The 55,936-nt window shown below is 37.9% G+C and carries 64 protein-coding genes (1 of these 64 running past the window's edge); 14 read left to right on the forward strand and 50 right to left on the reverse strand.

Translation table 11 applies throughout. The annotated features are described in order from the left end of the window. Nucleotides 1-15: 15 nt before the first annotated feature. From ASG01_RS09335 to ASG01_RS09410, 20 genes are all read right to left on the reverse strand, one after another. Nucleotides 16-213, reverse strand: a complete 198-nt coding sequence (locus tag ASG01_RS09335; protein ID WP_055863039.1) for a hypothetical protein — start codon at nucleotides 211-213, stop codon at nucleotides 16-18. Beyond that, on the reverse strand, nucleotides 210-1,364 hold the full coding sequence (locus ASG01_RS09340) for a DNA methyltransferase (protein ID WP_055863041.1): 1,155 nt from the start codon (nucleotides 1,362-1,364) through the stop codon (nucleotides 210-212). The genes ASG01_RS09335 and ASG01_RS09340 overlap by 4 nt, the downstream gene beginning before the upstream one ends. After that, nucleotides 1,361-1,795 carry a RusA family crossover junction endodeoxyribonuclease gene (locus ASG01_RS09345; protein ID WP_055863043.1) on the reverse strand — a complete coding sequence of 145 codons (435 nt, stop codon included), beginning with the start codon at nucleotides 1,793-1,795 and terminating at the stop codon, nucleotides 1,361-1,363. Before ASG01_RS09345 ends, ASG01_RS09340 begins: the two co-directional genes overlap by 4 nt. After that, nucleotides 1,792-1,929: a hypothetical protein gene (locus ASG01_RS15985; RefSeq protein ID WP_157844187.1), complete on the reverse strand. Its 138-nt coding sequence runs from the start codon at nucleotides 1,927-1,929 to the stop codon at nucleotides 1,792-1,794. Before ASG01_RS15985 ends, ASG01_RS09345 begins: the two co-directional genes overlap by 4 nt. Then, entirely contained in the window at nucleotides 1,922-2,353 is a 432-nt protein-coding gene (locus ASG01_RS09350; RefSeq protein WP_055863044.1) for a hypothetical protein, read from the reverse strand. The genes ASG01_RS15985 and ASG01_RS09350 overlap by 8 nt, the downstream gene beginning before the upstream one ends. After that, nucleotides 2,328-3,374: a hypothetical protein gene (locus tag ASG01_RS09355; RefSeq protein ID WP_238584534.1), complete on the reverse strand. Its 1,047-nt coding sequence runs from the start codon at nucleotides 3,372-3,374 to the stop codon at nucleotides 2,328-2,330. The genes ASG01_RS09350 and ASG01_RS09355 overlap by 26 nt, the downstream gene beginning before the upstream one ends. 35 nt (nucleotides 3,375-3,409) lie before the next feature. Continuing rightward, a complete protein-coding gene (locus ASG01_RS09360) occupies nucleotides 3,410-4,180 on the reverse strand; it encodes a conserved phage C-terminal domain-containing protein (protein ID WP_238584535.1) in 771 nt (256 codons plus the stop codon). 6 nt (nucleotides 4,181-4,186) lie between these two features. Further along, a complete protein-coding gene (locus tag ASG01_RS09365; RefSeq protein ID WP_082498339.1) occupies nucleotides 4,187-5,398 on the reverse strand; it encodes a DEAD/DEAH box helicase in 1,212 nt (403 codons plus the stop codon). A gap of 1 nt (nucleotide 5,399) precedes the next feature. After that, complete coding sequence (locus ASG01_RS09370) at nucleotides 5,400-5,999, reverse strand: hypothetical protein (protein ID WP_055863050.1); 600 nt, start codon at nucleotides 5,997-5,999, stop codon at nucleotides 5,400-5,402. Nucleotide 6,000: 1 nt separating this feature from the next. Beyond that, nucleotides 6,001-6,168, reverse strand: coding sequence for a hypothetical protein (locus ASG01_RS15990; RefSeq protein WP_157844188.1), 168 nt, complete (start codon nucleotides 6,166-6,168; stop codon nucleotides 6,001-6,003). Then, entirely contained in the window at nucleotides 6,165-6,602 is a 438-nt protein-coding gene (locus ASG01_RS09375) for a hypothetical protein (protein WP_055863052.1), read from the reverse strand. The genes ASG01_RS15990 and ASG01_RS09375 overlap by 4 nt, the downstream gene beginning before the upstream one ends. Then, complete coding sequence (locus ASG01_RS09380; protein ID WP_055863054.1) at nucleotides 6,571-7,587, reverse strand: PD-(D/E)XK nuclease-like domain-containing protein; 1,017 nt, start codon at nucleotides 7,585-7,587, stop codon at nucleotides 6,571-6,573. The genes ASG01_RS09375 and ASG01_RS09380 overlap by 32 nt, the downstream gene beginning before the upstream one ends. Before the next feature lies 1 nt (nucleotide 7,588). After that, nucleotides 7,589-8,263 carry an ERF family protein gene (locus ASG01_RS09385; protein WP_055863056.1) on the reverse strand — a complete coding sequence of 225 codons (675 nt, stop codon included), beginning with the start codon at nucleotides 8,261-8,263 and terminating at the stop codon, nucleotides 7,589-7,591. Further along, nucleotides 8,263-8,580, reverse strand: coding sequence for a hypothetical protein (locus ASG01_RS09390; protein ID WP_055863059.1), 318 nt, complete (start codon nucleotides 8,578-8,580; stop codon nucleotides 8,263-8,265). Before ASG01_RS09390 ends, ASG01_RS09385 begins: the two co-directional genes overlap by 1 nt. Further along, the gene (locus ASG01_RS15995; protein WP_157844189.1) at nucleotides 8,567-8,728 is read right to left on the reverse strand and encodes a hypothetical protein; all 162 of its coding nucleotides are present in this window, start codon (nucleotides 8,726-8,728) and stop codon (nucleotides 8,567-8,569) included. Before ASG01_RS15995 ends, ASG01_RS09390 begins: the two co-directional genes overlap by 14 nt. Then, complete coding sequence (locus ASG01_RS09395) at nucleotides 8,725-8,913, reverse strand: hypothetical protein (RefSeq protein ID WP_055863061.1); 189 nt, start codon at nucleotides 8,911-8,913, stop codon at nucleotides 8,725-8,727. The genes ASG01_RS15995 and ASG01_RS09395 overlap by 4 nt, the downstream gene beginning before the upstream one ends. Nucleotide 8,914: 1 nt before the next feature. Beyond that, complete coding sequence (locus tag ASG01_RS09400) at nucleotides 8,915-9,235, reverse strand: hypothetical protein (RefSeq protein WP_131725356.1); 321 nt, start codon at nucleotides 9,233-9,235, stop codon at nucleotides 8,915-8,917. Between the two features lie 61 nt (nucleotides 9,236-9,296). Then, a complete protein-coding gene (locus tag ASG01_RS09405; protein WP_055863066.1) occupies nucleotides 9,297-9,518 on the reverse strand; it encodes a hypothetical protein in 222 nt (73 codons plus the stop codon). Then, nucleotides 9,515-9,673 (reverse strand): hypothetical protein, encoded by a 159-nt coding sequence (locus ASG01_RS16000; protein ID WP_157844190.1) that lies wholly within the window; start codon nucleotides 9,671-9,673, stop codon nucleotides 9,515-9,517. Before ASG01_RS16000 ends, ASG01_RS09405 begins: the two co-directional genes overlap by 4 nt. After that, on the reverse strand, nucleotides 9,673-9,903 hold the full coding sequence (locus ASG01_RS09410; protein ID WP_055863068.1) for a hypothetical protein: 231 nt from the start codon (nucleotides 9,901-9,903) through the stop codon (nucleotides 9,673-9,675). The genes ASG01_RS16000 and ASG01_RS09410 overlap by 1 nt, the downstream gene beginning before the upstream one ends. Before the next feature lie 259 nt (nucleotides 9,904-10,162). Between ASG01_RS09410 and ASG01_RS09415 the strand changes: the two genes are divergently transcribed. From ASG01_RS09415 to ASG01_RS09430, 4 genes are read left to right on the forward strand one after another with little or no spacing between them, the layout of a single operon-like run. Then, nucleotides 10,163-10,936: a S24 family peptidase gene (locus tag ASG01_RS09415; protein WP_055863070.1), complete on the forward strand. Its 774-nt coding sequence runs from the start codon at nucleotides 10,163-10,165 to the stop codon at nucleotides 10,934-10,936. Between the two features lies 1 nt (nucleotide 10,937). Continuing rightward, nucleotides 10,938-11,525 carry a hypothetical protein gene (locus ASG01_RS09420; RefSeq protein WP_131725357.1) on the forward strand — a complete coding sequence of 196 codons (588 nt, stop codon included), beginning with the start codon at nucleotides 10,938-10,940 and terminating at the stop codon, nucleotides 11,523-11,525. Next, nucleotides 11,526-11,948: a hypothetical protein gene (locus ASG01_RS09425; RefSeq protein WP_055863073.1), complete on the forward strand. Its 423-nt coding sequence runs from the start codon at nucleotides 11,526-11,528 to the stop codon at nucleotides 11,946-11,948. Beyond that, nucleotides 11,945-12,232: a hypothetical protein gene (locus tag ASG01_RS09430; RefSeq protein ID WP_055863075.1), complete on the forward strand. Its 288-nt coding sequence runs from the start codon at nucleotides 11,945-11,947 to the stop codon at nucleotides 12,230-12,232. The genes ASG01_RS09425 and ASG01_RS09430 overlap by 4 nt, the downstream gene beginning before the upstream one ends. A gap of 440 nt (nucleotides 12,233-12,672) precedes the next feature. On the opposite strand, the gene ASG01_RS09435 is transcribed toward ASG01_RS09430, so the two are convergent. The 3 genes from ASG01_RS09435 to ASG01_RS09445 all read right to left on the reverse strand — a co-directional run bounded on the left by ASG01_RS09435 (nucleotide 12,673) and on the right by ASG01_RS09445 (nucleotide 15,286). Next, complete coding sequence (locus ASG01_RS09435) at nucleotides 12,673-14,061, reverse strand: DASH family cryptochrome (protein WP_055863077.1); 1,389 nt, start codon at nucleotides 14,059-14,061, stop codon at nucleotides 12,673-12,675. A gap of 79 nt (nucleotides 14,062-14,140) precedes the next feature. Then, entirely contained in the window at nucleotides 14,141-14,626 is a 486-nt protein-coding gene (locus tag ASG01_RS09440) for a YcxB family protein (protein ID WP_157844191.1), read from the reverse strand. A gap of 219 nt (nucleotides 14,627-14,845) precedes the next feature. Beyond that, nucleotides 14,846-15,286, reverse strand: coding sequence for a DUF2147 domain-containing protein (locus ASG01_RS09445; protein WP_055863080.1), 441 nt, complete (start codon nucleotides 15,284-15,286; stop codon nucleotides 14,846-14,848). Between the two features lie 686 nt (nucleotides 15,287-15,972). Here ASG01_RS09445 and ASG01_RS09455 point away from each other — a divergent pair. Then, a complete protein-coding gene (locus ASG01_RS09455; protein ID WP_055863084.1) occupies nucleotides 15,973-17,109 on the forward strand; it encodes a hypothetical protein in 1,137 nt (378 codons plus the stop codon). A 185-nt stretch (nucleotides 17,110-17,294) separates the two neighbouring features. Here ASG01_RS09455 and ASG01_RS09460 read toward each other — a convergent pair whose 3' ends face one another. From ASG01_RS09460 to queG, 4 genes are all read right to left on the reverse strand, one after another. Then, complete coding sequence (locus ASG01_RS09460; protein WP_055863086.1) at nucleotides 17,295-17,714, reverse strand: pyridoxamine 5'-phosphate oxidase family protein; 420 nt, start codon at nucleotides 17,712-17,714, stop codon at nucleotides 17,295-17,297. Nucleotides 17,715-17,847: 133 nt separating this feature from the next. Then, nucleotides 17,848-17,985: a hypothetical protein gene (locus tag ASG01_RS16005; protein WP_157844192.1), complete on the reverse strand. Its 138-nt coding sequence runs from the start codon at nucleotides 17,983-17,985 to the stop codon at nucleotides 17,848-17,850. Between the two features lie 51 nt (nucleotides 17,986-18,036). Next, entirely contained in the window at nucleotides 18,037-18,720 is a 684-nt protein-coding gene (locus ASG01_RS09465) for a TIGR02117 family protein (protein WP_055863087.1), read from the reverse strand. A 134-nt stretch (nucleotides 18,721-18,854) separates the two neighbouring features. Beyond that, nucleotides 18,855-19,811: a tRNA epoxyqueuosine(34) reductase QueG gene (gene queG / locus ASG01_RS09470; protein ID WP_410492816.1), complete on the reverse strand. Its 957-nt coding sequence runs from the start codon at nucleotides 19,809-19,811 to the stop codon at nucleotides 18,855-18,857. Nucleotides 19,812-19,900: 89 nt separating this feature from the next. Between queG and ASG01_RS09475 the strand changes: the two genes are divergently transcribed. Then, nucleotides 19,901-20,200 (forward strand): rhodanese-like domain-containing protein, encoded by a 300-nt coding sequence (locus tag ASG01_RS09475; RefSeq protein ID WP_055863582.1) that lies wholly within the window; start codon nucleotides 19,901-19,903, stop codon nucleotides 20,198-20,200. A 39-nt stretch (nucleotides 20,201-20,239) separates the two neighbouring features. On the opposite strand, the gene ASG01_RS09480 is transcribed toward ASG01_RS09475, so the two are convergent. The 6 genes from ASG01_RS09480 to ASG01_RS09505 all read right to left on the reverse strand — a co-directional run bounded on the left by ASG01_RS09480 (nucleotide 20,240) and on the right by ASG01_RS09505 (nucleotide 27,531). After that, nucleotides 20,240-21,229, reverse strand: coding sequence for an NAD(P)H-dependent flavin oxidoreductase (locus ASG01_RS09480; RefSeq protein WP_185097234.1), 990 nt, complete (start codon nucleotides 21,227-21,229; stop codon nucleotides 20,240-20,242). An 86-nt stretch (nucleotides 21,230-21,315) separates the two neighbouring features. Then, entirely contained in the window at nucleotides 21,316-22,677 is a 1,362-nt protein-coding gene (locus ASG01_RS09485) for a peptidylprolyl isomerase (protein WP_055863091.1), read from the reverse strand. Between the two features lie 86 nt (nucleotides 22,678-22,763). Beyond that, a complete protein-coding gene (locus ASG01_RS09490; RefSeq protein WP_055863093.1) occupies nucleotides 22,764-23,687 on the reverse strand; it encodes a PfkB family carbohydrate kinase in 924 nt (307 codons plus the stop codon). Nucleotides 23,688-23,713: 26 nt separating this feature from the next. After that, nucleotides 23,714-24,271, reverse strand: coding sequence for a gliding motility lipoprotein GldD (gene gldD / locus ASG01_RS09495; protein ID WP_055863094.1), 558 nt, complete (start codon nucleotides 24,269-24,271; stop codon nucleotides 23,714-23,716). Nucleotides 24,272-24,294: 23 nt separating this feature from the next. Continuing rightward, complete coding sequence (gene mutY, locus ASG01_RS09500; protein ID WP_055863097.1) at nucleotides 24,295-25,350, reverse strand: A/G-specific adenine glycosylase; 1,056 nt, start codon at nucleotides 25,348-25,350, stop codon at nucleotides 24,295-24,297. An 81-nt stretch (nucleotides 25,351-25,431) separates the two neighbouring features. Next, complete coding sequence (locus ASG01_RS09505; protein ID WP_055863099.1) at nucleotides 25,432-27,531, reverse strand: M13 family metallopeptidase; 2,100 nt, start codon at nucleotides 27,529-27,531, stop codon at nucleotides 25,432-25,434. Between the two features lie 400 nt (nucleotides 27,532-27,931). Between ASG01_RS09505 and ASG01_RS09510 the strand changes: the two genes are divergently transcribed. Together ASG01_RS09510 and ASG01_RS09515 are read left to right on the forward strand one after the other, a co-directional pair. Further along, nucleotides 27,932-28,462 (forward strand): hypothetical protein, encoded by a 531-nt coding sequence (locus ASG01_RS09510; RefSeq protein WP_055863101.1) that lies wholly within the window; start codon nucleotides 27,932-27,934, stop codon nucleotides 28,460-28,462. Then, nucleotides 28,462-28,770 carry a hypothetical protein gene (locus tag ASG01_RS09515; RefSeq protein ID WP_055863102.1) on the forward strand — a complete coding sequence of 103 codons (309 nt, stop codon included), beginning with the start codon at nucleotides 28,462-28,464 and terminating at the stop codon, nucleotides 28,768-28,770. Before ASG01_RS09510 ends, ASG01_RS09515 begins: the two co-directional genes overlap by 1 nt. A 309-nt stretch (nucleotides 28,771-29,079) precedes the next feature. Here ASG01_RS09515 and ASG01_RS09520 read toward each other — a convergent pair whose 3' ends face one another. From ASG01_RS09520 to ASG01_RS09530, 3 genes are all read right to left on the reverse strand, one after another. Then, nucleotides 29,080-31,131, reverse strand: coding sequence for a M13 family metallopeptidase (locus ASG01_RS09520; protein WP_055863105.1), 2,052 nt, complete (start codon nucleotides 31,129-31,131; stop codon nucleotides 29,080-29,082). Between the two features lie 65 nt (nucleotides 31,132-31,196). After that, complete coding sequence (locus ASG01_RS09525; RefSeq protein WP_055863107.1) at nucleotides 31,197-32,450, reverse strand: CinA family nicotinamide mononucleotide deamidase-related protein; 1,254 nt, start codon at nucleotides 32,448-32,450, stop codon at nucleotides 31,197-31,199. 70 nt (nucleotides 32,451-32,520) lie between these two features. Continuing rightward, nucleotides 32,521-33,063 (reverse strand): lipocalin family protein, encoded by a 543-nt coding sequence (locus ASG01_RS09530; RefSeq protein ID WP_055863108.1) that lies wholly within the window; start codon nucleotides 33,061-33,063, stop codon nucleotides 32,521-32,523. A gap of 142 nt (nucleotides 33,064-33,205) precedes the next feature. Between ASG01_RS09530 and ASG01_RS09535 the strand changes: the two genes are divergently transcribed. After that, entirely contained in the window at nucleotides 33,206-33,589 is a 384-nt protein-coding gene (locus ASG01_RS09535) for an STAS/SEC14 domain-containing protein (RefSeq protein WP_055863585.1), read from the forward strand. 30 nt (nucleotides 33,590-33,619) lie between these two features. Here the strand turns inward: ASG01_RS09535 and lipA are convergent, their stop codons facing one another. Further along, a complete protein-coding gene (gene lipA / locus ASG01_RS09540; RefSeq protein ID WP_055863110.1) occupies nucleotides 33,620-34,486 on the reverse strand; it encodes a lipoyl synthase in 867 nt (288 codons plus the stop codon). Between the two features lie 72 nt (nucleotides 34,487-34,558). After that, complete coding sequence (locus ASG01_RS09545) at nucleotides 34,559-35,119, reverse strand: RNA polymerase sigma factor (RefSeq protein WP_055863112.1); 561 nt, start codon at nucleotides 35,117-35,119, stop codon at nucleotides 34,559-34,561. A 125-nt stretch (nucleotides 35,120-35,244) separates the two neighbouring features. On the opposite strand from ASG01_RS09545, the gene tyrS reads away from it, so the two are divergent. Next, a complete protein-coding gene (gene tyrS / locus ASG01_RS09550) occupies nucleotides 35,245-36,537 on the forward strand; it encodes a tyrosine--tRNA ligase (RefSeq protein WP_055863114.1) in 1,293 nt (430 codons plus the stop codon). A gap of 68 nt (nucleotides 36,538-36,605) precedes the next feature. On the opposite strand, the gene ASG01_RS09555 is transcribed toward tyrS, so the two are convergent. Next, the gene (locus ASG01_RS09555) at nucleotides 36,606-37,043 is read right to left on the reverse strand and encodes a hypothetical protein (protein ID WP_055863117.1); all 438 of its coding nucleotides are present in this window, start codon (nucleotides 37,041-37,043) and stop codon (nucleotides 36,606-36,608) included. 160 nt (nucleotides 37,044-37,203) lie between these two features. Between ASG01_RS09555 and ASG01_RS09560 the strand changes: the two genes are divergently transcribed. Continuing rightward, on the forward strand, nucleotides 37,204-37,842 hold the full coding sequence (locus ASG01_RS09560; protein ID WP_055863119.1) for an alpha/beta hydrolase: 639 nt from the start codon (nucleotides 37,204-37,206) through the stop codon (nucleotides 37,840-37,842). Nucleotides 37,843-38,104: 262 nt separating this feature from the next. Then, complete coding sequence (locus tag ASG01_RS09565) at nucleotides 38,105-38,395, forward strand: NIL domain-containing protein (protein WP_157844193.1); 291 nt, start codon at nucleotides 38,105-38,107, stop codon at nucleotides 38,393-38,395. 80 nt (nucleotides 38,396-38,475) lie between these two features. Here the strand turns inward: ASG01_RS09565 and ASG01_RS09570 are convergent, their stop codons facing one another. The 8 genes from ASG01_RS09570 to ASG01_RS09605 all read right to left on the reverse strand — a co-directional run bounded on the left by ASG01_RS09570 (nucleotide 38,476) and on the right by ASG01_RS09605 (nucleotide 51,179). Beyond that, on the reverse strand, nucleotides 38,476-40,818 hold the full coding sequence (locus ASG01_RS09570) for a choice-of-anchor L domain-containing protein (protein WP_055863122.1): 2,343 nt from the start codon (nucleotides 40,816-40,818) through the stop codon (nucleotides 38,476-38,478). A gap of 110 nt (nucleotides 40,819-40,928) precedes the next feature. After that, the gene (locus ASG01_RS09575) at nucleotides 40,929-44,525 is read right to left on the reverse strand and encodes a choice-of-anchor L domain-containing protein (RefSeq protein ID WP_055863124.1); all 3,597 of its coding nucleotides are present in this window, start codon (nucleotides 44,523-44,525) and stop codon (nucleotides 40,929-40,931) included. Between the two features lie 219 nt (nucleotides 44,526-44,744). Continuing rightward, the gene (locus ASG01_RS09580; protein ID WP_238584536.1) at nucleotides 44,745-47,291 is read right to left on the reverse strand and encodes a choice-of-anchor L domain-containing protein; all 2,547 of its coding nucleotides are present in this window, start codon (nucleotides 47,289-47,291) and stop codon (nucleotides 44,745-44,747) included. Between the two features lie 205 nt (nucleotides 47,292-47,496). Beyond that, nucleotides 47,497-48,039: a DUF1003 domain-containing protein gene (locus ASG01_RS09585; protein ID WP_238584537.1), complete on the reverse strand. Its 543-nt coding sequence runs from the start codon at nucleotides 48,037-48,039 to the stop codon at nucleotides 47,497-47,499. Beyond that, on the reverse strand, nucleotides 48,036-48,812 hold the full coding sequence (locus ASG01_RS09590; protein WP_238584538.1) for a TIGR02757 family protein: 777 nt from the start codon (nucleotides 48,810-48,812) through the stop codon (nucleotides 48,036-48,038). Before ASG01_RS09590 ends, ASG01_RS09585 begins: the two co-directional genes overlap by 4 nt. After that, nucleotides 48,809-49,726 carry a ribonuclease Z gene (locus ASG01_RS09595; RefSeq protein ID WP_055863128.1) on the reverse strand — a complete coding sequence of 306 codons (918 nt, stop codon included), beginning with the start codon at nucleotides 49,724-49,726 and terminating at the stop codon, nucleotides 48,809-48,811. The genes ASG01_RS09590 and ASG01_RS09595 overlap by 4 nt, the downstream gene beginning before the upstream one ends. 5 nt (nucleotides 49,727-49,731) lie before the next feature. Further along, complete coding sequence (gene rdgB / locus ASG01_RS09600; protein ID WP_055863130.1) at nucleotides 49,732-50,325, reverse strand: RdgB/HAM1 family non-canonical purine NTP pyrophosphatase; 594 nt, start codon at nucleotides 50,323-50,325, stop codon at nucleotides 49,732-49,734. An 8-nt stretch (nucleotides 50,326-50,333) separates the two neighbouring features. Continuing rightward, nucleotides 50,334-51,179 (reverse strand): CPBP family intramembrane glutamic endopeptidase, encoded by an 846-nt coding sequence (locus ASG01_RS09605; protein ID WP_055863132.1) that lies wholly within the window; start codon nucleotides 51,177-51,179, stop codon nucleotides 50,334-50,336. Between the two features lie 135 nt (nucleotides 51,180-51,314). On the opposite strand from ASG01_RS09605, the gene ASG01_RS09610 reads away from it, so the two are divergent. Continuing rightward, nucleotides 51,315-52,910: a peptide chain release factor 3 gene (locus ASG01_RS09610; protein WP_055863134.1), complete on the forward strand. Its 1,596-nt coding sequence runs from the start codon at nucleotides 51,315-51,317 to the stop codon at nucleotides 52,908-52,910. 68 nt (nucleotides 52,911-52,978) lie between these two features. On the opposite strand, the gene ASG01_RS09615 is transcribed toward ASG01_RS09610, so the two are convergent. Both ASG01_RS09615 and ASG01_RS09620 read right to left on the reverse strand, forming a co-directional pair. Next, a complete protein-coding gene (locus ASG01_RS09615; protein ID WP_238584539.1) occupies nucleotides 52,979-53,173 on the reverse strand; it encodes a UBP-type zinc finger domain-containing protein in 195 nt (64 codons plus the stop codon). A gap of 79 nt (nucleotides 53,174-53,252) precedes the next feature. Continuing rightward, complete coding sequence (locus tag ASG01_RS09620) at nucleotides 53,253-54,491, reverse strand: NAD(P)/FAD-dependent oxidoreductase (RefSeq protein ID WP_055863136.1); 1,239 nt, start codon at nucleotides 54,489-54,491, stop codon at nucleotides 53,253-53,255. A gap of 483 nt (nucleotides 54,492-54,974) precedes the next feature. Between ASG01_RS09620 and ASG01_RS09625 the strand changes: the two genes are divergently transcribed. After that, nucleotides 54,975-55,166 (forward strand): cold-shock protein, encoded by a 192-nt coding sequence (locus tag ASG01_RS09625; RefSeq protein WP_055863591.1) that lies wholly within the window; start codon nucleotides 54,975-54,977, stop codon nucleotides 55,164-55,166. Between the two features lie 79 nt (nucleotides 55,167-55,245). Here the strand turns inward: ASG01_RS09625 and ASG01_RS09630 are convergent, their stop codons facing one another. Further along, nucleotides 55,246-55,936 carry the 3' portion of a glycosyltransferase family 2 protein gene (locus ASG01_RS09630; RefSeq protein WP_055863137.1) on the reverse strand. It continues 143 nt past the right edge of the window, so the window shows 691 of its 834 coding nt (coding positions 144-834); the start codon falls outside the window, past its right edge; it ends in the stop codon at nucleotides 55,246-55,248.

The following is a 55,936-nucleotide window of genomic DNA, read 5'->3' on the forward strand; positions in this document are numbered from 1 at the left end:
ACATCTATTGGATGTTTATTTAATTAAAAAAACTTCAGGTGCTTTTGGTTTCACAGCAATTTTCAAATGAGTGTATCGGTTCGGGATCTTGTCAAATGCGTAATGGTAGAACACCGCTTTATTCGCTTTCAGGTTACATATCCATACATCGCAGTCAGGATATCGCTGGCTTTGATCTGTGATCTCTACCCAGCTGTCGTTTTCGGTGATCATACTGCTTTCTGTTCTAAGAAGTCGAAGAGTGTCGGCATATTTAATTTTTCATGCATCGAACGAACATAGAATAATCCGTCTTTGTAATATTCAGAATTCAGTTCTACAGCTTTCGCTTTACGCCCTAACTTCAGAGATCTGGTAGGAACTGTCATCAATCCACCGAATGGCTCATAAACCGTTTCACCTTTCATTGAAAATAATTCGATTAACCGGTCAACAATATCGATTTGAAGCGGGCAAATATGCTTTTCCTTTTTGTTGGAAACCTGGCGTGCATTCAAGGTATTCATTCTGTTTACATCGGTCCATACAAAATCATTATTTGAGTGAGGTGGAATGGTCATGTACTCACGCGAGATCTTTCCTTTTTTCTCCAGCTCGGTAGATAATCTTAAATGATTTTCAAAAGTGTAAAGACCTTCATCATTGTATTGCTTCCAGATTTTCCAAACTTCTTTCAGATCCTTATCTTTCAATTCATCGATATCTAAGTAATGATCTCCGGAGCTTCTCCAATAAGCATGCGCATCTAATTGCCATCTTTCAACCGGATATTCCTCTTTTTCCTTGAAAATCGGAAGATCTGAATAAGCGTTATCGGCATTTGTAGGTGCTTTTCTGAATAGCAGAACATATTCCGGCATGCCAACCCCCATCTTAGAACCGTCTTTACATTTTTCTGAATGACCAAGTCTGTAAGTTTGGTTATTTTCCCTAACCACATCAGTTGTGATAGTGATTTTACCAATCAGATGAAATCCATGTTTTTTAAACGATCTCACGGTATCGCCGCTGAAATCATCCATTGAAGTGAATGAAGTTCCGTTTTGGTAAGAATAACGGATTCTGTCTTTCACATGAACTGCAGCAATTCGACCGGGAATCAACATCCGGAATAAGTTCGGTACTAAATAATCCATTTGATTAAAAAATCCTTCATTATCGATGTTGTGACCGAAATCATTGTAATTATCAGAGTACTCATAATGATTTCCGAAAGAAGCGAATATTGCACGTCTCCCACCTCTTAAAGTCCAGCTGCAGATATCCCTCTGATGATCTTTTGCAATCTCCGGAATCCAGTTCGGTTCAAATCCGTAATCTTCAGAAATGATTACTTTCGATTTTATAAATTCTTCGTATTTCATAACTCTTCAAATTCTAATTCAATTCTCGGTACCAGACCATATATTTTCTCACTTTCTACTTTCGCGATCACAGCATCATCGGTGAAAACAATTCCGTTCAGCGCATCAATTGTGCCCTTCATCAGATTGTCTGTCAGATCCGGCTTTGTGGTTTTGTAGACGATACATCCTGTTGAAATCGCGTTCAGTTTTGCTTTGGTAAATCCTTTCAGCGTAGGAAATACAAATAATGCCTTTACTCTTATTGCCGTGCTGAAGGGTATAAAATCTGGCGGAAGCTGCGCTTTTGCATCGTAGGCGATGTTTCTTTCATTCTGCACCACTTCTTTAGATTGGTATTTTTGCAGGAAGGCGGCACCGTTTTTTCCTTTTCGTATTCCAAACCTCGCAGATTGTTTTGGCTGGGGAATTCCTAATATTTTAAGTTTCATTTCGCTTTTTTGTAATTAAGTTTCTTTTCTTCTCGGTTCTTCTGGTATATTTCCTGAAATGGTTTCAGCCATTCAGTTTTTTGCTTCGCCAGATTTTCTATGATCTGCATTGGTTTCTGGAGTTGCTTAGCCATTATGCTTGTATTTTTCAAGTTCACCGCGCAGCTGTGCATTTTCGGATCGAAGTTTAAAACATTCCGATGCGTACCGGTTTTTCAATTCATAAAGCGCTACGCTTACCGACTGAATAAAATTCAGATTGTAAATGATTTCGCGCATCTGTTTATACCAACCTCTCTTTTGATTTTCAAACATGGCTAAAACTTCCTTTTCGTTTGCTTCATCTGTTCCTTTCATCAAAGTTCCTCGCGCTTTCGTCATGGCTTTCTGATCGCTTTGCAAAAGAAAGTTTTCAAGTTTTCCAACCGAATCAAACAGTCTTTCGTTTACGTTTTGCTGTGTGTCCCGATCGTCGTAGGTGTGGATTCTACTATCCCATCCCTCACAATAATTTTTAAAAGCTTCAACTTCTTTAGAATGGAAAGTCGTCTTCGTCATCTTGTTCAATTTTTAATTGTGTTTGGAAAGCCTGATCCGGCGTTACTCTAATTTGTTTTACATCAACATCGCTGCTGTTTGGTCTGCGATCATAGAATTTTACACATTCCGCAAACCTGAAAAAATCCTTTCCATCCTCGAAATAATTTTCATAGTACCTACGGCTTCTCCAGTCGTAGTAAATGTCATAAACTCCCCATTTTGCGATGCCTTCAGGTTTTACTTTCAGGATGTGGATATTGGTCTGATTTTCCATTACAACAGGATTTCCATCACTGCCATCGTTAGGCTCAGGCCGGTGAACAAGAATCTGCAACATCGCTTTCCGGTTGTTATTTTTACCACCGTAGAACTCATCTGCGAGTGCTAAAAGTTTTCTCCGCTTTCCTGTTTTCTGATCCACAGTTTTTGAGGTTTCAGAAACGTGGTTCACGATAATATCAAAACGATTATTTTCTTCAGCTTCGAGGTTAATTCGGTTTAAAACTCTTAGAACTTCATCTGCTTTCGGTTGAAAATCATCAACATCGTAAATCGGATCAATCACCAGGCTGTCAAACTTTATCTCCATTAACTCTTCCATCTTCGCCAGCTGCTGATAAATATTTTCGAGAGTTTGATACTTAGAATCCTTTCGGTCCTGCTTGAAAATAAACAGGTGATTTCTCATAAAATACTCGGCTTCATCAGCTTCATCATCGCTCATTGCAAAACTGTTTACACTGCCATCAGGTTTTATTTTCGTGTATGGCTTCCCTTGGTAAAGTCCGCAGAACTGTGTAAAAACCTTTTCGACATCTCCACTTTCAGTGGTAAACAAAGCAACTTTGAATTTGTGCTTTTCAATCATCTGCATCACCATTTCGTTTGTTACCTGGGATTTACCGTGGTTCGGCTCCCCACCCAGCAGCAAAGTGCATTTTCGCGAACCCATGAGATACTTTCCTTCGTTGTATTGGTTCCAAGACTTAAACCCAAAATTAACAGGTGAAAGTTCTCCCTTCTCTCGTAACTCGCGCATTTTGCGCTGAATACGACCATCTAATTCTACGAAACTCATACTGCCCAAGGCCCTAAAGCCACTTGTTTTTGAGATTTATCAGGTTTTTCTTTTCCATGCACGCTGATGCCGCTGTACTTGTCGATAGTTTCTGCTCTGCTGAAAAATTCAGGTGTGAGATACTGGAATTTATTCTCGATATGATAATCGTTTTTAACCGCATTTTTGACAGCGGACCTGATATCGTCTTTGGAATAACCTTCGCGGAGTCTGGCTTTGAATTTTTTCTTTACCGTTTCGTTTATGGTTTTGAAGTTCCTGCCTGTAGATTTGGAAATGAAAGAAAGTAGACTTGCAAAGTCGATAGTATTTATTTCTTTTTCTTTTTTACTTTCTATTTCTCTTTCTATTTCTAAAGGTGGGTTTTTTAGGTTTTCCTGTTGGGTTTTTTCGCTGGGTTTTTGGTTTAGTTCAGTATCCTTTTTATCGTCTATCTTTTCAACGATTTTAGGTCTACCTCCAAGTTTTCCATTTTCCCGGGCAGCTTCAGATTTTGTCAGTCTCTTTCGGATTGAATCCATCCACCATTTACCATCAGAATCAACAACTATAAACTCAATGAGTTTTTTGTATTCTTCATCGCTTAGATTGATGTTAAAATCATCGATTAGATATTCGCGGTTCATTAGAACGGGCTTACCTTCTTTGTACATGAGATCAAATAATTCTCTGATCGCATAACGTACCATCGGGAATCGCTTTAGCCGTTTAAATGTTTCGCTTGTCCACCAATCCTGCGGGTACCAAGTATATCCTAATTGTGACATTGTATTTTATTTTTGAAATGGCACGTTTGTTAACTGCCTTCCGTTATTACTGATAAAGAATAATCCTGTCGGTGTCTGCTCAATCTTCATTGTTTCAATCTTTCCAAAGAAGCTTACATTTCCACCCAAATCAACAATCCATGCATTTTCCTTCTTTGGAGAAATTCTCATTGCTCTGCCTACAATTTGATAGTACAGCGCTAAAGACATTGTGCTTCTGGCAATTAGCACACATTCGAGTTCAGGATAATCAAAACCGGTTGTCAGTACGCCCACATTCACCACACATTTAATTTTTCCAGATTTGAATTGAGCGAGAATTCTTTCTCTATCTTCTTTTTTGGTAGCACCTGTCAGGATAACCGCTCCCGGAATTCTTCTGGTCACGTTTTCAGCTTCCTCAATCAGCGAACAGAAAATCAAAAGGTTTGGTTTCTTCGCTAAAAGTCTGACTGAATATTTTACTATGATAGAAGGCATATCAATCACTTTATAATATCTTCTTAAAGATTGTTCGGTATAATCGGTACCGGAACTGTTAAGCTGAAGCATCGATCTGTCAACCACATTGAAGGAAAAATATTCGAGTTTTGATAAATACCCGTTATCAAATAATTCATTGTTTTGAACGTAGTAAAGAATATCGCTGAAGATCTTGGGTTTTGTTCTGTTTAAAAATTTAAGCTGCGCACCGAAACTGTCATTTGATAACCTGTAAGGTGTGGCAGTCAGTCCTAAAACTTTAGCATTTGGAAAAGATGAAATGAAATCATCATACATTCCGCCTTTTGAGTTCACTAAATGACATTCATCAATTATGATGTGCTCAACGCCTTCAAAAAGATGCTTTTTATTAATAATGCTTCCAATCGTACAGAAAGTTATCCGATCAACCTTTTTCTGCCCTGCTGATGCGCTGTACACAGATGCTTTATATCCACTGCTGATATACTTTGCAAAATTCTGTTCTAAGATTTCTTTTGAAGGTTGCAGAATAATTGTCTTTCCAGATAGTGGAGCAAGAATATTTGCGATAACCACAGATTTTCCCGCTCCTGTTGGAAGAATTAAAATCGTATTCTTTTTTGAATTGCTGTTAAAGAATGATACACCAGCTTCCACCGCCTCCTTCTGATATGGTCTTAGCGTGAATTTTGGTTTATCAGATACGTTAAACAAATCAGGCTCGTGAGTTTTTACGATTTCAGCTATTGACATCTTAATCTACTTTTGCGTTATCAAAATCATCATCGTTTTGATCTTCATCAAAATCCATTGCCAGCTGCTCAAATTGCGGAGCGGTTTTACCATCCATATAGGCTTCAACCTGCTCAATAACAATTTTTAATCGTTCCTTCAATTCTTCCACATACAGATAATTACTGTTGTCGATTTTAAGTTTAGGTGTGCTGAAAGTGATCGTACCCACACTTACCTCTTTTGATCCTGAAAGAATCACAGATTTATTTTCGTCGCTACCGGTAATTTTGAAAGAAGAAACAGTATAATTTTCCAGCTCCTCATGTTCTTCGAGTTCCTGAATTGGTGTTTGGTTATTAGACCAATGAAAGGCACCATCAACATGTGCAAGAAATACATCAAGCATTTTAAATGCTTCAAACATATCATCGTGTACGATGTGAACGCCTTTTCGGGTAAGCTCATCACCTTTCGTTAAGCCGTGCAGTAACTCGTAAGAATAATTGCAGGACATATCTTTTAAAACTGCAGATTTAATTTCAATCTGTTTTTCTTCCTGGTTTGCATAATCTGCCAATCTTTCCAGCTGATCTGCGTTGATGTTGATTACTTTTGTCATGTTATTCTAAGTCTTTAATGTTGCAGGGAAACCGATCCCCTTTTGTATTTTCGTATGTTACAGCATTGCCGCTGATGCTGATAATTTTTACACTGTCGCCCTTTTTACCCCATAGAAAATTTTTGTATTTATTATCTTTTTTAAGGGTTTTGGTTTCGCCGATAGTCATAGATCAATTTTTAATTGTTCGTCTGGCTCTGGGAGTGTGATGTTTAAAAAATCAAGTGCAAACTGTCGTATTTTCTGCTTAAACTCGAACTCCCACTCATACGTGTTCAGTCCAGTTGTTGATCGGGGAATGCGGATAAACTGCCCCGTGTCCTCGTTGATTTTCTCTTCATAATTGCAGTTAAGTTTTAAGATATCGTGAATCTCTGCTGCGCTTTTAAGTTCGCCCCATGAATCAGAAATTGCTCTTTGCAGAATGGGAATCCAGACACCCCAGTAAAATGAGTTTTCATTGTTCGAACGCTGTTTGTATTTGCGCTTAAAAACAAGCTTTATTTCTTTGCCTTCAAACTGCTTTACGGCTTCTTTGATGAGATCTTTATTCTGGCGGAAGTTTCCGTTTTCAATCCTCGTTTCGATCTCTATAGCCTTCATCGTAATCGTTTTCAAAAATTGCCATATCGAATCCTGGCGCCCATTTCGGTTTATAAATAGTATTACGTGATCTGAAAAAATTGTATGATTTGTTAAAGCCTTTTTCAGCGATCATTTTTTCAAGGCAGTGAATTAGAAAATCTACCTTTCTTTTGCAGTAATTAACGTATGCAGAATCAATCTCTAAAACTGTGTAATTTCCAACGGCATCAAAAACAATATGCTTTACGTTGGGATTAAAATTTCCGTACACTATCTCAAAACCTATTGCATAAACACCGATTTGAATATCATATCCAAATTTTACAAGATCACGCTCAAATTTATCAGGATGACAATCAGAAGCAAATTTTAAATCGTGAAAACCGTTTTTGTGGAAAGTGTCTAGAAAACACAGGAAGTTCCAGCCTTTGTAAGTAAATTCAAGTTTCTTCTGAAAGTCTTCAACAAGCATCAACTCATCGCAAACTTCATCTGATTCTTTTAGATTGTTTACAATACGTTTTGCCCTATCATAATGATCCTGTGAGATCACTTCTTTCCCCTTAATCAAAGCAATGATATAATGTTCCAAGCCCTCAGTTTTTACACGCGAGAATCCTTCCGCAATTGCTTCTTTAAATTTTGCTGCAAACAATTCATGAGTAAAAGTTTCAAGATTCATCTTATCCAAAACCAGATTAACAAATTCGTGCTGTTTATCTGTGGTTGGCGCGATGGCAACAATTGTAAATTTGTCATCAAATTTATCCTCGGTTAATAACAGGCAGTCCACGATAGAACCTAATGTCATTCCGCTGTTTCTTTGTTTTGGGTTGAGGAGTGCATCAATAAAGTTGATAGGACTTGACAGGTGCTTTAATTTTGAGTAAGAAAGTCTTAATTCTCTGCGTAAAAGCTTTCCGATAAGTTCGTATTTCGGATTTGATTCTTCCTGAATCATTGATGCATTGCTGTAGTCGATATTTTGTTTTGTGAGGCTCATTTTAGAAAATATTTAGGGATTCAAGATCTTTTTCAACTTCTTTGATGTCGAAGAATTTTTTCAGTTCTTCTTTTGTGACGGTTTCGCCTTTTCCGGTTTTCTCAATCAGGCTAGCCCATGCTTTCGTTCCAACTTTCAGCATCTTTAATTCTGGTTCTGACTTTTTCTCCGCCACGTTTGCTGTAGATTTTTGTGGTGTCACTTTTTCGTCTGAATGGTCATTATCCGCATCATCGATCTTTCCTGTAGGAACCATAAATGTGTAAAGAAGCGCGTATTTCAGTGCATAGGTTGTTGCTTTTCCAGCTGATTTATCCTGTGAATCGACACCGTGGCCATAACCTTCAATTTCAATGCTTTCTCCGGATTCGTGGATGAGCAGATATTTTGTTTTTACTTCTGTAAAAACTGACTGTTTCATTTTAACTTGTGGCGGATTGTTTCCATATTGCGTGGTTTCTTCCCATCGGTCAACAGTAACTTTTGGTTCTACGCCGATCGGCAGAATAGCAAGTCCATTATCTTCCATCGCTTTTCCGATAATATTTTTTACATCTTTATCTGAAACCCCTTTATAAGCAGAGGCACCTGCACCTACTGTGAGCGATTTATCTATGCCTTTCACTGATTTCATTACAGCGATAACAGCTTTATATAAGTTTACATTTTGGCTCATTATCCAGCTTTTAGAAGTTTCTGCATCATATTTAAAATCTTATTCATTTCAGAAACATATCGCTCTGCCTTTTCCCTGTTATCAGTCCATAAAAACGTTGTAGTCGGATTCTTTACGAAATGTTCTCTGTTGAAAGAATCTTTATTTGCTTTTCGAAATGATGATTCATAAACACTGCCCCAGGTCGCGCATTTTCCGGATGCGAAAACTGATAGCTCACCCACACATAAAACCTTCTGCTCCATCATTACCGCTTCTTTGCTGATGGCATCAACAGCGATGTCGTATATTGTGTCACCTACTTTAATTGTTTCCATGATATCGTGATTTTTGGTTTTCTAAGTCTTTGATTTCCTTAATGAACTCATTTACTGCCGAGAGCTCTGCCGGTGTGATCATATCATAACCGATGCGCTTCGCGTTGAAGTACCAGATTCCGGAAATGTTTTCAATTCTTATATTCATGATGGTTTGATTAAATGCTCGGTTAATTCTCTATGATAAGTCAGGGCGATCAGGTTTCCAATGGTCAGCAGTCCGTATAGAATGGCATTACTGTAATCATGGTCTACTTTCGCGGCGTTGGCAACTACTTCGCAGGTCATCATAAAAAGAAGGCAGACAAGCGAGATTATTAAAGCTGTTTTCATATCAGTTGATTTTTACGTTTAGATTTTCAGCGAGATATCTTGCCAGCTGTCGGCGTTCCAGATCATTCAATTCTACATCTTCACATTCTTCGCTGTCATACGCGTTCAGAATATGCGCTTTGATTTTTTTTACTGCCGTCTGATTCCATGAAGCATCATGTTCCAGTGTCAGTTCTAAGCATACATCGACGCTTAAAGTTTCATCCTCACAAATTGTGAGATCCGTTTCAAAATATCTCTTCTCATCAGTATCAATCTGAATTGATAGATTTTGAGTTTTTATTTGCTCGATCGGATTCAAAAGCATTAAATTTGTTCTCATAATAAAAAGCGTTTTTAATTTTTTGTTATACCTAAGCTGCTCAATCCACTGAGTGGCTTTTTTATTTTCCGTATCCACGTCTCTGCGCGGCTTTATTGGCAAGAATCTGAACATTTGGAGAAAGTTTTTGCGCGGCATCCACTCCGCTTTCCTCTGCGCTTGTATTAATTTTTTCAAGCAATTTTATCCGGCTCCAGATTTCTTCATTCTCTTTTCTTTGCTTCCGCTCCAATCGATACTGCTTCTGTCTCAAACCTTCTAATTCTCTCTCCAATGTGTTCATGATTTCCTGAATTTTCTGTTGAATAAATTTTTAATTTCCCGGATGTTCGGCGCTTTCAGTTTTTTCGCGGCCGTGAGTATCGTTTCAGCTGTTTCCCGGTTGTCGGCTTCATTAATGCAGAATAAGAATGACTGCTGAATGAATGGGTGAATCATCACGATTGTACTTTTGCTTTTCTCACCTTCTTTTCTTTCGCGAAAATCTCTTCCTGTGTGAGGTCTAAAACCTTAGTTACTTTTTCAATCACATCTAAATGTCTGAAGTTGTGCAAATCAGTTTTCATCCAGCGTGTCAAAGTGATTCGCGCAATTCCTAATTCTAAACACAGTTCAGACTTTTTCAAATCCGGACCTATTCTTTTTTTAAACTCCGCTGATAATTCCATTTATTTATATATTTTTGATTACTCATTATTGCTATCACAAATATACAAACTATGTTGATACCAACAAATAATTATACCAATATTATTGGTATTTAAATACAACTAATTGATAATGAGATAGATTAATTTTATGGTATATCATTTTTGTACTAATATTTATGATATTTATCACCTTTGGGGTATAAACATAATTGATACATCAAAGATTTATTTAATATTGCAAAAGAAAATTTAAAGCTAAACCGCTTATTACTCTATCATGAAAGAATCAGACAGTACAAACATTATTGATATTAAAGAAAGATTCAATGATGCTATTTTAAAACTGAAGTCCGCTAAGATCATTGAGAAAAATGAAGACATCTCTAATACCGGTGTGATTTCAAAAACGAATCTTTCTCGTGCAGTGAATGGTGATGTAAGATATTTAACCAAATCATTTATAAAACGTTTTGCTGATCAGTACAGCGGAAATGGTTTTAATTTTGAGTCAATTTGGAACGGTGAACATAATTATAAGGGAGATAATTTTTCTGAGACAAAAAAAGTATACGGAATTAAGCCGAAAACGTACACAAATTCACTTGCTGTGAAAGTTGTGACAATTCCGGCGCGGGCCGGTTACGTTGATTCTTATTATTCTGAAACATTTCTCAGCGACTTACCAACGGTTCTTATTGAAGCCGACAAAGAATACAAGGGTAATTACCTTGCTTTTGAGGTTGATGGTGACAGTATGGAGCCGGATTATTATAAAGGTGACATTGTCATCTGCCGCGAAGTAAAGCGTGATCTCTGGCAGTACAAACTACATTACAAAGATTATGATTTCGTGATCGCTCATGGCTCGAAAGGGATAACTTTGAAAGAGATTACAGACCATAATGTGGAAACTGGAGACATTACCTGTCATTCGGTCAATCAGGAAAACGGCGCCAATCCGGATTTCGTCTGGAACCTGAAAGAAGTAGCTTTTCTTTACAACGTCGTGGAGCACCGAACGCCCGGTAAAACAAAACGCAGAAACAGATAATATGAAGAAAGTATTTTACTTGCTGCCAATTCTGATGCTGTCGTATTTCGTCAGCTGTGAAAAAGAAAAGGAAAAAACAATTGATAAAGCGGAAGCCAATGCAAAAACGTTTTTCTATACTGAGTTATCTAAAGACAAAAACTTTGAAAAGATTGATACAGTTAAGCTATTCAAAAAAGATTCATTAACAGAATTAAATTTAGGCTTAATGGTTTTGACAGATTATAATTTTAAGGCTAAAAACTATACTTTACAGGCTGAAGAAATCATCAATAACTCCGAATTAGAAAACAAAATCAATGATGCGTTAGGCTCTTCTGACAAAGAAAATATTAAAAAATCTGATCTGACAGCTCGCAAATATTTAGATTCTGCAAATCGTATCCAGGATAATATTGGGAAAATGTACAAAGGGTTAAGTGAACTGGACAAAGTACAACCTATTTACTACGCAAATCACTTTGAGATTTCCGTAAAGTTAAAAAACGGAACAATCAGAAAAGACACAGCGGTATTATATATGGATCGAGAATCTGATATTGTCAAATTGGAAGACCTTACCAAAAAAGTAGAAAATAAATTCAGGTAAATGAATATCACACAACGAACAATTTCGGAATACGAAGCATGGACCGCTCTTATGTACGGTATAGCAGGTTGTACACCTGATATTGTTAGAAAAGGCTATAAAAATGATTATATCAAAAGAGTATATTTCCGAAATATTAAATTTCTTGGAGTCGATTTTAATCAGCTTTTCTATGTAGTCCAAACCGAATGGAATCGTCTTGGCGAATCTAAATTTTTAGCGCAATATATTCCTTACATTCCAGAGGATGAAAAAGAAATCATCTATTGTCACGCTGCGAATATGGCGTTTACTGGCGGTGAATTAGACAGGCACGAAGTTGTTTATCTTCGTTTGCTTGCACAAGGCTTAAATCTTACACCAGATTTCGTCCAGAATGTCAACCGCATTTTTGAAATCACCCATCGCGGGAATACGGTATGAAACCAACAAAGCGCGAAATAAACGCTGGGAATATTCCTGATGATTATCCGGTCATACGCAGGTTTTTTGCAGCAGTGTTCACAATCATTGCGAAAGGAACAGAAAAGGACTTTAAAAACTTCTGCGTAAACAATAATATCGAATCCCGTCACCTGGAGCGTAACATCTCAGAACCGTGGAGACAGTTCAATCCACAGCATCTTACGGCATTGGTAATAAAATATCATATTTCCGCTCATTGGCTGCTCACCGGAAGTGGCAATATGTACCAAAGTGCCGATTAATAAGGCGATTTACCGTGTATAAAACGCGTAAAAAAGAGCGTAAAACCTGTCAAAACATAGACAATAAGTAAATATAACTAATTATAAATCACGCAGTTAATAAATTGAAAATTATTCAAAATCGGTCTCAAACACCAGTTCTTAGGAGTACCGGTTCGATCCCGGTCCTGGGTACAAGACCGGAAAAAGGTGAATTCACTTTTCTTCCGGTTTTTTTATGCCTAACTCTTAGAAGTATTCTGTAACATTAATTAAAATTACTACAGCAAGTTTCAGAGAAAAAATTTAGTTACCCTACGTGTTGCTGATAAGGGTGTAGGAATGAATGATGAAGAAAGCAAACTCATTTTTGAAAAATTTCGCAAAGTAAAAAATACGATTTTTGACAGCCATCAATGTATTTTTTATTTTCCCTAAAAAACGGACATTTAAAGCAAGTGTCAAATTTTAATTTTCTTAATTAAATTAATGGCTCTCTGCCATTTCGGATACACTTCAATCGGTTTGGGATAATCTGCCATATCATATTCCCAGGGAATCAAAACCTCAATATCATTTGCTCTTTTCAGTTCGAGAATCCACTCCCGTATGAAATCCTGAGCTTTATATTTATTCGACTGATGAACAGGATTCGTGTAATAGATCTCAAAAGTCTGCATGTGCCAATTCATCCAGTTTGAGCTGACATCATAATCGATCAGTCTGCTTTCAAAATACGCGGCACCCCAAGTCCAGTCAATTTTCAGATCGTGTACAAAATAACTTGCACAGTTCACACGACCGCGGTTGCTCATATATCCGGTTGTATTGAGCTGTCTCATATGAGCGTCGATAAAAGGAATTCCTGTTGTACCATCGCACCATTTCTGAAATTTTTCTTTATCATTTACAAACGGAATCTCTTTATTTTTATAACCTTTCGTCTTAAAAATGTCATCTCCGAATTTCATCCCTTTGAAGGTGAAAAAATCCCGCCACACCAATTCAAATACAATCCACCAGGTACTCTGATTTTTCTTTATCTTGCTTTCATATTCCTTTACTTTTTCAAAAATTTCCCGTGCAGAAATGCAGCCTAAAGCTAAGTAAGGCGAGAATTTTGAACTGTAATCCAAACCCTGCGATCCGTTTCTTGTCCAGCGGTACGCTGTTAAAAGTTCAGATTTAAAAGTATAGTATTCTAGTCTTTCCAATGCTTTGGTTTCGCCGCCTTCCAGAAATGGCTGCGCGTCATCGTATTCTTTTTTTGTAAAATCAAACTTTTTATACGACGGAAAATTAGTACTTTTTACTTTCTTCACGCTCTTCAATTTTTTTGGCGCTTTGAAGGTTTTTCTCGGTTCCGATTCCTTCCCGGCAGGAATTCTGTAGGCTTTACTTGAAAGAGGAATATTTGAAATTTTAAAAGGAATGTCGTCTTTGTGATACAGCGTTTTCCCCCAATAAAAATGAAAATTGATTTCAGGCAGACTGTTCCGGATTTTTCCAATTAAATCAAGTTCTTCGCTGGCATATTCTTCTTCTGCATAAATATCTGAAATATTGTATTTTTTTACCAGTTCCGGCAAAAATTGAGCTGCAGAATCAGATCCGATCAGCAGATGACCGCCGATCTTTTCGAGGTTATTCTGCAGATCAGCAATGGACTGTCCGAGAAATTTAAAACGGTTGATGTCACATTTTTTGAATCCTAAAGCAAGTTCTTCGAAAAGGCTTTTTTCTAACGAATAGCAAAAAATTAATTCATCACATTCTTCGGCTGCTTTTGTCAAAGCTTCATTGTCATGAAGTCTTAAATCATTTTTAAACCAAACTAAACCTGTTTTCATCGCTGCTTTTCGTATTGATAACAAATACAAAGCCTAATACTCATTTTATAATGTACAGGCGCCTGTGATTTTAGATTGATTATTTTATAGTTTCAACTGATCCTAAAATCTGCTGAATTTGTCTTACCTGCTCCGTAGACAGTTCTTTCTTAGGAATTATGATCGCAGATAAATTGTTTTGATAGATGAGAAACCATTTTTTCTTTTCAACTATTTTATAAATTTTTGGCCAGAGAATTTCCATGTAGAATGATTCGCCGCGGATTTTTATCATGTCATCAGTCAGATTCATATCCAGTGTTTCTCTCAAATGATTACTCGAATAATAATTCCGCACAATGGTAGAAAGTATCACCGTCGGCTGAATAACCGCTATTAAAAGTAATGTGATATACTGGTATATTAAAGGCTTTGGAAGATTGAATATTTCCAGATGATAAAATGCAATCCAAAGCAGCATCAGTAAGGCAAAACAGATTAGAAATATCATGACCGGCTTTGTGTAAGCCAAGCTCAATAATATTTTCAGATACTGACGGATGGATACTTTAACTTTTAATTTCATTCTACTGTTTTCAGATACATCCATATCAATTCAAAAACGTATCCAACAGACTTTTATGCAGATGCGATTCCCTGATTTTTTGGACAGAGTGTCCTGAAACGTGTATTTATTTACTTTATGTTAATTTGTAGACTTCAATAAAACCATATGATCTTAAAACAAATCTCCAGTTCCAGCAATTATATGGTAAACACGATAAAAATAATTTTAACCGGACTTTCACATTCGTGCAAAACAAAGTGTTTTGCCGATAAATTTCCATTTCCAGAATCCCCGAACGCACATTTGCCCGTTGTTTTTCAGTTCGGCAGAAGCATCCCAAGTCCTGCCAGTTGATGCGTCATAAATTTTCCCGTTTTCCCAGCGCTGATTTTTAGCATTAAAATTCAAACCTTCCAGAACATCCATTCCGATGATTTTATTATGACGAAGTTTTACATCAGGATTCTCTGAATCTACGCGAGAATTCATTGGTTTACCCTTACTGAGCCTTTCGTCAAACCAAATCACTTTTGCCCTGAAAGAATTGCCTTCCAAATAAACATTCACCGCGACGCTTTTGTCCGTGGCCATCCATTTACCCAAAATATCATCTTTCGATCTCTGACCAAAACCACAGAAACAGATTAAAAAAAACGGCAGTAGGAATATTTTAGACATAAACAGCAAATTATATAACAATAAAGATAATACTGAAATTAAGAAAAATTCTAAATCTTGCCATTAATTTTTAAAGAATATTATTCGTAATATTTTTATATTTCTAATTATTCATAAAAACTTCTTCTGCAGAAAGCTTCGATTGGATCGACCATCGAACTTCTGCCTGCAGCCGCAACGATTTTTGCACTTGATGAAGATTCAATGTTGACAAGCATTAAATGCAGTTTCTTTTACATTTTGCTCGTCATTTGTTGCACGAATCAAGATCTTTTAAAAAGTGATTTTAAATAATTTTTAAATACTAAATAAAAAACAAATGGAATAATTCCGGTGATTCTTTTGTTTTAAATCATAGATGGCAATAATTCATGTGATAAAAAACATTCTGTTTTGAACCAAATGCAATCGCAGTTCGTTTAAAACAAGCCTGTTTGTAATAAAACGCATCTGCATTTTGTTTCCCGCAATCTGTTTGGAACCAAAAGCAAACCCAATTTGTTTAAAACAAGCCTGTTTATAATAAAACGCATCTGCAGTTTGTTTCCTGCAATCTGTTTGGAACCAAATGCAATCTACGCCAGTCTCTAACAATTCGGTTCGGAATATTAATCTGAAGAAAACAGGAAACAGATCAATTAAATAAATTTTCGTTGTTTTGCAAAAATCAAATTATAAATAAAAGCATGTCAGATTTTGATGCCATAAGACCGTACCATGATGATGAAGTAAATGGGGCTTTGCAAAGCATTGCCAGACATCCGATGATGAAGGCTTTGATGAGTTTTACATTTCCAGATCGAGATGAGGAATTTTGGACTGAAGGATTCAGGGACATTCATTCTATCTCCGACTTTCAAAATCAGTTTATATCGAAAACCATTATTCAGATTTTACAAAGAAGTTCTGAAGGATTGACGACTTCAGGATTTGATGACTTAGATAAAAATCAGTCATATCTTTTCATTTCAAATCACAGAGATATTGTTCTGGATACGTCTTTGCTGAACTTAGTCCTTTTAAATGGCGGCTTCGTGATGACATCTTCAGCGATTGGAGATAATCTGGTTCAGAAACCATTTCTCAATGTTTTGGCTAAACTGAACCGTAATTTTTTGGTTCAGAGAAATCTTTCGATTCGTGAACAGTTAAACAGCTCCAAAACATTATCTCAATATATTAACAGCCTTTTGACGGTTGAAAAGCGTTCTGTCTGGCTTGCACAACGCGAAGGTCGGGCAAAAGACGGTAATGATTTTACGCAGCAGGGTGTTTTGAAAATGCTTGCAATGGCATCGGAAAATCAATCTTTGGCAGACTTTTTCAGAAATCTCAGAATCGTGCCTCTTTCTATTTCGTATGAGTATGATCCGACAGATTCTTTAAAAATGCCGCAACTGATGGCAAAATCAAGAAATGAAATCTATGTGAAAGATGATAACGAAGATTTTACCACAATGCTGAGCGGCGTACTCGGACAGAAAAAACGCATCCATCTTCACGCCGGAAAAGTTTTAAATACAGAACTCGACAGCGTCGCTGCGTTGGAAAACAAGAACCGACAATTGCAGACCATTGCGCAGATGATCGACGAATCGATTATTAAAAATTATAAACTTTGGCCAACAAAATTTATTGCTTACGATCTGCTTTACAAAACCGATCGATTTTCTGAACATTATTCTGAGGAAGAGAGGCAATTATTTTTACGAAGACTTGAGATGCGGATCGACAGTTCGGACACAGCTCTGAAGCAAAATTTTCTGGCGATGTACGCAAACCCAGTGGTGAATAAGATAAAATATAACGAAACTAAATCTTAAAACAAACAAAAGGTGAATCATCAGATTCACCTTTTATTATTATGATTTTACTTAATAAAGTTTAAAATATTTTAATTATTCTTCGGTGCTTTAAGGTTGGCAATCGATGAAGGAACTCTGTATCTGCTTTAACTTATATTTGAATAATTGATTTCTTTCACATTTACCAATTCCCCGTTATAAATTTACTTTGCTTTATACTCTCCTTCTTCGTCCTTGTGCCAAAAGACAACACGGTCGGCAGTAACTTTCAGCAGACAAATTCCCGGTGTATCAACACCTTCGGGAAACCACTGATCGAGCCCGCTTACCCATTTCTCTTCCAGAACTTGTTTGTCTTTTACCACACTGGCAGTTCCGCTGCATTCGATGTAAAGCATGTCATCGGTCTGATAAATCAAATCTACATGCGCATTGCTTTTAATCTGCTTTACTTTGTTGCTGTCTTCATACGTGAAAAACCACGAATCTCCATCGTAATCTACCTTTCCGTTGTTACTCATCGGTCTTGACTGAAAATTTCTGTTTTCGTCCAACGTCGTCATCATACAGAAATCCAGATTTTTCATCTTTTCTGCAATGGTTTCAATTGATGCTTTTCTCATTTTAAATATTTTTTGATTTTGGTGATGTAATATTACAGATTGGATTTAAACCAAAAATGTACCGTAAGTTTTACTTTAAGACTTTTACAAATAAAAAAACCTCTATTTATCAGAGGTTTAGTATTAATATGTTTTATTCTAATGGCCTGTTATTTTCCTGAATGAGATAGATACCGATGCCAACGATGAAAATCACGATAATGGCAATAAAAAGTAAGTAACCGATCTCTGCTTCTGAGAAGAAAATATCGCCGAAGTGATATCTTTTCATTTTTGTTAATTTCGCGACATAAATCCAATTTTATGCCAATCATAGGAAAATTTACCTGTAATGTCTGAAAATTCCGAAATCTGTTGGTGTCCACAATGCGGCTTTCTGTCCGGCGGCTTTTAAAGCATCATTCGTCCACGTGTTACAGGTATACAGAAAACTGTAACTCCCTATCGCGTCATAGAAGGCATCATTTTTACCATAAACTGCTTTTGTCGGAACCAAAATATAATTTCCAAAAGGATCTTTATCAAATTTTTTATCGACAAATTCCACCAGCTTTTTATATTGATTTTTACTGATCATGATTTTTTTACAGTCGGCAGCTTCAGTCATTTTATCGTAAAACGTACAGTGCATCGCCGATTCGCTTAGCCAGAATGCTGCTTTGAAAGCTGTAGAAAATTTGAGATCTGCCCAAGTCGGTGTATCGAGGTAAAAACCTTTGTCGCCCCAGCCGATTCCGATGTATTTATAATCTGTTCTACCTGAAAGATTATCGCTGAAAAGCACTTTCTGACTCCAGTCGTGCAGCTCATTCTTTACCGGCATTACGATGTCTGTGTGCACGCCGTTTGTATAAATATAAACCGGAATTTCCTTTTTCTCACCGTCGTTCTTCTCCGTAACTTCTATGAACGGCAGAAAGTATCCGAGTGCTGCGTAGAGAACAACGATTCCTAAAATGACTCCAAGAGTTTTAAGTAAAAAAAACAGTATGCTTTTTGATTTCATGGTAAATAAGATTGTTTGTGAATAAACTTTTTCTGAAAATTAAATAACTGATATGCTGAAAATGACAAAATCCCAAAAGAGATTCAAAGTACGCGTAAAATCTGCTCCTAAAAGATCACAGAAAAAACGTTGATCTATTCTTCTGCCTGATTTGATGGATTTGATCTTTCTAAAAATTCAATATTCCGTTTGAGTCCGGCAAATTTCGTCCGCTTCACTGCAGACTTTGTAAATATTTGGGAGAAAATTTCCTGAGTAAGTTCTTTCCACTCTCCTTTTTTAAAGTTTTTTAATAAATCATTCGGCTTAAATCTGCTCTGTAAATGTGGTTTTGCAAAACGGTTCCATGGGCAAACATCCTGACAAATATCACAGCCAAACATCCAGTTTTCCATCTTTCCTGCAAAGTATTCCGGAATATCGTCTTTCAACTCGATGGTCGCGTAAGAAATACATTTACTGCCGTCAACAATTTTATCTGAGACAATCGCGTCCGTAGGGCACGCGTCAATACATTTCCGGCAGCTTCCACAGAAGTCTTTCACTTCGTGATCGTATTCTAAATTGAGGTCGCAGATAATTTCAGCTAAAAAATAGAAAGATCCGGTTTGTTTTGTAATTAAATTGGCATTTTTTCCAATCCAGCCAATTCCAGATTTTCTTGCCCAACTTCTTTCTAAAACTGGTGCAGAATCAACAAAAATTCTGCAGGAAAAATCACCGATCTCATCCTGAAGTTCTGCAATCATTTCTCTTAAAATATCTTTAATTACGGTGTGATAATCTTCCGCATAGGCATATTTTGAAATCTTATAATTATCTAAAGAATCAATTTTTTCATCCGGAAAATAATTGTAAGACAGCGAAATGACCGATTTTGCGCCTTCCAACAGCAATCTTGGATCAAGTCTTTTGTCGAAATGATTTTCCATATATTTCATTTCGCCGTATGCATTATTTTTAAGCCAGTTTTCCAGCGGTATTGCATCTTCCTCCAGAAAATCAGCCTTCGAAATCCCGCAGTTCTGAAAACCGTATTTCTTTGCTGCAGCTTTGATAAGTGCCGTATATTTTTCTGGTAAAGTCATCATGATCGCTTTGCAAAACTAAGATTATTTATTAAATTTGTTAGCGTTGTCAAAATTTGGATAACGCAAAAATCAACATTAAAAAACAAAATATGTCATTAGCAGAAGTTTTAAAATCAGGAAATTACCAGTTAATCGACGTTCGTGAGCCAATGGAGCTTGAAATGGACGGCCAGATTGATGGCGCAAAAAACATCCCGCTCGGTGAAGTGGAAGAGAGAAAAGACGAAATTTTATCCAGCGAGAAACCCATAGTTCTGTTTTGCAGAAGCGGCAACCGCAGCGGAAAGGCACTTGAATATCTGACTGGTGAAGGCTTAAAAGATGGTTATAACGGTGGCGGCTGGAGCGAACTGAAAGCACATCTGGAAGCAAATAAAGGAACATTTTAAGAGAATAAAAAAAGCATCTTGAACAGATGCTTTTTTTATTTATATCGCAGGAACTTTCGCTTCTTCAAATTCTTTTAAAAGCTGATCAAAAACCTGCTGAACCGGCAAAACTTCATGTATTAAAGCAGAAACCTGCCCTATTTCTAGCTCACCTTCTTCCAAATCACCTTCAAACATTCCTTTCTTGGAACGCGCTCTGCCCAAAGCAGCGATTAACTTTTCTGAATTTCTTCCGTCGTTGTAGATTTCTTCGAGTTCATGATAAAATTTATTTTTCACCATACGAACCGGCGCAAGTTCTTTTAACGTCAGATGCGTATCGCCTTCCTTTAATTCTGTAATCTTGTTTTTCCAAATCTCGTGCGCGCTGGCTTCTTCAGTCGCGGCAAACCGGCTTCCTATCTGTACGCCGTCTGCACCAAGAATCATTGCGGCTTTCATTTGAGAACCAAGCGCAATTCCGCCTGCGGCGATCAACGGTTTAGAAATATGCTGTTTTACATTTGGGATGAGGCAAAGTGTCGTCGTCTCGTCTCTGCCGTTGTGTCCACCGGCTTCAAAACCTTCGGCAACAATCGCATCAACGCCTGCAGCTTCACATTTTATGGCAAATTGAGTTGAAGAAACCACGTGAGCCACTGTTAAACCTTCTTTTTTCAAAGTTTCTGTGTACGTTTTCGGATTTCCTGCTGAAGTAAAAATTATTTTAACATCTTCTTCCAAAATAATCTGAATAATTTCCTCCAGATTCGGGTACAGCATCGGTACATTCACGCCAAAAGGTCTGTCGGTAGCCGATTTACATTTCTGAATATTTTCGCGCAGAATATCAGGATACATACTTCCTGCGCCTATTAAGCCAAGTCCGCCAGAGTTTGAAACTGCCGAAGCGAGTTTCCATCCGCTGTGCCAGATCATTCCACCCTGAATAATGGGATATTTAATTTTAAAAAGTGACGTGACTCTGTTTTGATTTTCCTGCTTCTCGTGCATTTTTTTTGCCGCACCAAAATCGATAAAATTGCTCATGATGTAAAAATAATAAAAACCAGATGCTAACGGAAATTTTTAGGTTTAAAAACAAAAATCCTTCAGAAATTCTGAAGGATTTTAATTTATTTCTTAATGGCTTCTTTCTTCCAGTTGCCTTTAAAGTTGCACGTCTGATATCGTTTATCGAGCGAGATAAAAGTATTAGGAATACTTTCAGTCACAAATTTCTCAAGCATTTCATTTCGCTTTTTATTTAAAGCAAACTGCTTGATTCGGTCGTAATCGGTCTCCAAAGTGATCTTATGTGCAGGAATCACGTCCTCAACTTTCACTATTTTTACTAGTTTTCTCTGATTTTCTTCATCATCAAAGGCGTTGGTGATATCGCCTTTATTTAAACCTGCCAGTTCGTAGGTAATCGATCCTGGAATACTTTCTCTTTCAATTTTATTTGAACCGTCTGTGCCGGGAATTACACCAGCATTGAATTTTGTTCTTTTATCATCAGAAAAACGGAAAGCTGCATCTTTAAAAGTCATTTTTTTATCTAAAATCAGACCGCGGATGCTGTCCAGTTTTGCTCTTGCTGTTTTCATTTCGCCGTCAGTCGGCGTAGATTTCAGCAAAATATGTTTTGCCTCGTACATTTTCCCTGATTTTTTTACCAGCTGAATGATGTGAAAACCAAACTCAGATTCTACAGGATCAGAAATTTCTCCTTCCTGAAGATTCAGAGCAGCAGCTTCGAAAGGTTTTACCATCTGCCCTTTAAAAATATTTTTAATCAGTCCGCCATTTGCAGCAGAACCGTCTTCAGAATAAATTCTTGCCTGGCTTTCGAAAGTCTGCCCGCCAACAATGTCAGCTTTTATCTTCTTCAATTTATCAATAAGTTCCTGTTTGTGAGCTTCGGTCAACGCGGGATACATTGTGATCTGCGAAAGCGAAACTTCATCTTTTATCTCGGGAAGCTGGCCCTGATACAGTTTATAAAAATCAGTCACCTCGTTTGGTGTAACGTCAGCTTTTTCGGTAATTCTACGGAACTTTTCCTGACCGTAATACGTATCAGTATCAATCTTTTCGATGGCATTTTTCATCTCATACTGATTCCTGAATTTATACGCTGCAAGCATCGATTTTTCATCTGGAAACTGCGATACAAACTGAGCATATTTTTCGTTTACTCTTTCCTTGATCACCGCCGACCTGTTTTCGATGAGTGTATCCCGTTTTGCTTCGTACACTAAAAGTTTATTGTTGATCAGATTTTCAAGAAATTCGCATTTGTCGGTAGTTGCTGCGCCCTGTTGTTTAGAATAATTCATCTGCTCTTCTACCTCAGATTCCAAAACAATTTCGTTTCCGATAACTGCCGCGATGCCGTCTATCAGCTGACCTTTCTGTAGCTGCGCGTGCACGTGCGAAGACGTGAGAAAAGCGAAAACCCCCATTAAAAAAGCGGTTTTTATTTTATTTATCATTACTTTTATTTAAATGAATTGCAAATTTAGAATTCTAATCTAAATCTCATTAATTATTTATTATAAATATTTCTTAAAACGCCTTATTACTGCAGTTCTATATCAAAAGTTGTCAATTCTTTGAATTGTTTTAATCGGCTGTACATATCTGCTTCTGTGATTTCTTCCAGACGCTCGGTTCCGAATTTCTCTACGGTGAATGACGCCATTGCAGAAGCGGTAATCAAAGCAGATTTCATTGTTTCGAAATTAATCTGTCCTTTTTTAGCAAGATATGAGGCAAAACCGCCGGCAAAAGTATCACCGGCACCGGTCGGATCGAAAACATCCTCCAGAGGCAACGCAGGTATTGCAAAAACTTTCCCCTGGTGGAAAAGAATCGCGCCGTGTTCCCCTTTTTTAATGATAACATATTCCGGTCCCATCGCGTGAATTTTTTTCGCCGCTTTTACCAGAGAATATTCTCCTGAAAGCTGTCTCGCCTCTTCATCGTTTATGCTGATTACATCGGTCTTAGCAATCATCTGCATTAAAATTTCAAGAGCAGAGTCCATCCAGAAATTCATCGTATCAAGAATAACCAGTTTTGGTTTGTTTTTCATTTTTTCTAAAACTGAAAGCTGCACGCCGGGATGAAGATTTCCCAAAAGTAAAATCTCTGCATCCTGCATAGATTCAGGAATTTTCGGATCGAAATTCTCAAGCACATTTACTTCTGTTGCCAGCGTATCTCTCGTATTCAGATCGTTGTGATATTTGCCTGACCAAAAAAAAGTTTTACCGTCTTTTACAATTTCAAGACCTTCGATATTGATCCCTCGGTCTGTAAATTTATCTAAATTCTCCTGTGGAAAATCTCCGCCCACGACAGAGACAATCCCAGACTGCACGCCCATCACAGAGGCCGTCAACCCGATATATGTAGCAGCACCGCCCAAAATTTTATCCGTTTTCCCAAACGGAGTTTCAATTGCATCAAAAGCGACGCTTCCTACTACTAAAAGTTTCATATTTAGTTTGTTATATTTTTAAAATATTAATTTTTCCATTCAAAAGTATCCAAAAGATGCTTCATATCGCGCTTGATGTAATCTACAGCCGGCGCAAGAGAATCTGGTTTTGGTCTTGAATTAAAATAGAGATACGCGCTCACAAAATGCTTCGTACTGTCGGTCGCGTAAAACTGAAGATTGGTTCCTACCTGACCTTTCAGCTCGTAAAAGTTTCCAAAAACTTTCTTTTCAGGATATTCGAAAGATTTGGCATCAATCGAACTGGCTTTAATAGTATGTCTGTAAACAAGTTTTTCTACTTCTTTTACCTGATCTGCAAAATTGTTGGTGATCGGATAATAAGTGAAAAATACTTTTGCCTTCATTTTCGGGTAATTAATGTAATACCAGCACGGCTGTTTCCCCGGATAAACGGTAGCAAAATCTGAAACCTCGAATGTGTATGCACATTTAGGCTCAAATTTCGAATATTTCGGTGCGGGATAATCGAGTCGAAGTTCGCCCGGAGGTTTCGGAACCACATCTTTTTTGCACGAAAACAAAGTGAATGCGATTAAGAAAAAAATGACCTTTTTAATCATCCGGCAAAAATACAAATTAGATTTTAGAAATCAGAAAACAAATTTCCGCCACCGCCAAAACGCTCTATATAGCTCTGCAAAGGTTTCGGAAAAGATTTCGACTGCGCTTCTTCAAAAGAAACAATGATAAAACCCTGCGCTGAAGCAAAATCATGAAGTTCATTTTCCGAGTTTAAAATAACTTCCAAAATTTCGATGGTAAGATTTTTATGGGTGAGTTTATGCTTTACCGTCACTGTATCATTCACAAATTTCTGAAATTCTTCAGGCAGTTCATCCGGAAACTCATACAGTTTTTTCCAGATAAAATCATCTTTTCGCTGACGGATGGCGAAGAGATTTGTGTATCTGATAAAATAGTATTTCAAATGAAGATCTGTAGTTTTTGCTTTCTTTAATTTTACCGGAAAATCAGCAATTTTATTCAGGTTAAAAGCGAGACAGGCGTCATTTACCGGACATTCGGCACACAGTGGATTTCTGGGTTTGCAGATTTCTGAGCCTAAATCCATCATCGCCTGATTAAAATCTCCTACATTTTCGGGCAAAACAAGATGCGCCAACTGAGAAAAATAAGCAAAAGCTTTCGAACTGGAAATGTCAAAATCATCAGCAAAAATACGACTCAGAACGCGGTAAAAATTTCCGTCGACTGCAGGCTGTTTTCCGTCGAAACAAATGCTGGAAACTGCCGCCGCTGTATATTTTCCGACGCCTTTCAGTTTTAAAATATCATCATAATCTGATGGAAATTTTCCTCCAAAATCATTCATAATCTGTTGAGCAGCTTTATGAATATTAATCGCTCTTGAATAATATCCCAAACCTTTCCAGTGAAGCAAGACCTCATCTTCATCGGCTTCTGCAAGTGTTTTCACATCCGGAAAACGTGCTACAAATTTATTGTAATGGCCAATTCCCTGGCTGATTCTGGTCTGCTGAAAAACGATCTCACAAATCCAGATTTTGTACGGATCTTTGGTTTTCCTAAAAGGCAGATCGCGGGCATTTTCGCGATACCAATCGGTAAGTTTTCTGCCAATCGCCGAAAAAGCTTCAGACTTCTGTATATTTTCCAAAAATTAAATCTCAGTTTTTAAAGTGCAAAGATATCTTATAAAAGAAAAAACACATCCTGAGATGTGCTTTTCTTTTGTTTTTTACCAGATTTTTATTCTGTCCTGCGGCGCTTTGTACAATTTGTCGCCAGGCTTTACATCAAAGGCCTTCATGAAAGAATCCTGGTTGACGAGCGGACCAAACGCCCGGAAATATCCCGGCGAATGCGAATCGGTTTTCACCTGATTAATCATATACTGATCGGTCGATTTGGTTCTCCAGACCGTCGCCCAGCTTAAGAAGAACCGCTGATCCTGTGTGTAACCGCTAATAAAACCCACATCGCCTTTGTCTTTCAGATACATTTGAAGCGCATCATACGCTACCGCAACGCCACCCAGATCACCGATATTTTCACCGCTTGTGAATTTACCGTTCACAAAACTTCCTTTCACCGGTTCATATGCATTATACTGAGCAGCAAGCTGACTTACTTTTGCATCAAAATTCTTTCTGTCCTGCTCTGTCCACCAGTTGTTCAGATTTCCGTCGCCATCGAACCGTGAACCGCTGTCATCGAAACCATGTGAAATTTCATGACCGATAACGGCGCCGATTCCGCCAAAATTCACCGCAGCATCAGCTTTAGGATTATAAAAAGGCGGCTGAAGAATTGCAGCAGGAAAAACGATTTCATTATTTGAGCCGCTGTAATAGGCGTTTACCGTTTGCGGAGACATTCCCCACTCGGTTTTGTCAACCGGTTTTCCTATTTTATCTAAATTTTTATCATACTGCCAGAGCGAAACATTTTTCAGGTTTGAATACAGACTTGCGCCCTGCGCCGGAGCTTCGACTTTAAGTTTAGAATAATCTTTCCACTGATCTGGATAAGCAATTTTCACAGTAAACTTCGAAAGTTTTTCCTGCGCTTTTTCCTTTGTCTGTGGAGACATCCAGTCGATCTCTGCAATATGTTTTTTAAACGATTTTAAAAGATAATCGATATAAACTTCCATCTGCTGCTTGGATTCCGGCGTGAAATATTCATCCACATATAATTTTCCGAAAGCTTCTCCCAAAACTCCATTTACCATCTCCAAACCACGCTTATCCATCGCGCGCTTTTCCTTCTGGCCCTGAAGATACCGTGAATAAAAATCAAAACGGATGTTGTCTAAATTATCATCCAAAATGCTTGCATTGCCGTTGATGATATGATATTTCAGATAATCTTTAATAAGCGGAATATTTTTTTGTGAAAGAAACTGATCAAGATTCTGGTAATAGTTCATCTCACCGATGATTACCAGATCCGTTTTCACACCTGAACCGCTGAGATAATCAGCCAAATTAATATTCTTTGAAAGCGCAGGAAGTTCAGATATTTTCTTTGGATTGTAACGAAGGTTCGCATCCCTGTTCTGCTCGTTCGTCAAAAGATCGTTTGCCATCTGCTTTTCAAAAGCCACAACATTTTGTGCTGCAGTATCTGAATTTTTATATCCTAAAACCATAAAAAGTTTTGCCACATAACGCTGATATTCTGCCAGAGTTTTTGTGTTGGCATCATTCACTTTCTGGTAATAATCTCTTCCCAAACCCAAATCGGGGCCTCCGAGATACACCGCGTTCATTTTAGAATTTTTCAAATCGGCACCCACACGCCAACCGTAAAAAGAATTATCGCCAACCGGCGTCGCATCAAGCAGATATTTCTGCAGATCTTTTGTGTTTTTGATGGCATCAATTTTAGCCAAATCAGATTTTATCGGCGCCAAGCCATCTGCATTCCGCTTCTGAACATCCATAAAAGTTGCATAGAGATTCTGAATTTTCTGTCCTTCGGAACCGTCTTTATATTTTTCGGAAAGAATTTTATTTAAGATATTCAGTGACGAATCATCCACATTTTCTCGAAGCGCATTAAAAGATCCCCAACTGGCCTTATCTGAAGGAATCTGTGTATCTTTCACCCAGTTTCCGTTCACATAAGTGAAAAAATCATCCTGCGGGCGTACGGTTTTATCCATATACTCTAAATTGATTCCGTTTTCCGGGAAAATTTTAGTTTCTGTATTTACAGCCACTACGTTCACAGGTGGTTTTTCCTCTTTTGCAGCAGTATTTTTCGCCGTTCCGCAGGAGTTCAAAAAAACGATTCCTGAAAGCGCGAGCGTAGCGATATTTATTTTTTTCATAAGATTGTTGTATAAGTTTATCAAAGATAAATTATTATGTACAAAAATAAAAATTGCACCTTTTTACAGATAAATGAGAATAATATTACAATTATAAAATATCAAATTAATACCTCATTTATTGAAAATAAACATATATTAGCCCTATATTTTAAATATACAAATATGAAAGATTAAACAATTAATGGAATACTTGATCCATCTGTACATAGAAATGGAGATGGTACAATTGTTCTGAATAACATTCTTGATGAAGTTGATATTTCCATCAGTTTTAACAATCTTTCGCCTATATTTGATCAGTTGACTTCATCAGTTAGCAGTGCTGCAGATTTAAAATCACCACTTATGAATACTTATCCTGCACAGTCAGCTCAGATTAATACTTTATTTCAAAATTATGGATACTAAATTCTTTAGAATAGTTATTGCAGTGACAGTATTATCTGTATTACAAAGTTGCCCCGAAATAAAAGAAGAATGTAATGATACAGGCAATGTTACAAGAATTAATGATCTTGTAAAAATAACACCACTAAAAAAAATATATACATTAGGAGATATTATAACTTATACAGCTTATCTACCAGCATTAGTTAACTTTGATGGAAACTTAGTTAATATATATAATAAAACCCTTGATAGTAATGCACGCCTTCACGCGAATCCAATTTTTTTCTTAGGTAATCAAACTACTTATATTAAAGGATCACAGGAAGATGCAAATGGCTGGACAAATGTAACCTACAATTCATCAAACCAGATGTATGAACTTGAGGTAAAAATTAAGCTAAATAAATTGGGAACTTATTCGATTATTTCTGGTGAATATTTTGAAGTGATTGGCAAAGATATATGTAACAGATACAGAATAGATAGTAAAATTGAGGGCACTGATGCAAACGGTAAAATTGAATTTACAGTACAATAATGGGTATTAAATTTTTCAAAATAATCTTTGCATTAATCTTAACATCCATGCTACAGAGTTGCCCTAGTATAGGTGAAGAAGTCTGCGATGATGTGGCAGCTTCAGCGTATATTGACGATCTCATTACCATTACTCCATTAAAGCAAATCTATAATCAGGGAGAAGAAGCTACTTACAAGATCACAATTCCGTCAGAGAATAATTATTTTGGCAATACTATAAACCTTTATCAAAAAACAGGAGTTATTAATGCTTGGTATGTTGAAGTTCCACTGTTATTTTTGACGGAAATCAATTTTCTTATATAAAAGGTAGTGCCAGACAAGACGCTCCAAATTGGCATAATGTGACTTACAATTCTACTAGCAATAATTATGAGCTTGAAATAAAAGTAAAACTCAATAAAGTAGGTAACTATTCAATTTATTGTCGTGACTTTATTGATTTTTTAGGTAATCCAAAATGCAATAGAAATACTGTTACCACGACAATTCAAGGTCAAAATTCTGATAATTTTATAATGTTTAAAGTTCAGTGAAATTTTATTGTAATTATTTAATCAAAAAATCCGTTTCACATTTTGTGAAACGGATTTCTTTGTATGATAAAGGTAATTTTTACCAGATTTTAATTCTCTCTTCCGGTTTTACGTACAGTTTGTCTCCCGGTTTCACATCGAAAGCTTTATAAAAAGAATCTACGTTAATCAGCGGACCGAAACTTCTGAAATATCCAGGAGAATGCGGATCGGTTTTCACCTGATTCGTCATGTATTTTTCGCTCGATAAAGTTCTCCAGACCGTTGCCCAGCTCAGGAAGAATCTCTGATCCTGTGTAAAACCACTGATTTTGCCCGGATTTCCTTTGTCTTTTAAATACATCTGGAGCGCATCATAAGCGATATTTACGCCACCAAGATCGGCAATATTTTCTCCGTTGGTGAAAGTTCCGTTTACGAAAGTTCCTTTCACAGGCTCATATTTGTCGTACTGAGAAGCCAAAGCTTTAGTTGCTTTTTCGAAATTAGCTTTATCAGCAGGTGTCCACCAGTCTACAAGGTTTCCGTCGGCATCAAACTGCGCACCCGAATCATCAAATCCATGGCTCATTTCGTGACCGATAACGGCACCAATTCCACCAAAATTCACCGCTGCATCTGCATTAGGATTAAAGAAAGGAGGCTGAAGAATGGCTGCAGGGAAAACGATTTCGTTGTTTACCGGATTATAATATGCGTTTACCGTTTGCGGTGTCATTCCCCATTCAGTCTTGTCAACCGGCTTTCCGATTTTCGCCAGATCTTTGCTGTACTGCCACTCGCTGATATTCTGAAGGTTCTGATACAGCGTTCCGCCTTTAGATTCAGGAATGATCTGCAGTTTGCTGTAATCTTTCCATTTGTCGGGATATGCAACTTTCACTGTAAATTTATTCAGCTTTTCCATCGCCTTCACTTTTGTAGTTGACGACATCCAAGCTAAATTATTGATATGAACAGCAAAACTTTTCTTTAAATAATCGATAAGTTCCACCATTTGAGATTTTGCTGAAGAAGGAAAATATTTTTCAACATATAGTTTACCAAAAGCTTCACCCAAACTTCCGTTGATCAGCTGGAAACCTCTTTTATTCAAAGCTCGCTGTTCCTGCTGACCCTGTAAATATTTGCCGTAAAAAGCGAATCTTTTATTCCCCAGATCTTCACTTAAATAAGATGAGCTGCCGTTGATCATGTGGAATTTCAAATAATCTTTAATCACCTGAAGATTCTGCTGATTGATCATTTGATCGAAGTTTTTATAGTAACCCAATTCACCGATGATAACTTTATCAGTATTCACACCCGCTTTTTTAAGATAGCCTGCGAGATCAACATTTTTCACCAAAGCAGAAAGTTCGGCCATCGTTTTTGGGTTGTACTGAAGCGTATTGTCTCGGCTCTGTTCGTTTGTAAGATAAGTTGAAGCGATTTTTTTCTCGAAATCTACAATACCTTTTGCAGCAGCATCAGCATTTTTGTAGCCCAATTCCTGAAGCATGGAAGCCACATACTTTTGGTATTCTGCAAGCGATTCTGTGTTTTTCTCGTTTACCTTTTGGTAATAATCTCTGCCCATTCCCAGAGCAGCATTGCCAAGGTAAACCGCATTCATATTAGAATTTTTCAGATCGGCATCCACGCCCCATCCGTACAGTTCATTTTCACCGTCTTTGGTTACTGATAAAAGATACGTTTGAAGATCGCTCAGATTTTTTATCGCGTCAATCTTGTTGATGTTCGCCATGATTGGCTTAATGCCGTCAGCATTACGCTTCTGCATATTCATGTATGAAGCGTACAAATCCTGAATTTTTTTTCCCTCGCTGCCATCTGCAAATTTATCTTTCAAAAGCGAGTTTAAGATCGTCATCGAATTGTTATCGGTATCTTCAGCGAGTTTATTGAAGCTACCCCAAGTTGGTTTATCAGATGGAATTTTGGCGGTTTTCATCCATGTTCCGCTTACATAATTATAAAAATCATCCTGCGGCCGCACAGAAGTATCCATTAGAGAAAGATCTAATCCCTTGTCATTGCCAGCCATCGAGATGGTTTTATTTTGCGCCATAAGCGTATTTTGCGAACAAACACCTGCCAACAGAAACAGAGAAAGCGTAAGTTTTTTCATTGTAAAAATATTTACGCAATAAGTATCTTTTTTGTGGCAGATGTTACGTTAAAAAATATTAAAATTTAAAATTGTTCAATTAATACCGTCACCAGATCCTGAATTACCTTCTGTGAAACAAAATACTGGAAATCATTCCGCTCCAGATGTGGAAGATGAAGACTGTATGTTTTTTCAAAATCTTTTACTTTTATCGTATAAAAAACGGTTCCTACATCATTGCCATCTTCGCCTTTTCCCGGGCCTGCGACGCCGGTCGTGGAAAGCGAAATATCGCTTCCAAACAATTCTTTACAGCCAATTGCCATTTCCGAAGCCACCTGCTCACTGACAACAGAAAACTGCTGTACAGTTTCTTCTTTTACCTTTAAAATTTTTATTTTCTGCTCCGTTTCATACGGAATTATTCCTCCCAAGAAATAGGCAGAACTTCCCGCATTCGAAACAATCATTTTCGCCAACTCACCACCAGTACAGCTTTCGGCCGTGCTTAGCGTGAGTTTTTTCTCCGTTAAAATCTCACCTAAAATCTTCTCAATTTTATCAGCATGCGTAGCAATTACATGACCATCAAGAATCGGCAGCAGATTTCGAATCGCATTTTCGAGTTCCGCAGACTGTTCATTTTCATTTTCTCCGGTCGCTGTTAATTTCAATTTCACGCGGGTTCCCACAGGAAGATAAGACAGCGAAATATTCTCAGGAAGCGCCAATTCCCAGCTTTCAATTCGGTCTGCAAGAATACTTTCCGGAATTCCCACGACCGAAACCACGCGTGAGCAGATAAAAAACAGACTGAATCGCTCCTTTAAAAACGGTACAATCTGATTTTTAATCAAAGGTTTTACTTCGTAAGGCACGCCGGGAAGACTGAAAACAATTTTCCCGTTTTCTTCCATCATCATACACGGCGCCGTTCCGTTAAAATTTTGGAAAACCACCGATTTAGTCGGCACAAATGCCTGTTCGCGGTTTCTTTCTAAAATCGTGGTTCGCCCACGCTTTTCGAGATAATTTTTCAGATGTTCAAAAGTCGGTTCATCGATTTCCAAAGTATCGTTAAAATATTCTGCTAGCGCTTTTTTCGTTTTGTCATCACGGGTGGGGCCAAGTCCGCCTGTTGTAATCACAATGTTTCCAAGCGAAAATGCAATTTTTAAATTTTTTTTAATGATCTCAATATCATCAGAAATCGTCAGAATCTGCACGACCTGTATTCCAATATTTTTAAGTTCATTGGCGATGAAATTTGAGTTGGTATCAATCGTATTTCCCGAAAGAATTTCGTCACCAATCGTTACAAGCACAGCTGTTTGCATAGTGTTAAATCTAATTTTTACAAAGAAAAACCTCAGCGGTATTTCACTGAGATTTATTATTTAAATGTATTTACTTATTGTGTTTTACCCAAATAAGATTTTCTGTTTTAAAGCCAAGGCTTTTGGCTTTATTCAAAAAACGCGTTTTTATCTCTTCCGGGATCTCCGTTTTTCTTGATAAAATCCACATATATTTTGTACTGTTCCCTACAACGAGCGCATTTTGGTAATCTTCATCAATGTCAATCACATTATAACCAGACCAAATCGGTTTAAAAAAGGACACTTTCAAACGGGCTTCATTTTCGCCGTTTACAAATCTCGCCTCACCAATCGATTCTTTTTGCTTTTTCTTCACATAATTGTATCCGCGGTTTCGCACGCGAATCGTTCGGTCTTCATTCCTCGAATATTCAGCCGTCGTGTTATCAAGGTTTTTTTCAAAACGGAAATCAAATCTGGCGATTTCGTACCATTTTCCTAAATATTTATCCGCTTTAAAATCCTGAACCGCCGTTGCATCTTTCGGAATTCCAACAGCGCAGGAAGACAACGCCAGAATTCCAACAATTCCCAGAGATACGGGCAATGCTGTTTTTAAGAACTTATTCATAACCAAATTTTTGAGATTACACTTTCAAAAACAGTGCCTTTCGTTTTGGCTTGATTTAGCTTAATTTATCTTCTGGAATTTTAAGATTAGTTGGTGTAATAATTGTTTGAAAGACAACATCAAAAACCATAAAAATACTGATATGATTACCATTATTGAAGATGCTCCGGAAAATGTAGCTGCGTTCAGAGCAGACGGAGAAATCACAAAAGAAGATTTTGACCAAACCGTTTTTCCGCATGTTGAAAAAAAGATAGAAACGTATAACGAACTGAATTATCTGCTTTATTTAAACACGGATCTCGACAATTTTACGGCTTCAGCCTGGTTTCAGGATGTACTTTTAGGAATTAAAAACCTCGCAAAATGGAACCGCGCAGCGATTGTCACAGATAAAAAAGGCGTTCAGAATTTCACTGATATTTTCAGCGTACTGATGCCGGGAGAGTTTAAATCTTTTCCGAGAGAAGATCTTGCCAACGCGCTTTTCTGGTGTGAACACGGGAACGAAGTCGGCGATTCATAAAAGATGCTCCTAAAAAGGAGCATTTTTATTTTAATGTATATGTTTTTCTGCGTGATATGAACTCCTCACAAGCGGCGAGCTTTCTACATGTCTGAAACCAAGATTTCTGGCAAATGCACCAAACTCATCAAACTCTTCCGGCGTAATGAATTTTTTCACAGGCAAATGTTTTTTGGTCGGCTGAAGATACTGTCCAAGCGTGATAATATCCACATTTGCATTTCTGATATCTTCAATCGTCTGAAAAACTTCATCTCTATTTTCACCCAAACCAAGCATCACACCGGTTTTAGTTCTTCTCTGTCCCGCCTCTTTTAAATATCGCAAAACGTCTAGACTGCGCTCATATTTTGCCTGAATACGCACTTCACGCGTTAATCTTTTTACCGTTTCCATGTTGTGAGAAATCACTTCCGGCGCGACACTCACTAATCTGTCAATATGTTTTGTCAAACCCTGAAAATCCGGAATCAAAGTTTCCATCGTCGTTCCGGGAGAAATTCTTCTTACAGCATTTACAGTTTCAGCCCACAAAATAGAACCCATATCTTTCAAATCATCGCGGTCAACAGAAGTCAAAACAGCATGCTTGATCTTCATTAATTTGATTGATCTCGCTACTTTTTCAGGTTCGTCCCAGTTTACATCAAGCGGTTTACCGGTTTTCACGCCGCAAAATCCACAACTTCTTGTGCAGATATTTCCCAATATCATGAAAGTAGCCGTGCCTTCGCCCCAGCATTCGCCCATATTTGGACAACTTCCGCTCTGGCAAATGGTATTGAGTTTATATTTATCAACCAAAGATCGAAGTTCGCGGTAATTTTTCCCGGTAGGAAGTTTTACGCGAATCCATTTTGGTTTTTGTACAGTATTTTCTACGGTAAGATTGTCCATTTTAAAAATTGAAAGACAAAGTTACAGAATTTTTTATCGACGGCGTCAACTGTTATTATTGATGAAATGGTATCATTCAATGTCGAACTGATCGTTTTTAAGAAGTTCAGCCAAAACTTTTTTCGCTCTCATAACGCGCACTTTTGCGTTGGCAACAGAAATATTAAGTTCTTCTGCAATTTCTTTAATGCTTTTTTCCTCAAAAAATCTCAGCTGAATAATATCCTGGTAATTGCTGTCGAGCGACTCGATCGTTTTTGTAATTTTCTTCTGTTCTTCCGCAGAAATCATCAGCTCTTCCGGCGATTTTGCGTACTGATTTTTTATTTCATCTAAATTTTCGGTAGGATCCTGAGTTTCCCGTGCTTTTTTTCGCCAGAAATCGATGATTGTATTCTGTGCAATCGTCAAAACCCAGGTTTTAAACTGAAAATGCGGATCATAAAGATCAAGCTTGTTAAGAACTTTAGAAAAAACATTTACTGTAATCTCATCAGCATCATTTTCATCCTGAACCTTTTTCAGGATAAAAGAAAAGACATCCACCCAGAAAACATTAATGAGTTTGGTCTGCGCCTTCTGATTTTTCGCTTTTGCCTCGCGAATGAGAGTAAACAACTGCTCGTCTTTCATGATACACAAATATAAAATTAATTTATCTGAATTTCTCTTATTTAAGTCTGAGCGCTGGCGGTAACGTCAAATTTTTTACAATTTAACTTAGTATCTTTGCAGCTAAATTTTAAGATACAGCAACCATGAATTCCTTTATAGAAGAACTAAAATGGCGCGGACTTTTTGCCGACATGATGCCCGGAACTGATGCACAACTCGATAAAGAGATGACGACTGCTTATATCGGCTTCGATCCTACCGCAGATTCTCTTCACATCGGAAGTCTTATTCAGATCAAAATTCTTGCGCATTTTCAGCTTCACGGCCACAAGCCTATCGCGCTTGTCGGTGGCGCTACAGGAATGATTGGTGATCCTTCAGGGAAATCTTCCGAGAGAAATCTTCTGGATGAGCAGACGCTGAATCATTATGTGGACTGTCTTCAAAACCAGCTTTCAAGATTTTTAAATTTTGAAGGAAACGGAGAGAATAAAGCAGAACTTGTCAACAATTATGACTGGATGAAGAAAATTTCTTTCCTAGATTTTGCTAAAAATGTCGGAAAAAATATCACCGTCAATTATATGATGGCCAAAGATTCTGTGAAAAAACGTCTTACCGGAGATTCTGGTTTTGACGGAATGAGTTTTACGGAATTTACATATCAGCTGATTCAGGGTTACGATTTTCTTCATCTGTATCAAAACAATGGCGTGAAACTTCAGATGGGCGGCTCAGACCAATGGGGAAATATCACGACGGGTACTGAACTGATTCGCAGAAAAGCACAAGGCGAAGCTTTTGCACTTACCGTTCCTTTGATTACAAAAGCAGACGGCTCTAAGTTTGGCAAATCGGAAAGCGGAGAAAATTACTGGCTTGATAAGAAGAAAACTTCTCCCTATAAATTCTATCAATTCTGGTTAAATGCTACCGACGCCGACGCAGAGCGCTTTATTAAATTTTATACATTTTTATCTAAAGAAGACATCGATTCTCTTATCGCCGAGCACAAAACTGCCGAGCACGAACGAAAACTTCAGAAAAAATTAGCTGAGGAAGTGACGGTTTGGGTTCACGGCCGTGAAGAATATGAAAAAGCGGTAAAAGCCTCTGAAATTCTTTTCGGAAAATCAACGGCTGAAGATCTTGTAGGCATCGATGAGGATATTTTCCTGGAAATTTTTGACGGCGTCCCGCAAAAGGAAATGCCTAAAGAAGAGATTTTAGGTAAAAATATTTCAGACCTATTGGCAGAAACCGGGTTTTTAAAATCTAAAAGCGAAGCAGCGCGCGAACTTAAAGGCAACGCAATATCTGTTAACAAAGAGAAAATAAATGACACTTTTTCTCCGGAAGAAAATCATTTCATCAACGGGAAATATCTGCTTCTTCAAAAAGGAAAAAAGAACTATTTTATTTTGAAAGCTATTTAAAATAAATTTCAGCACATAAAAAAAACCGCTCTTAGAAGCGGTTTTTTTTTATTTATAATGTTTAAGATTTACAAATCTAAAAAGCTGAAATCCAATGAAATACTTTTCACTCCGGCACCTTTTACAGTTTCTGTACGTGCAGCCTCTCCGTCTACATAGATTGTAGCTGTAAGTTCAGAATTAGCATTTAAAAGCATTGCGTTCACATCAAGATTAAGCTGAGACTGGCTTTCATTTACGAAAAATTCAGCACTTGACCATGTAGAACCTGTTGGATCAAAGATCGTATTCTGTACCGTTCCTACCTGTGTAACCACAGTTTTGAAGACACTTATATTCGTTGCAGGTGTTCCCTGCGTGATTTTAGCTTCAAACCTTACCAGTCGGTCTTTAAACTCATCTTCTCTCTCTTCTTTACATGATGTAACCACGGCCAAAACCGAGAAAAACAATACCAATACTAACGAAAGTCTGCGTAGATTGTTTGATTTGTAAAATTTCTTCATTTTTCCAAATAGATTTTTAATGATCCAAATATAAGTTTTTTATCAATATAAAAACAGCTTTTATAAAAATAATCGAACGAAGATTTGGTTCTTCTGTCAAATTGTCAATAATCTGAAAACGGCAAAACTTTAGTAGGAACTTCAGTCAATTAGTTATCATATGAATTTAGATTACATCGTACGCGAACCCGAACATATCACACCTCAGACGAATATTTTATTTATGCTTCACGGCTATGGCAGCAATGAGCAGGATCTTTTTGCATTTCGCGAAGATTTGCCAAAAGACTGGATTCTCGTGAGCTTTCGAGCACCGTACAAAACCCAGTTTGAAGGATTTTCCTGGTATGATATTGATTTCACTGATGCTGAGAAATTTGTAAATGTTGATCAGGCCAAAGAATCGCTGAAAGATTTAATGGAAAACATCATGGCAATCATCAACCGTTATGGGATTACTGACGGCAAAACGCATCTCGCCGGTTTCAGCCAAGGCGGAATATTGTGCTACAGCCTTGCTTTACAGTATCCTGAACTTTTCAATAAGGTTGCGTGTTTAAGCTCTTATCCGGAAGAAAAACTTCTGACAAATATTGTTAAAGAGAAAAAGAAACTGGAGAATCTGCGCTTTTTTGTTTCTCACGGTTCTGATGATGCAGTTATTCCTATCGACTGGGGGAAAAAAGCCGCTGAACTTTTATATGATTTAAGCTGCTATTTTACTTTTAGAGAATACATGAGCGGCCACGGCGTCAATCAAAAAAACTACAAAGATCTGATGGAGTTTTTCAATAAATAGACCTCCTATAAATTAAAATAAATTTTTAGTCTACTAAAATTATAGACTTAACGAAAAATTAATCTATATTTGCAGCGTAATAAGTTTTGGAAATGAAGACAGTACAATCAGTATACAACAAATGTAATAGACACATCACGAATATGATGCGATGCGGCGTGCCTTTGTATACAGATTTTTGAGGATGAACCCAATTTTTAATACTCTAAAGGCTTTACGTTTCGTAAGGCCTTTTTTAATTTTAATCTTAAATGAAAAGGTAATGAAAACAACCACAGATTTTTCTGCAGAAGCGGAAACTGAAAAGCAGATGCTTTTCCCGATGTATGAGGTAGAACTAAATGAAGATTTTGCCCTTGAACAGATTTTGAATAAGATTCAAAATGTTTTTGGTGTCAATTATCTTTTGGTGAAGGCAGACATTTCGTACAGGGAAAATCAGAATTTCGGTTCGTTTCTGATTCATTTAAAAGGCGAAAAGGCTGATAATCTTGAGGTAATTTATTATTTAAACCAAAACAGAATTACCAATACCTTCCGAGGTTTTGCATGATATTTAATCTTAAAAACAGTATAAGCAAAAAGCACCGGAGAAATTCTCCGGTGCTTTTTTTATCAGAAATAATGTGATAATTATTCTCTGTTTTTCAACATAATCCAACCCGAATAATTCATCTGGGTTTTCGATCTGTCATATTCAAAATTGAATTTGTACCAATACGTTGCGGTAGAAAGTTTTTTACCACCAATGGTTCCATTCCAGATCGGTTTTTCTTTGCTGAATCTAAATAATTCTACACCGTAACGGTCGTAGATAGAACCTGTAAAGTTTTTGAATTTAACCAAACCTGTAAGATCAAGGACATCATTCACACCATCTTGGTTTGGCGTAATAATATTATTAATCTGGAAGGTAAACACTTCTAAACTCCCAGCACAGCTTGTTCCTACAACACGTACATTTACTTTATATGTTGTGTTGTCATTAAGGTTTGTGAAAATATTCGAAGTTTGCCATGCGCCACCTTCCAAAGAATATTCTAATGTTCCCAGAACATTATTTTTCGGTGGATTGTAAGCAGTTACGGTTAAAGTTTTATTGGCGTAATTGGTTGCTGTAATAAATGGTGATGCAGCAGCGACAACTTTTGCTGAAAACGTTTTAGAACAGATTCCGTTGTTGATTGTCACTGAATAAGTTCCCAATTCGTTTACAGTAATCGTTCTGGTTGTTGCGCCTGTGCTCCAAAGATACGTGTAACCGCTTCCTGCACCGGCATCCAAAGTTACATTATCACCGATACAAACTTCTACATCAGCTAACGTTGTTACAGGCTGAGGAACCACTTCTACGGTCACGCTTGCAGGAATTAAAGATTTACATCCCAGCGCTCCAATCGCATATACAGTAAAAGTCGTGGTCTGAAATAAAGTTACGGTTTGCGTATTTCCCGTTCCTGAAAAATTACTCCATTCGTAAGTTACACCATTCGCAGCAGTCAATGTAACCGATTCGCCCTGACATATTCTCACTTTATTTACAGTTAATCCTGCAACCGGAGCCGCTTCTCTTTTTAAAGTAAGTTTTACAAGTTTACTACAGAATCCACCGTTTGATACTACGACGTGCAAAATCTGATTATTGGTTCCGTTGTAGTTTGCCGGATTTGTAATAAAATTATTATTCTGAGCAACAGCATCTGCCTGATTTACATAAAATTTGAAAACTGCAGTTGGCGTAAAACTTAAAAGGGGTTGAGCCGCAACAAGATCAAAAGTGGTAATATCCGGTGTCGAACAAAGCAAAAGTGTATTGTCATGTGCCTCTGGCGTTGTTCCTCCGTTAATTTCTATAGAAGCAGAACCTGGACAAGGATTCCCCGGAACACTTACTTCAATTTTATAAATACCCGGCTGAGTTGCTGTAATTGAATTTGTGATAGCACCAGGAACTACAACTCCATCTTTATACCATTTGTATATGAGGTTTGGCCCACTTGTAGATGCTGTGATTACTTGTGGTACATTGTCGCACACATTAATCTCTGCCGGCAACTCTGCACCAGAAGGATCTAAAAGTTTTACACCAATGTCAAACGAACCTGCTTCCAAAAACACAGCAGAATCATAACTGTTGTCACGAGCATCTGCGATCACCATTTTTATATGGTAAGACTGGCCGGGAATAACGGTTGCTTCGGCAGTTAATGGAATTGTTCTTCCGTAATAATTAATCTGATTTGGCGGCAAAGAACCAAAAAATGCAGCATTGATCGGTCCGCAGGAAAAAAGAGGATCGGCTGGAACGATATTAGTCGCAGAAACCGGACCTGCTCCACCTGGAAGAACCGCTAAATTTGTATACGTTGAACCTGCGATGTTTGGTTTCAAAAGTAAAGCAAACGCATCATCATAATTTGAGCAGGGAAATCCTCCGGTATATTCTTCTGAAGCAAAAATATATCTAAATTTCATCTGAGAACTTGTCGGTACGAAATCAAATTCCAATACAGCAGCATCATTCAGCGTTTGCGTAGTTCCAATAGCAGCAACCAAATCAGGGTCACTTCCACCTCCATTTATATTACCTAGAACATCTGTTTCTGCAAAATTACCTGCTCTTCTTGCAAAGCCTGTTGTTAATACGATACCTTCAGCAAAAGGAAAAGTGGATGTCGATTTATTAAAATAACCCCAAAAACGGTCAGCATTCGTAACAGGTTGATTAGGACTTACCGTAACATTTGAGATGTTCGGTGTGCCGCATGATCCGGATGTTCCCACTAAAACATCGGTCACAAGCTGTGCCATTGTATAATTGCTCGCGGGATATGGTGGAACGTTAACATCAATAAAATCTCCCGCTTTAGCTGAAAGGGACAGATTCTTTTTTGCAGGCGGCCTGTATGGCGAAGTCTGCGACAAAAATGTACCAAAAGATCCTAAAAACAGAAACAAAAGTATACTTCTCCTCATAATATTTCAATTTCAACAAATTTATAAGTTTTTTAAATATTTTGCATGTATAAATGCATTTTTTATGAAAAAAAATAAAGCCTACCGATCTGGCAGACTTTATTTATAATCTAATTTCTATTTTTTAATAAGATCCATCCGGAGCGGATTTCCATTTTTTTACTTGCCGGATTTTCCCACTGAATGCGGTACCAGTAAGTAGCAGTAGGAAGATTGATTCCTTTTAAAGATCCGTTCCAGGAGGTGTTATTTTTATCAGCTTTAAAGACTTCGGCGCCATACCTGTCAAATATTGATGCTGCAAAACCTTTATACTTGGTGATACCCAAAAAGTCGATCGATTCGTTGATTCCGTCACCATTTGGCGTGATGGCATTGCTTACAACAAAAGTAAAAAACTCTACAGTGTTGCTGCACTTCGCATCTTTAACTCTGATAGAGACAGTATAATTGAAATTATTTTGGGTATTATTAAAAATATTTGATGTCTGCCAGGTTTGTCCGTTATCTATTGAATACTCTATCACACCGCCGGAAATATTTGTTGCCAAAACCGTCAATACATTATTCGCATACGTGATATTGGTAAACTGCGGTACACTCGGATTAATAAGTTGTGCAGTAAAAACTTTCGAACACGTTCCGTTGCTGATCGTTACAGAATATGATCCCGGAAGATTTGTTGTAATCGTTTGAGTGGTCGCACCGTTACTCCACAAATAAGTATAGTTTGGTCCCGCTCCAGCATCTAATGTTCCGTTATCACCAGCGCAAACAAACACATCTGTGAGTGTCGAAACAATAGCTGGTACCACCTCAATCGTAATTGTTGCCGGTGTATTTGATACGCAACCGTTTCCGCCTAATGCGAAAACTGAATACGTCGTCGTAACAGTTGGCGAGACAACCTGCGTATTTCCAGTTCCGGGAAGACCAACCCAGTTATACGTAAATCCGCCACTTGCCGTTAAAGTAATTGACTCTCCGGCGCATATTTTTGTTTTCGTTGCTGAAACTGATGCAGTTGGAGGTCCAACGATAATTGTAATATTTGCTGATGATGTCGATGCACAACCATTGGCTCCAATCGCTGAAACGGTGTACGTTGTCGTTTGCGTCGGTGATACTGTTTGCGTATTTCCATTTCCCGGAAGATTGCTCCAGTTGTAAGAAACACCGCCGGAAGCAGTTAAAGTAACCGATTCTCCCGGACAAATCTGATTTACTGTTGATGTTAAATTTACAACAGGCGGCACTTTATCCTGAATTACTGTAACGCTTGCTGTGAAAGTACATGTTAAATTTCCGGGCTGAGTAGCGTTAGTTACCGTTAAAGTATAATTTCCACCCGCATTGATGATCGGTGTAAGCGTATTTGCTCCTGAAACAATATTTCCTCCAGTCGTCGTCCATGCAATTGTAGAACCTGCAGGAATTGTAGACGCTGAAGCATTCAGTGTAATCTGCGGTGTTGTACAGGTAACAGTTTGCGGGGCTGCTATGCTTAAGTTAGTTGCTGCTGTCGTGTTCAACTGCAAAGTCACCACATTTCTACAGCCGCCATTAGTTACCAGAACATAAATGGTTTGATTTCCTGTGCTGCCAAATGCGGTCGGCGCTGCAATTACGTTTCCGTTTCCGAGATTTGCATCCTGCTGATTTACATAATAAGCAAACGTCGCGGGTGAAGAAGTAATCTGCGGCTGAGCGGAAGTAAGATTATAAACGATATTTCCTGGCTGATAACACTGCAGTAAAGTTGCGTTTTGCGTAACAATCGGCTGTGAAACCGCAATATTAATCGTCGCCGGACTTGAAGATACACAACCGTTTGCACCAACTGCGGTTACAGAATACGTCGTGTTTGCGGTCGGGCTTACTGTCTGCGTATTTCCGTTACCCGGAAGTCCGACCCAGTTATATGTCGTTCCTCCGGTCGCTGTAAGTGTAATGGTTTCGCCGGCACAGATCAAAACTTTGGTTGCGGTAAGACCTGTGGTCGGCGGAGCGCTGTCACCCACAACTGTAATACTTGCAGTGGAAGAACAAACTGTATTTCCTGGTTGAATGGTATTTGAAATTGTTAAAGTATAAGTTCCTGCTGCGTTTACTACCGGATTTAATGTTGTCCCTCCAGAAACAATATTCCCTCCGGTTGTCGTCCAGTTAAATGTCGAACCTGCAGGATAAACGGATGCTGATGCATTTAAAGTAATCTGACTGTTTGTACATGTCAAAGCTACCGGGGTAGCAATTGCCGCTGTGATTTCCGAAGCTTTTAATAACTGAAGTTCTGCAACTCTTGAGCAGAAACCGTTTTTTACCAAAACATAAACAGTCTGATTTCCCGGACTTGAAAAAGCAGTTGGTGTAGCAATTGTGGAAGCATTTCCTGCATTAGCATCAGCCTGATTTACATAATACGAAAAAGTTACGCCAGGCGTTGTACTTATATTTGTCTGAGCATTTGTTAAGTTAAAAACTGCATTTCCGGGCACGTAGCAAGCTGTAAGACTCGAATTCTGCACTGTCGGAGAAGTTCCTCCTACAATGGTAATGCTCGCCGTTCCCGGACAGGAATTTCCTTGAATTAAAACCTGTACACTGTAAACGCCGGGCTGTGTTGCCGTGTAGCTCGCCTGGGTAGCACCAGGGATTGGACCGTTATTAAAAAACCATTGGTAAGTTGCATTAGGAATTTGAGTTGAAGCGGTAAAAGTTTGCGGCGCATTATCACAGACATTGATGGAAGAAGGCAGCGCAACACCTGCAGGACTTAACAACTGAACTCCGATATCGAAAGAGCCGGCTTCAAGAAAAACCCCGGAATCATAAGCAGAATCGGTGTAATCCGCCAAAACCATTTTAAAATGATAGGTCTGGCCAGGAACGACCGTTGCTGTTGCCGTAAGCGGAACTGTTCTTCCCGCAAAGTTTGTCTGAATCTGAGCGGTATTATATCCGCCAAAAAATGTTGCGTTCGCAGGACCGCAAGCGAGTGGCTGACCGTTTGACTCAGTTGCAGGGTGAATGTTAGTCACACTTACCGGACTTCCGTTTGGTAAAACTGCCAGATTTGTATATGTTGGATCAGTAACCTTTTTTAATAATAAAGCGAAACCATCTCCTATCGTACAAGGAAAAGTTCCGTCGTATTCTTCGGAAGCAAATAAATAGCGAAAAGTAACCTGTGTAGAACTTGGCACAAAATCAAATTCAATAAAAGTAGCATCTTTTAAGTTAGAATTGGCAATTCCCAGTGCTGCAGCCAAATCTGCATCGCCTTGGATAGGAAGCGGATCACTTAGCTGTCCACCTTGGAAAACATTTCCGGCTTTCCTAGCGTTTCCGGTAGTTAAAATAATTCCTTTCTCAAATGGAAATGCCGTGGTTCCTCTATTAAAAAAACCCCAGCTTCGGTCCTGATTGCTTGGTGGCAATGCCGGTGAAACAACCACATTTGTAACGTTGGCAGTAGAACAGGTCGATCCTCCAGCAATCAAAACATCTTTCACCAGCTGTGTGATGGTAAATGCAGATTCAGGATAATTATTTGTATTCACATCAATAAAAGCTCCGGCTTTCATCGATGCTGCAGAAGGTTTAGCAAAGGTTTTATTGCCCTCTCTATTTTGGGAATATGCAAAATTGCAGACCAAAAAGAAAAACAGCGATAAAAATGTACTTCTAATAGTAATATTTAACATTTAAACTATTTTTAACAAAAATACTATTTTTTTTAATTGATTTTGATGGAATGATCTTTATTAAAAAGCATAACTATACAATCTTTCAATAAATACCAATATAAAAATTATATACGAATAAAAAGCTACATAAGATGACTTCAAATCAATTAATACCAACATGACATAAAAAAAGGATCTACTTTTCAGTAAATCCTCATATTAATTATTTAAAAAAAATTATTCAAAGTTTTTCAGCAAGATCCAGCCTGTTTTTACCTGAGGCTGTTTGCTGGCAGGATCTTCAAAAGTCACCTGATACCAATACGATGAAGTCGGCAATTTTTTACCCTGGAAATAGCCATCCCAATACGGCGTCAGCTTAGATGCCTCATAGACTTTTTTACCGTAACGGTCTGCAATTGTCGCTTTGAAATCTTTATAATTAACGATTCCACGGAAATCGATCATATCATTCACATTGTCGCCGTTTGGCGTGATCACGTTGGTCATGGTGAAGGTAAAATATTCTAAATAACCTACACAGCTTGTATTTTTAACACGAACTCTAAGTTTTACAATGATGTTTCTTGCCACATTATTGAAAACGTTTGAGTTCTGCCAAGTTACACCGTTATCTGCAGAATATTCTAAAACTCCGTTACTCGGGTTATTTACAGAAACAGTTAACGTCCCAAAGCTGTAATCAACCTTATTAATCTGAGGAATTACCGCCAGAGAAACTACTGCTGTAAATTCTTTAGTACAAACTCCGTTACTGATCTTCACCGTGTAGGTTCCCGGTGCAGCCACAGAAATCGTTCTGCTTGTAGCGCCAGTATTCCAGAGATAAGTATAATTCGGACCTGCGCCAGCATCTAAAGTTAGCTGATCACCGATACAGATAAACCCACCCTGTAATGTCGAAGTTATTGCAGGAACAACTGTGATTGCGAGTGCCGCAGGGTTTGAAGCTGCACATCCGTTTAATGTTGTTCCGTTAATCACATACGTTGTACTTGCCGTTGGCGTTACGATCTGTGTCGGTCCTGTTCCGCTTAAATTATTATTCCAAACGTAACTGTTTGCTCCGGTTGCAGTAAGTGTAATACTTTCTCCCTGGCAGATCGTTGTTTTATTTGCTGTTAAGGTTAAAACAGGTGGTGTTTTATCTTCCAAAACAATGATTGAAGCCGTTCCTGTACAAGTTGCACCCGGACTCCAGACTTTCGTAATGGTTAAAGTATAAGTTCCTCCGCTGCTGACAACAGGAGTTAAAGTAGTTCCACCTGATACAATGGTACCACCATTCGTGGCAGTCCATTTGAAGGTAGCGTCTGTCGGATAGACTGATGATGAACCGTTAAGCGTAGTATTACCTGTCAAACAAGTAATCGGAACCGGTGTAGCAATATTTACTGTGATAGGATCTGCTTTTACCAATTGAAGTTCTGCGACTTTTGAACAGAAACCAGTAGCAACATTCACATAAATTGTTTGCGCACCAAGACTTTGAAAGGCAGTCGGAGTAGGAATAAAGTTTCCGTTTCCTGCTGTAGCATCAGCTGGTAGAAGATAATATTTAAAAGTAGCTCCTGCAGCACTTGTGATAAACGGCTGCGCCTGTGTTAAATTAAAGGTTGCATTGCCGGTAATATTACAGGCTGTAAGTGTAGCGTTTGTCACTGTAGGACTCGTGCCGCCAACGATTGTTACGCTTGCAGATGCAGGACAGTTATTTCCCGGTACCGCAATCTGAACAGTATAAACTCCCGGCTGAGTTGCAGTATAGGTAATTCCGGTCGCACCAGGAATAGCCACACCATTTAAATACCACTGGTAAGTAGAACCAGGAATAGAATTCGCCTGCGCCGTAAGTAAAGTTGGCGTATTATCACAAACATTAATACTTGCCGGAATAGGAACGCCATTAGCATCTACGATTTTTATACCAAGATCAAAAGAACCCCCTTCCAGAAATACCGCAGAGTCAAAACCTGTATCTCTGTAATCTGAAAGCACCATTTTAAAATGATACGCCACACCCGGTGTAACTGCTCCAATAGCTGTTAAAGGAACTGTTCTACCATCAAAATTTGTTACCGTATTCACAGCAGTATTATATCCGCCAAAATACATTTCGTTCACTGCTACACATCCACCTGAGCCCGGTGTCGGAATCAAAGGATGTATATTTGTCATGGCAACTGGTCCTGCTCCATTCGGCAATACTGCCAGATTTACATATGGCCCGCCAGAAACAGGTCTGATGAGTAAAGCAAATGCATCAGAATATTGACATGGGTAGGTGCCGGAATATTCTTCAGAAGCAAATATGTAATTAAATTTAACCTGATTGGAATTTGGTACAAAGTCGAATTCCAAAATAACATTATCATTATATGGATAAACTGGTGGTGTTGGAGGAACAGCGGCAACCAAATCAGGATCATTTACAGTAGAGCCTGTTACAATATCACTTACAGATGAAGCACTGTTTCCTGCTTTTCTAGCCATACCAGTCACCAACACAATGCCGTCTGTAAAAGGAAAATTTGTCGTCCCTTTATGAAAATAACCCCAAAAACGATCCGCATTGGTAGCTGCCTGATTGGTTGTTGGAGAAATCGTAACATTACTTACATTTGGTATCGAACAAGTTGATCCTCCATTGATAAGAATATTTTTAACCAGTTGCTCTGGTGTATATGCAGATGGTGGATAGGAAGCAACATTTACGTCAATAAATGCGCCAGCCTTATTATTAGTACTGTTAACAGCATTCATAGGTTTACCCCGTTGAGCCAGAGAAAAATTGGATAACAATAATAAAACCGCACTCAGAAAAAAGTAATTTTTTAATCTATATTTAAACATTTTTGAATCGTTTGTCCAAAAATAAAAAAAATATTCTGATTGTCACATAATTTTGAGAAAGTAATTGTTTATAAATAAATAACTTGCAGAAAAATGAACTGATTTAGCTAAAATATTAGAACTTATTCATTTCATCAATTTTGCTCTGAAGAAGCTTTATTTGATCCTTCAATGTTTTTATTTCATTTTTGTTGTTGATCACATTGCTTTTAAGAATCACATTTTTTGCGCGTTCGCTGTGCGCTTCGTCATCTTCATCCTCATTAATCTCTTCAATATCTTCCTGAATGTCTTCGATATCTTCATTAATCTCTTCAATATCTTCACTGATTTCCTCAATGTCTTCGCTGATTTCTTCAATATCTTCCTGGATATCTTCGATATCTTCCTGAATATCTTCAATCTTTTCATGACTTTTATTCACCGACATCTGGATAAAAATTGCGAGATAAATTGCTTCCAGAGAAACCACTGTAGTCAGAATCAGAAGCATTTTATCAAACTCTACAATTCCCAGCGCGGGAAGCAGAAATGAGACGATAAAAAACAGGGAATGTACGATAAGTGAAGGTATCGAGCCAATCCACCAGGTTATGCCGTCGGCAATTTTCTCGAGAAATTCTAATTTGTCCTTTTGTGTTTCTACATTATTCATCATAAAATATCTTTGGTAACGCCGATTCCAAATAAAGCAAAATCATATTTTGCGGGATCTTGCGCATCAAATTTACGAATTGCCAGATCGAGTTCGGCAACACTTTTCCAGTCATTTTGCGATCGTGTCAGCAAACCGAGTTTTCTGGAAATATTTCCTGTATGTACATCCAGCGGAATCGATAAAAATTTTGCCTCTGTATTTTTCCAAATTCCCAGATCTACGCCGCGGTTGTCTTTTCGCACCATCCAACGAAGAAACATCATGATTCTTTTAGACGAAGAATTTTTATAAGGCGAACTTATATGCTTATGACTTCTGTGTTTCTCCGGCAACAAAAATTGTATTCGGAAACGTTCAATCGCGTGATAAAAATCGGTTTCGTTTTCTTCTGTTTTAAATAACATTTCCAAGCTCCCGTATTTCTCAAAAACATCACGAAATCTTCTGATAAAGTAAATAAAATCTTCTCCGCTGAAAGTTCGGTGAATGGCTTTATTTTCAATTTGTGAAAGATCTTTTTCGGTAAAATTCATAACGAAATCAAAAGGAGAATTTCCCATGAAATCAAGCATTTTATCGGCAGATTTTAAGATCGCTTTGCGGTTTCCCCACGAAATAGTCGCTACCAGAAAACCTGCAATTTCCACGTCTTGCTGAAGCGAAAAACGGTGCGGAATCTGCACCGGATCGTCATTTATAAATTCCGGATTGTTGTAAAAATCTGCCTTCTCATTCAGAAAACCGCGCAGCTCTTCAAAACTTAAGCTCATCATAAGATTTTTACCACTTCAAGTGCTTTCGGCAAATAGGTATTCGGGAAAATCTCACGTGCCTCATCTGTAAAAACCGTCAGATCGTTATACCGGTTCGAAAAATGACCCAAAATAAGTTTTCCAACTTCCGCTTTTTTAGCAATAATTGCCGCTTCACGCGCGGTGGCGTGACCTGTATAATCTGCCATTTCCTTTAAATCATGCAGAAAAGTGGATTCGTGATACAAAACCGTCACATTTTTTATAATAGGAATTACAGATTCCAAATATTTGGTGTCGCTGCAAAACGCATAAGAAACTTGGGGAGCAGGATCGAGCGTGAGTTTTTCATTTTTCAAAACAAATCCATCACTCAGTACAAAATCTTTTCCGGCTTTAATGTTGTGATAATCGCAGGTTTCAATCTCGCTGTATTTTGCGATTTCAGCCATATTAAGATGACGGTCTTTTGGTTTTTCTTTAAACAAATATCCGTTACAGTAAATCCTGTGGTTCAGTGGAATCGTGTATACTTCTACTCTACTGTCTTCATAAATTTTCTCTGAATTGCTTCCGCTTAATTCATGATAAACCACCTCAAAACCACGGTGTGTTTCGGTAATCGTAAAAATAGTTTCCAGCATTTTTTTAATGCCTTTCGGACCATACACATGAAGCGGCATTTCGCGTCCCAGAAGTCTGAAAGACGCAATCAAACCTGGCAAACCAAAACAATGGTCGCCATGAAGATGTGAAATAAAAATATGGTTAATCTTTGAAAATCTCGCTTTTGCCTTGCGCAACTGCACCTGCGTTCCTTCGCCACAATCGATGAGAAAATGACGTTCTTCCATCTCCAGAAGCTGCGATGTCGGTGATGTATTGACAGTCGGAATAGCCGAGTTGAAACCTAAAATCGTTAAATACGTGCTCAAAATAATTAGTTTTGCTGCGGCCGTTTTGCCACAATGTCTTTCAGAAAAAGATCGAGCGCCTGTTTGCGGTGGCTGATCTTGTTTTTATCTTCTGGGTTCATCTCCGCAAATGTCTGGCCTAAACCTTCCGGAACAAAAATCGGATCGTAACCAAAACCTTTAAAACCTTTATTGTCATCCAAAAGATTTCCGTAGACACGACCTTCAAAATACTGTGCTCCGGTTTCATTATAATAACATAAAACCGTGATAAAATAGGCCTTACGGTTTTCTTCGCCCTGCATTTCTTCCAAAACTTTCGCGATATTTTTTGCAAAATCATGATCGCCTGCATATCGGGCAGAAAAAATTCCGGGACGGCCGCCGAGCGCTTCCACTACAAGTCCGCTGTCGTCTCCCAAACTTGGAATTCCGGTTTTTTCGAAGCAATATTTAGCTTTAATTAATGCATTCGCTCGAAAAGAATCGCCGTCTTCTACAATTTCCTCGTGAAGATCATAATCGGCAAGACTTTTAACGGCAAAATCTCTGCCTAAAATCTGCTGAATTTCTTCCTTTTTATGTTCGTTATGTGTCGCTACAAGTAATTCCATAATCATTTTAATAATCAGATATTGTGCTGAATATTTTGAGCATCAGCAGATTTGTAAAATTTTAAAAACAGAAAGAGGAAAATTGCAAAAAGTAAGATTCCAATTGACAAAACGGTATATTCTGAAATATCAAATGCGTCGGCAAAGCTTTCTGTCTTCACGAAAAAGATTATTACCGTCGAGCAAAAATTGTTGAAACCATGAAGTAACATTGGCAAAAGAAGCGACTGCGTTTTGTGATAAACCAAGCCTAAAACGATTCCCAAAAGTACGGCACCTACGAACTGCCACGGATTTCCGTGCACTAAACCAAAAACGAGCGATGCAATAAGAATGGCAACCCAAGGTTTTACACCGTTGTTGATCATTCCCTTCTGAATAATCCCGCGGAAAACAATTTCCTCTAAAATCGGCGCCATAATCACAGCAGTAATGAACATCGAAAGCGGCTCGTCAACAAGCTGCTCCATCAGCTTTGAAAAAAATTCGTAAAACTCTCCGAAGAACGGTCCGGTTGTCGGGATCTGAGAGGTGATAAATTCAGCAATGAACATCATCCCAAGCATCATCGGAAAAATTAAAATATAATTTGAAAGTTTGGTTGGCGAAAAATTAAAACTGAGCTTTCTTTTCGTTGAAGGCCTCACCATAAAAAAATCGTAAAAAGCGATACAGGTGCAGAAAATGATGGCATTTCCAACCATTAAAAAGATCGGCATAAGCGTAAAATTCAGCTTAAAAAATGTCATTCCCAAAAGCACCAATCCATTAACGGCGATCGATGAAAATATAAACCCAGCGACCATAATCAGCGCGGCAAGCCAATCGAATTTATAATAAGAAAAACGGTCTTTCTGCATGAATGTGAGATTTTTTTTAGGTGAACAAAGATAATTTAATTTAAGCAAAAACCGGGCGAAGGCGGTAAATAATGACTTTGAGGCAGGTTGTTTATTCCATATAAAAACACGATTTTTGCAACTTCAAAATACGATATGTCTGATCTGATCAAAGAAATAGAGAGAAGAAAAACCTTTGGGATAATCTCTCACCCCGATGCCGGAAAAACCACGCTTACCGAGAAACTCCTTCTTTTCGGTGGGGCAATTCAGGAAGCCGGCGCGGTAAAATCAAACAAAATAAAGAAAGGCGCAACGTCCGATTTCATGGAAATTGAGCGCCAGAGAGGGATTTCGGTAGCAACATCGGTTCTTGCTTTCGAATATAAAAATCATAAAATAAACATCCTCGATACGCCCGGTCACAAAGATTTTGCGGAAGATACGTACCGAACTTTAACGGCCGTAGATTCTGTAATCGTGGTGATAGACGTGGCAAAAGGAGTCGAAGAACAGACCGAAAAACTCGTGAAAGTCTGCCGCATGCGGAACATTCCGATGTTGGTTTTTATCAACAAACTTGACCGTGAAGGTAAAGATGCTTTTGATCTTTTGGATGAGGTTGAACAGAAACTCGGTTTAAGGGTTTGTCCGCTTTCTCTGCCGATCGGAATGGGCGCAGATTTTCAGGGAATTTATAACATCTGGGAAAATAATATTCAGCTGTTTTTAGAGGAAAAGAAGCAGAAAGTTGGTGAAGCGATTAAATTTGATGACATCAGCGACAAGAATATCGACGAAATTATCGGTGAAAAGGCAGCTGCGAATCTTCGTGAAGAACTGGAATTAATTCAGTCTGTTTATCCGGAATTTAACCGTGAAGATTATATGAATGGCGAACTTCAGCCTGTGTTTTTCGGTTCGGCTTTAAATAATTTTGGAGTTCGCGAACTGCTCGACGCATTTATCGAAATTGCTCCTAAACCTCAGCCTAAAGAAAGCGACACGCGACTTGTGAAACCTGAAGAAAATAATTTTACAGGATTTGTTTTTAAAATTCATGCGAATATGGATCCGAAACATAGAGACCGTTTGGCTTTCGTGAAAATTGTTTCCGGTACATTTAAAAGAAATGAAAATTATCTTTTGGTACGAGAAGGCAAAAAGATGAAATTTTCTTCACCCAACGCATTTTTCGCCGACAAAAAAGAAGTGGTGGACGAAAGTTTTCCCGGAGATATTGTCGGGCTGCACGATACGGGAAGTTTCAGAATCGGTGATACGCTGACTGGCGGTGAAAAAATCAACTTTAAAGGCATTCCGAGTTTTTCACCAGAGCATTTCAGATATATCAATAATAATGATCCGCTGAAGGCAAAACAACTCGCGAAAGGTATCGATCAGCTGATGGATGAAGGTGTGGCGCAGCTTTTTACGATGGAAATGAACAACCGGAAAATCATCGGAACTGTCGGTGCGCTGCAGTATGAAGTTATACAATACCGTTTGGAACACGAATACGGCGCAAAATGTACCTACGAACCACTTTCTATGCACAAAGCTTGCTGGGTAGAAGCCGACGAAAAGTCTGAAGAATTTAATGAATTTGCAAGATTAAAACAGCGTTTTCTGGCGCGTGACAAATATAACCAATTGGTTTTTCTTGCAGATTCGTCATTTACGATTCATATGACGCAGGAAAAATTCCCGAATGTAAAACTACATTTCATCAGTGAATTTCAGGAAAAATAAAACAAACCCGGTTTTCGAGCCGGGTTTTTTGTTGGTATAAATATTCTCGCTTAAATGACTATACCAGATTAACTGTATTCAACAATCATATCATCTACATAACAGTACAGCCATTTTTCGCCGGTTTCTGAAGATATTACAACAGGATGAGAGGTTTCTTTGCAGTGATGCGACATATGCTGCATGGGGGAAGAGTCGCAGCACAAAGTAACTCCGCAAGTCTGACATGTACGCAAATGCACCCATTCTGTCCCTTCTTTCACACATTTTTCGCACTCGTTATTTCCGCCGTTTTTAATGTTTTTATGCCTGAAATATGATCACAAATTTTATTTTCCATAATTATAATTTAGATAAATACTGATGAACCTGCGTTACTGCCATTGCACCCTCGCCGACTGCCGAAGCCACTCTTTTTACAGAATTAAACCGTACATCGCCTGCTGCAAATGATCCCGGAACGCTGGTTTCCAAATGATAAGGCTGACGTTCTTCCTGCCAGCAGCATTTAAATTGATCCAGTCCGACAAGATCGCTTCCTGTAAATAAATAACCATTTATGTCGCGGCAAATCGCGGTTTCTGCCGACCATTCTGTATTGGGTTTTCCGCCGATACAGATAAATAATTTTGAAGTTTCATGCCATTTTTCGGTAGAATTTTTAGAATTTTTAATTTTAATTCGCTCCAGATAGTCATCCCCGTCAAGTTCTGTCACCTGAGAGTTGTATAAAACATGAATATTCTGGATACTTTCAATTCTCCGAACAAGATAATCTGACAGAGTTTCAGAAAGATTTTCCTTTCTGATGACCATGAAAACTCGTTTCGCAAAACCCGAAAAATAAACCGCTGCCTGACCTGCAGAATTTCCGCCACCTACAATGTACAGATCTATATCCTGACAGAAAAAAGCTTCGCTGGCGCCCGCTCCATAATAAACCCCTTTATGGAAAAAGCGTTTTTCATCCGGAAGATTCAGTCTCGCATATTCCACGCCGGTTGCACAGATATTGGTTTTTGCAACAAGTTTTTCACCCGATGCAAAATCAACATGTATTTTTTTATCGTAAAACGTTCCTTTGATTCCTTCTTTTAAAAGAAGAATTTCCACGCCAAATTTCAGCGCCTGCTGTCTCGCTCGCTCCGCTAAATTTGCGCCTGAAATTCCTTCAGGAAAACCGAGATAATTTTCTATCATCGAGCTTGTGCCAGCCTGTCCGCCAACAGCTTCTCTTTCAATAAGAATCGTTTTAAGACCTTCTGAAGCGGCATAAACTGCGGCACTCAAACCAGCCGGACCGGCGCCGTAAATAGACAGATCATATTCTTTATATTTTGGTTTGGTAATCCATCCCAATGTTTTGGCGATCTCCTCAAGCGAAGGATTTACAAGAATTTCTCCGTCAGGAAACTCAATCATCGGATGAAGTTCCGGATTTATAGAAGATACCTTTTCGGAACTCAAATCGGAATCTGATAAATTATGCCACTCAAAATCAACAACACTTCTGTTAAGAAAATCTCTGATGGGATACGTCTCAGACGAGTCTGCCTTTCCGTATATTTTTAGTTTATTCATAAATGAGATGGTTTATTATATAAAGCTTATCAAATTTCAGAAAAAATAATGAAAAATGCAGAAGTAAAACCACTGTCAAAAATTTTCCTTTCACCTTTTGCTTTAAACTTTAATTAAATAAAGCATGACATTTTAACCTGACTAAAACTGAAATTTATAAAACGTATTATTGAATCTTTAAAACTTTAATTAAATTTTTACTGAAATATTTGCATTACTCATTTATTGTCGTATATTTGTAAAATAATAATGCAGCTGTCACGGTAGATATAAATAAGAATAGATTTTGTTTCTTATTTTTACTGAAAGATCCGCTCACTTTTGTTACAAATATTTAGGTGCTCTACCTTTTAAGACGTTTGATTTTCACGCTTAAATTTTACCCATCCATAATTTTTTTTCAAATTTATTATCGTTTTGAGAAATCAAAGCCGCGGGATTTTCCTGCAAACAAAACAGAATAATTTTTTTAATACTTATACAATGCAACAAGGAACAGTAAAATTCTTTAACGAAACTAAAGGATTTGGTTTTATTACTCCATCAGCTGGTGGACCAGACGTTTTCGTACACACTTCAGGATTAGTGGATAATATCCGCGAAAATGATGTAGTAACTTTCGATACTCAAAATGGTAACAAAGGTGTAAATGCAGTAAACGTTAAAATAGCGTAACTACATTTTTCAAACACACATGATATGAGAGCAGATAATTATTTTATCTGCTCTTTTTTTGTATTCTATTTCGATAAATTTAATAAGGGTTTGCAGAAATACAGTTCTGAATCTGCTCTTCAGTGGGCTTCTGAATAATTTTAATACTCTGATTCTGATCAATATGTATTAACCCTAATTTTTCAAATGCATTCAGCCAGGCCTTCATCGGCAAAACCTTCCATTTTTCTCTGTAGCTTAGAGCATTTTTGATAATTGAATCAAAATAATTGAGTGGCGGATCGTATTTATTGTGATACTGATGCAGAATAAAATCATTTACAAAAATTTGCTCAATTCCTTTTTGGTGAAATGACATCGCAAAATCAGTATCTTCAGCGCCATAACCAATAAAAGACTCATCAAAACCACCAATTTCCTGAAAAGTTTTTTTCTGAACCGCAAATATCAAAGACCAAAACTGCAGGTGATGAACCGGTTCGCCGGCTGGAATATTCTGACGTGCGGGATGCGAAACAGCACTTTCTAAAAGTTGATTGAAATTTCCATTTTCCGGAAGCATAGGCAAATATTTCGGATAGGCAGCAATAATTTTTTCCGGACTTAATTTATTCAGTAAACTTTCAAATAAAGTCAGCGAAACGATGCAGTCAACATCGATAAATATGATATTTTGTGTTTTCGCAGCCTTAATACCGAAATTTCTGGCAGCGGCAAGCGGCAAATTTTCTTTGTGAATCATCACCTGTATTTCCACATTCAAACCTTCA

This window comes from Chryseobacterium sp. Leaf180 (assembly GCF_001424585.1).
Taxonomy (GTDB): Bacteria; Bacteroidota; Bacteroidia; order Flavobacteriales; family Weeksellaceae; genus Chryseobacterium.

Bases quoted from the DNA above. Each gene is read 5' to 3' on its own strand.
- ASG01_RS09335 (WP_055863039.1), bottom strand. From the start codon at position 213: ATGATCACCGAAAACGACAGCTGGGTAGAGATCACAGATCAAAGCCAG.
- ASG01_RS09340 (WP_055863041.1), bottom strand. From the start codon at position 1,364: ATGAAATACGAAGAATTTATAAAATCGAAAGTAATCATTTCTGAAGAT.
- ASG01_RS09345 (WP_055863043.1), bottom strand. From the start codon at position 1,795: ATGAAACTTAAAATATTAGGAATTCCCCAGCCAAAACAATCTGCGAGG.
- ASG01_RS15985 (WP_157844187.1), bottom strand. From the start codon at position 1,929: ATGGCTAAGCAACTCCAGAAACCAATGCAGATCATAGAAAATCTGGCG.
- ASG01_RS09350 (WP_055863044.1), bottom strand. From the start codon at position 2,353: ATGACGAAGACGACTTTCCATTCTAAAGAAGTTGAAGCTTTTAAAAAT.
- ASG01_RS09355 (WP_238584534.1), bottom strand. From the start codon at position 3,374: ATGCGCGAGTTACGAGAGAAGGGAGAACTTTCACCTGTTAATTTTGGG.
- ASG01_RS09360 (WP_238584535.1), bottom strand. From the start codon at position 4,180: ATGTCACAATTAGGATATACTTGGTACCCGCAGGATTGGTGGACAAGC.
- ASG01_RS09365 (WP_082498339.1), bottom strand. From the start codon at position 5,398: ATGTCAATAGCTGAAATCGTAAAAACTCACGAGCCTGATTTGTTTAAC.
- ASG01_RS09370 (WP_055863050.1), bottom strand. From the start codon at position 5,999: ATGACAAAAGTAATCAACATCAACGCAGATCAGCTGGAAAGATTGGCA.
- ASG01_RS15990 (WP_157844188.1), bottom strand. From the start codon at position 6,168: ATGACTATCGGCGAAACCAAAACCCTTAAAAAAGATAATAAATACAAA.
- ASG01_RS09375 (WP_055863052.1), bottom strand. From the start codon at position 6,602: ATGAAGGCTATAGAGATCGAAACGAGGATTGAAAACGGAAACTTCCGC.
- ASG01_RS09380 (WP_055863054.1), bottom strand. From the start codon at position 7,587: ATGAGCCTCACAAAACAAAATATCGACTACAGCAATGCATCAATGATT.
- ASG01_RS09385 (WP_055863056.1), bottom strand. From the start codon at position 8,263: ATGAGCCAAAATGTAAACTTATATAAAGCTGTTATCGCTGTAATGAAA.
- ASG01_RS09390 (WP_055863059.1), bottom strand. From the start codon at position 8,580: ATGGAAACAATTAAAGTAGGTGACACAATATACGACATCGCTGTTGAT.
- ASG01_RS15995 (WP_157844189.1), bottom strand. From the start codon at position 8,728: ATGAATATAAGAATTGAAAACATTTCCGGAATCTGGTACTTCAACGCG.
- ASG01_RS09395 (WP_055863061.1), bottom strand. From the start codon at position 8,913: ATGAAAACAGCTTTAATAATCTCGCTTGTCTGCCTTCTTTTTATGATG.
- ASG01_RS09400 (WP_131725356.1), bottom strand. From the start codon at position 9,235: ATGAGAACAAATTTAATGCTTTTGAATCCGATCGAGCAAATAAAAACT.
- ASG01_RS09405 (WP_055863066.1), bottom strand. From the start codon at position 9,518: ATGAACACATTGGAGAGAGAATTAGAAGGTTTGAGACAGAAGCAGTAT.
- ASG01_RS16000 (WP_157844190.1), bottom strand. From the start codon at position 9,673: ATGATTCACCCATTCATTCAGCAGTCATTCTTATTCTGCATTAATGAA.
- ASG01_RS09410 (WP_055863068.1), bottom strand. From the start codon at position 9,903: ATGGAATTATCAGCGGAGTTTAAAAAAAGAATAGGTCCGGATTTGAAA.
- ASG01_RS09415 (WP_055863070.1), top strand. From the start codon at position 10,163: ATGAAAGAATCAGACAGTACAAACATTATTGATATTAAAGAAAGATTC.
- ASG01_RS09420 (WP_131725357.1), top strand. From the start codon at position 10,938: ATGAAGAAAGTATTTTACTTGCTGCCAATTCTGATGCTGTCGTATTTC.
- ASG01_RS09425 (WP_055863073.1), top strand. From the start codon at position 11,526: ATGAATATCACACAACGAACAATTTCGGAATACGAAGCATGGACCGCT.
- ASG01_RS09430 (WP_055863075.1), top strand. From the start codon at position 11,945: ATGAAACCAACAAAGCGCGAAATAAACGCTGGGAATATTCCTGATGAT.
- ASG01_RS09435 (WP_055863077.1), bottom strand. From the start codon at position 14,061: ATGAAAACAGGTTTAGTTTGGTTTAAAAATGATTTAAGACTTCATGAC.
- ASG01_RS09440 (WP_157844191.1), bottom strand. From the start codon at position 14,626: ATGAAATTAAAAGTTAAAGTATCCATCCGTCAGTATCTGAAAATATTA.
- ASG01_RS09445 (WP_055863080.1), bottom strand. From the start codon at position 15,286: ATGTCTAAAATATTCCTACTGCCGTTTTTTTTAATCTGTTTCTGTGGT.
- ASG01_RS09455 (WP_055863084.1), top strand. From the start codon at position 15,973: ATGTCAGATTTTGATGCCATAAGACCGTACCATGATGATGAAGTAAAT.
- ASG01_RS09460 (WP_055863086.1), bottom strand. From the start codon at position 17,714: ATGAGAAAAGCATCAATTGAAACCATTGCAGAAAAGATGAAAAATCTG.
- ASG01_RS16005 (WP_157844192.1), bottom strand. From the start codon at position 17,985: ATGAAAAGATATCACTTCGGCGATATTTTCTTCTCAGAAGCAGAGATC.
- ASG01_RS09465 (WP_055863087.1), bottom strand. From the start codon at position 18,720: ATGAAATCAAAAAGCATACTGTTTTTTTTACTTAAAACTCTTGGAGTC.
- queG (WP_410492816.1), bottom strand. From the start codon at position 19,811: ATGATGACTTTACCAGAAAAATATACGGCACTTATCAAAGCTGCAGCA.
- ASG01_RS09475 (WP_055863582.1), top strand. From the start codon at position 19,901: ATGTCATTAGCAGAAGTTTTAAAATCAGGAAATTACCAGTTAATCGAC.
- ASG01_RS09480 (WP_185097234.1), bottom strand. From the start codon at position 21,229: ATGAGCAATTTTATCGATTTTGGTGCGGCAAAAAAAATGCACGAGAAG.
- ASG01_RS09485 (WP_055863091.1), bottom strand. From the start codon at position 22,677: ATGATAAATAAAATAAAAACCGCTTTTTTAATGGGGGTTTTCGCTTTT.
- ASG01_RS09490 (WP_055863093.1), bottom strand. From the start codon at position 23,687: ATGAAACTTTTAGTAGTAGGAAGCGTCGCTTTTGATGCAATTGAAACT.
- gldD (WP_055863094.1), bottom strand. From the start codon at position 24,271: ATGATTAAAAAGGTCATTTTTTTCTTAATCGCATTCACTTTGTTTTCG.
- ASG01_RS09505 (WP_055863099.1), bottom strand. From the start codon at position 27,531: ATGAAAAAAATAAATATCGCTACGCTCGCGCTTTCAGGAATCGTTTTT.
- ASG01_RS09510 (WP_055863101.1), top strand. From the start codon at position 27,932: ATGGATACTAAATTCTTTAGAATAGTTATTGCAGTGACAGTATTATCT.
- ASG01_RS09515 (WP_055863102.1), top strand. From the start codon at position 28,462: ATGGGTATTAAATTTTTCAAAATAATCTTTGCATTAATCTTAACATCC.
- ASG01_RS09520 (WP_055863105.1), bottom strand. From the start codon at position 31,131: ATGAAAAAACTTACGCTTTCTCTGTTTCTGTTGGCAGGTGTTTGTTCG.
- ASG01_RS09525 (WP_055863107.1), bottom strand. From the start codon at position 32,450: ATGCAAACAGCTGTGCTTGTAACGATTGGTGACGAAATTCTTTCGGGA.
- ASG01_RS09530 (WP_055863108.1), bottom strand. From the start codon at position 33,063: ATGAATAAGTTCTTAAAAACAGCATTGCCCGTATCTCTGGGAATTGTT.
- ASG01_RS09535 (WP_055863585.1), top strand. From the start codon at position 33,206: ATGATTACCATTATTGAAGATGCTCCGGAAAATGTAGCTGCGTTCAGA.
- lipA (WP_055863110.1), bottom strand. From the start codon at position 34,486: ATGGACAATCTTACCGTAGAAAATACTGTACAAAAACCAAAATGGATT.
- ASG01_RS09545 (WP_055863112.1), bottom strand. From the start codon at position 35,119: ATGAAAGACGAGCAGTTGTTTACTCTCATTCGCGAGGCAAAAGCGAAA.
- tyrS (WP_055863114.1), top strand. From the start codon at position 35,245: ATGAATTCCTTTATAGAAGAACTAAAATGGCGCGGACTTTTTGCCGAC.
- ASG01_RS09555 (WP_055863117.1), bottom strand. From the start codon at position 37,043: ATGAAGAAATTTTACAAATCAAACAATCTACGCAGACTTTCGTTAGTA.
- ASG01_RS09560 (WP_055863119.1), top strand. From the start codon at position 37,204: ATGAATTTAGATTACATCGTACGCGAACCCGAACATATCACACCTCAG.
- ASG01_RS09565 (WP_157844193.1), top strand. From the start codon at position 38,105: ATGAAAACAACCACAGATTTTTCTGCAGAAGCGGAAACTGAAAAGCAG.
- ASG01_RS09570 (WP_055863122.1), bottom strand. From the start codon at position 40,818: ATGAGGAGAAGTATACTTTTGTTTCTGTTTTTAGGATCTTTTGGTACA.
- ASG01_RS09575 (WP_055863124.1), bottom strand. From the start codon at position 44,525: ATGTTAAATATTACTATTAGAAGTACATTTTTATCGCTGTTTTTCTTT.
- ASG01_RS09580 (WP_238584536.1), bottom strand. From the start codon at position 47,291: ATGAATGCTGTTAACAGTACTAATAATAAGGCTGGCGCATTTATTGAC.
- ASG01_RS09585 (WP_238584537.1), bottom strand. From the start codon at position 48,039: ATGATGAATAATGTAGAAACACAAAAGGACAAATTAGAATTTCTCGAG.
- ASG01_RS09590 (WP_238584538.1), bottom strand. From the start codon at position 48,812: ATGATGAGCTTAAGTTTTGAAGAGCTGCGCGGTTTTCTGAATGAGAAG.
- rdgB (WP_055863130.1), bottom strand. From the start codon at position 50,325: ATGATTATGGAATTACTTGTAGCGACACATAACGAACATAAAAAGGAA.
- ASG01_RS09605 (WP_055863132.1), bottom strand. From the start codon at position 51,179: ATGCAGAAAGACCGTTTTTCTTATTATAAATTCGATTGGCTTGCCGCG.
- ASG01_RS09610 (WP_055863134.1), top strand. From the start codon at position 51,315: ATGTCTGATCTGATCAAAGAAATAGAGAGAAGAAAAACCTTTGGGATA.
- ASG01_RS09620 (WP_055863136.1), bottom strand. From the start codon at position 54,491: ATGAATAAACTAAAAATATACGGAAAGGCAGACTCGTCTGAGACGTAT.
- ASG01_RS09625 (WP_055863591.1), top strand. From the start codon at position 54,975: ATGCAACAAGGAACAGTAAAATTCTTTAACGAAACTAAAGGATTTGGT.